This is a genomic window from Pseudomonas putida, assembly GCA_029953615.1.
Lineage (GTDB): Bacteria > Pseudomonadota > Gammaproteobacteria > Pseudomonadales > Pseudomonadaceae > Aquipseudomonas.
The window spans coordinates 57,672-115,194 of sequence record CP124529.1 but is presented as its reverse complement, the minus strand read 5'-3'; the positions used below and the strand labels follow the sequence as shown (position 1 = coordinate 115,194).

Here is a 57,523-nt window from a genome sequence, read left to right as displayed (position 1 = left end):
AGATCGACAGGGTCACTTCGTCGAAGCTGTTGATGAACGCCAGCAGCCAGCCGCCGGCCACACCGGGCAGGATCATCGGCAGGGTGACCTTGCAGAACAGCGTGACCCGGCCAGCCCCCAGGCTTTGCGCGGCCTGTTCGGCGCTGCGGTCGATGCCGATGGCTGCGGCCAGTACCAGGCGCAGCACGTAGGGGGTGATCACCACCACATGGGCGAACACCAGCCAGGCGAAGCTGCCATTGACCCCCAGCAGGGCGAACAGCCGCAGCAGGGCCACACCCAGCACCAGGTGCGGGATGATGATCGGCGACAGCAGCAGGCCGTTGAGGAAACCTTGGCCGGGGAAGCTGTAGCGGGTGATCGCCAGGCCCGCCGGCACGGCGATCAAGGTTGCCAGCGAGGCAGCCAGGGCCGCGAGTTGCAGGCTGTTGTAGAACGCATCGAGGAAATCAGCACGTTCGAAAACGGCGCTGAACCAGCGCAGCGAGAAACCGGCCGTGGGCAGGCTCAGGGTGTTTTCCCGGGTGAATGCCACCAGGCACACCACCACCAGCGGGGCGAGCATGAACAGCATCACCAGGGCGTGAAAGGACAGGGCCATCGGGCCATTACGGGTCATCGGTTCAGACTCCAAGTGCGCGTTTGTAGCGGCGTTCGACCAGCCGGTTCCAGCTGAGCATCACCAGCAGGTTGATCAGCAGCAAGGCCACGGCGATGGTGGCGCCCATCGGCCAGTTCAGTTCGGCCAGGTACTGGTCGTAGATCATGGTGGCGACCATCTTCAGCCGGCGCCCACCCAGCAGGCCGGGGATGGCGAACGAGCTGGCGGCCAGGCCGAACACGATCAGCGTGCCCGACAGCACGCCGGGCATGATCTGTGGCAGCACGATGCGGCGGAACACCGTCCATTGGCTGGCGCCCAATGACAATGCGGCCTGTTCGGCGGCCGGGTCGAGCTTCTGCAGCGAGGTCCATACCGGGATGATCATGAACGGCAGCATCACGTGGACCAGGCCGATGATCACTGCAAATGGCGTATACAGCAGCTTCACCGGCTGCCCGCCGAGGGCAGTGATGCCCTGGTTGACCAGGCCGTCGGCGCCCAGCAGCAAACTCCAGCCGAAGGCTCGCACCACCACCGAAATCAGCAGTGGTGTCAGCACCAGGATCAGGAAGATCGAGCGCCACGGCGCGCCCATGCGGCTGAGCACCAAGGCCTCGGGAATGCCGATCAGCACGCACAGCAAGGTAACCAGGGCGCTGATCCAGAAGGTGCGGAAGAAGATCTCGTAGTAGTAGGTGTCGGTCACCAGGCTCAGATAATGGTTAAGTGTGTACTGGCCGGCCTGGATGCCGCTGCCGTAGTCGAAGGCGTTGAACGACAGCAGCACGGTCAGCCCCAGCGGCAGCACCAGCAAAGCCAGGAACAACAGCAGGGCCGGGCTGCTCAGGCCGTAGCCCCAGGCGCTGCTGTGCAGCTTTGCCGCACTCATGCCGCCACCTCGCCAGCGTTCAGCACCCGCAGCAGGGCATCGTTCCAGTCCAGGCCGACCTGGGCGCCTTCATCCAGCGGTGTGCTGCCGTCGTTGGCACTAACCACGGCCAGGTTGCCCAGGGCGGTGTCGACCCGGTACAGCCATTGGCTGCCGAGGAAGTAGCGGCAGCTGATGCGGCCTGCCAGCTTGCCGCTGCCGGCCGGGCCCAGGCTGATCTTCTCCGGGCGCAGGCTGAGGGTCAGTGGGCCCTGGGCATTGGCCTGTGGTTGCCCACCGGGGCCGGTTACGCCGCGCAGGCGGTTGGCCTTGCCCACAAAGTCGGAAATGAAAGGTGTACCCGGGTGTTCGTAGAGGCGGTAAGGGTCATCGACCTGGGTGATGCGCCCGGCTTCCATCACCACCACCCGGTCGCTGATCGACAAGGCCTCGGCCTGGTCGTGGGTGACCATCAAGGTGGTAATGCCGACCTCGTTCTGGATGCGGCAGATCTCGAACTGCATTTCTTCACGCAGGTGGGCGTCCAGGTTGGACAGCGGTTCGTCCAGCAGCAGCACCGGCGGTTCGATCACCAGCGCGCGGGCCAGGGCCACACGCTGGCGCTGGCCGCCGGAGAGCTCGCGTGGGTAGCGCTCGGCATGCTTGTCCAGGCGCACCAGCGCCAGGGCCTGGTCGACCCGACGGGCGATGTCGGCGTTGGCCACCTTGCGCATGCGCAGGCCGAAGGCGACGTTGTCGCGCACGGTCATGTGCGGGAATAGTGCATAGCTCTGGAACACCACGCCCAGGCCTCGGCTGGCCGGCTTGGCGTGGGTGATGTCGCGGCCGTCGAGGACAATGCGGCCGCTGGTGACCTCGACGAAGCCGGCAATCATTTGCAGGGTGGTGGTCTTGCCGCAGCCCGAAGGGCCCAGCAGAGAGACGAACTCGCCTTTTTCGATGGCCAGTGACGAGCTGGCCACTGCCTCCGTGGCGCCATAGCGCTTGCAAAGCTTGTCGATCAACAGAAAGGTCATGGCTGTGCTCCATCGCAAACGGAACCGGGGTCAACCGGCAGTTTCAGGGTGGGCAGAGCGCCAGCGGCGAAAAGCAACGCTTTACGGACGTTGGCGCTCGCGCTGTGGCGGCGGCCGATGTTGTGATATCGCCCTATGGACCGGAGAGTAGGGCAATGATTAGGATGACGACAAAGGGTAATTTCACTGAGTGACAGCTAATTTGAAATTATTCCGCTGACTGGAATTTCACAGGGTTTAGCGAAAAATGGATTCCGATAAACGAAACGAGCAAGCCAGGGAAGTGGGTGTCAGTGCGGTGTCCCGTTTGTTTGCCGTATTGCGGGCGCTGGGTGAATGCGGCGGTGAGGGTGAGAAGGTCAGCCAGCTGGCACAGCGGGTGGGCCTGGCACAACCCACCACCCACCGCCTGCTGCGCAGCCTGATTGAAGAAGGCATGGTCGACCAGTGCGCTACCACCAAGCGTTACCGGCTGAGCCTGGATTTTTTTGCCCTGGCGGCCAAGGCCGGGCAAGTTGGCAACCTGCGCGATGTGGTGCGCCCCAGCCTGCTGCGGCTATCGGCGTCGCTGGGCGATTCGCTGTTCCTGCTGGCGCGTTCGGGGTTCGATGCGGTGTGCCTGGACCGCAGCGAAGGGCCATACCCGATCCGTACCTTCACAGGTGATATTGGCGGCCGTGTAGCCTTGGGGGTGGGGCAGGGCAGCCTTGCCATTCTGGCCTTCCTGCCGGAGGAGGAGCGTGACGAGGTGATCCGTTACAACTTGCCGCGTCTGAAGGATTTTCACCATTACGACGAAGTCATGCTGCGCGCCGAAATCGACAATGTGCGCAGCCTCGGCTACGCCGGGCGTAACACCGGCGTGCTCGATGGCATGGCCGGCCTGGCGGTGCCGATTCTCGATCGTAACGGCCATGCGGTGGCGGCCCTGAGCGTGGCGACCATAAGCGACCGCCTGGGGCCCAACCGCATGCCGACCGTGGTGGCGCTGCTCAAGCGCGAGGCGGCTGCGATCGGCGAGCGGGTCAACCCGTTCGACCCGGTGCTGCGCCGGCCTTCGCATGTGTTTGGTTGAGCCATTCCCGTGGGAGTTCCGGCGTTTTCGCAGCACAAGGCTGCTCCTGCTGATCCCGTGCATGCCTGGAAGTCGGTGCTTCCACAAGGAGCCGCGCGGGCCAGAGGCGTGAGGCAGTACAGCTACTCCATCACCTCGGCCACACCTTGGTCCTCACCCAGGAACCCACCACTCTGGTGCTGCCACAAGCGCGCATAAGTACCCTTTTTCGCCAGCAGTTCCGCATGGGTGCCTTGCTCGATGATGCGCCCTTCATCCATCACGATCAGCCGGTCCATGGCCGCAATCGTCGACAACCGGTGGGCGATGGCGATGACGGTCTTGCCCTTCATCATTTCATCCAGGCTCTCCTGAATGGCCACCTCCACTTCCGAGTCCAGCGCACTGGTGGCTTCGTCCAGCAGCAGGATCGGTGCGTTCTTCAGCATCACCCGGGCAATGGCGATGCGCTGGCGCTGGCCGCCAGACAGCTTGATGCCGCGCTCTCCCACCAAGGTGTCGTAACCGGTGTTGCCCTGGCGGTCGCTGAGTTGGCTGATGAAGCCATCGGCCTGGGCATTGGCCGCAGCGGCGCGGATCTGCGCCTCGGTCGCATCGGGGCGGCCGTAGGCGATGTTGTCGCGAATCGAGCGGTGCAGCAGCGAAGTGTCCTGAGTGACCATGCCGATGGCGCCACGCAGGCTGTCCTGGGTGACCTTGGCCACGTTCTGCCCGTCGATGCGGATTTCACCACGGTCCACGTCATAGAAGCGCAGCAGCAGGTTGATCAAGGTGGACTTGCCGGCGCCGGAGCGGCCGACCAGGCCGACTTTTTCGCCCGCGCAGATGTGCAGGCTCAGGCCGTCTAGCACCTGGCGCTCGCCGTTGTAGTTGAAGCTGACCTTGTCGAAGCTCACCGCGCCCCCCGTAGTTACCAGCTCAACAGCGTCCGGCGCATCCTTCACCTTGGGGCCGCGGGTGAGGGTGGCCATGCCGTCCTGCACGGTGCCGATGTTTTCGAACAGCGAGGTGATTTCCCACATGATCCAGTGCGACATGCCGTTGATACGCAAGGCCATGGCGGTAATCGCCGCCACCGCCCCGGTGCCGACCTGGCCTTGGTGCCACAACCACAGTGCATAGCCGCCAGCCGCAATGATCAAGCCCACCACCAGCGCCTGGTTGACGATTTCGAACTGGCTGACCAGGCGCATCTGGCGAAAGCCGGTCTGCTTGAAGTCCTCCATGGCGGCGCGCGCAAAATGCGCTTCGCGATTGGCGTGCGAGAACAGTTTCACCGTGGTGATGTTGGTGTAGGCGTCGGAAACCCGCCCGGTCATCGACGAGCGGGCATTGGCCTGCTCCTGGCCGACTTTGCCCAGGCGCGGTACGAAATACAGCATGGCCAGGCCGAACAGCACGACCCAGGCAATGAACGGCAACATCAGGTTCAGGGCAAAGCCACCGGCCAAGGCAATGATCGCGATGAAGTACACGCCGATCCCGGGCAGGATTTCTATGAGGGTGAACAACACATCACGTACTGCTAGCGCCGTCTGCATCACCTTGGTGGTCACCCGGCCGGAAAACTCGTCAGAGAAGAACGACAAGCTCTGGCGCAGCATCAGCCGATGGAAGTCCCAGCGCAGCCGCAGCGGCAAGTTGATCGCCAGTACCTGATGCTGAACCATGGTACGTAGCGCCACCAGCCCGATGCTGACCAGCAGGACGATGCCGATACCCCACAGCACACGGGTTTCTTCTGGGCCAACGGTGCCGCCGGCCTGCCAGGCCGAGAGCAGGTCGACTACCTGGCCAAGGAAGGCGAACAGCCAGGCTTCGTAGATCGATACGCCGGCACTGAGCAATGCCAGTGCCAGGATGTAGCCACGGGCGCCGCGGGTACAGGCCCACATGAAGCGCAACAGGCCCATCGGGGGCGGTGGCACCTCGTCAGGGGGGAAGGGGTCGAGCCTGCGCTCAAAGATGCGAAGCATGCGTGTCTCCGGAAAATCAATGCTTGCCTGGCCCGTGGCCATAACGCACAGCGAGGTATGCGCCTGTCGACAAGCCGGGCGTGGGCTGCAATGCAGCCCTGCGCAAACCGGCAAACCTTAACTGACTGACACTGACCCTACGGCGGTTGTTTTAACAAAACTTTGCAATTTATTACATTTCCCCTTGATCTCATTTTGCCTTCGTGCTGTATAATTGACGCCGTTACAAAAAAATGATCATTTTGCCGTTTTTTTGACGCGCGTCATCAAGCGTCAGCGCCAGATCAGTTACTGTCGTTTCTCAAACCGTTCAACCTCATTTTGCAGAGCCAGTGTTTTGACGAATGGAATGCCGTGGTTGGCTATTTCCGGCGTAGGCGCCGAAAGCAGTCAGCTTCATGTACAAGGACTGTATTGGTTGGCCTGTGACAACGCAGAAGACGCCACCTTGCTCTGCCGCCAAGTGGTCGGGGGCCTGCCCGAGCCTGTTCGGGCAGCCTTGGTCGCCGATGCGCAAGCCATGGCTGACGTGCTGGGTGCGCTCGATGCCGCGCAGGGCCCTGCCGAACTGGCGCTGTACGAAGCCGCCCCGCAAGCCGTGCTGCATCTGGTCGATGACCTGCCGCGTATCGACGCGGCCGGGCGCGTGCTGGTGCTGCTGGCGCCCGCCGAAGCCTGGGGTAGCGGCCACGTTGAACGCTGGTGCAATACGCTGCGCCCGGTGTTGTTGGCTGAGGCCGCGCTATTGCTGGTCATCAGCAGCGGCCAGAGCGCCGGGCTGGTTGAGCGCCTGCGCGCCTTCAACCAGGGCGTCGATGGCCTGGCCCAGGTGTACCGCGGCAAAGGCGGGGTCCGCTACCTGCAGCATTTCTGGAGCAACCCGCTCGGCAAAACCGGCACACGTGACGTGGAACTGGCGCGTTTTGAAACGGGCTTTGCTGCTGCCGGGGCGCCACAGTCCCCCGCCGACACCGGTGGCGACGAGCTGCTGTGCCTGGCCCAGCGCCCGGTGCTGGAAGGCGCGCCAGCCTTCTCCGAGCACTGGCAGGTCTGCGAGAGCCTTGAAGAACTGGGTGCCAAAGCCAGCCTGGCGGTTTCCGCCACCGTCATCTTCGCCATGGACGGCGGGCAGCGCCTGGATAACCTGGCGCGCCAACTGCACCGCTTGCGCCAGTTGCGTGGCAGTGCCCTGAAGCTGGTGGTGCGCGAGATGGCGCCGACCCTGCGCTATCAGGATGAACAGTTGTTGCTGGCCTGCGGGGCCAGCCAGATCGTGCCGTTCGGCGCCAGCCTGTCACGCTTCCTGACCATGGTCGAGAGCATCCAGGGTTACCTCTGGCGCCGGCACCTGCCAGGCGATTTCGATGCCTTGCTCACACGCCTGCGGCCGCTGGCCATCTGTGGGCTGGTGGCGCCGCGCGCGTTCGCCGAAGCCGTGCAGACCATGTGGCACGGCATGCGCAACGGCGAAATTGTCCACCAGTTGCTGGTGTTGCGCCCGGCCCCTGGCCTGACCCCGCTGCAAGCCTGCTCGCGCACGGTGTTCCGCCGCGACGGTGACATCGCCTGCGTGGTCGGCGATGTGCTGTTCCTGTTCCTGTTCGCCTGCCGCTCCGAAGGTGTCGAGCAAGCCCTTGACCATATCTTCCAGTTTGTCGTGGAAAGAGCTGTTCATCAGCCAGGAGGTGCTTGCCGGTGTCGATAGCCTGGGCACCCCGGCCTTCCTCGACGACAGCGTGCCACGGCCACCGCGGCTCGACGCGGCGGCGCATCTGTCCGCCCAGGCTCGGCCGGCCCTGGCGCCGCGCCGGGTTGCCCTGGGCAAGCGGGGGAGCGCATGAACTTCGTGCAACTGCTGCAAGTGATCGGCATCACGGCGCTGGTCACCTTGGCGCTTGCCCTGCTGCTGTCGCGCCTGCGTGCCACGCTGCGCGACAAGTTGCGCCGCCGCCTGCCACCCCGTTACCTGAAACCGCGGGGTGTACGCCACCGCGCTGCACGCCAGGACCCCCGTAATGACTAATACCTCCACAACCCTCCCGGCACTGGCCCGTTGGCCTGGGCTGGGAGGGTGGAACCTCTATTTCCTCGCCAAGTTCCTGCTGGTCGCCCTTGGCATGCTCGACTTCCAGGCGCTGCCGAACCTGCTGTTCGCCGCGTTTCTGCTGGTTCCGTTGCCGGGCAAGTGGCTGCGTATTGCGCGGCAACTGGCGGCAGTACCGATCGGCATCGCGTTGTTCTACCAGGACACCTGGCTGCCGCCCTTCAGCCGCCTGCTGGCGCAGCCGGGGGTGTTCGATTTTTCGTGGGATTACTTGCTCGAACTGCTCGGCCGCTTCATCAACTGGAACCTGCTGGGGGCGCTGGCACTGTTGCTGGTGGGTTACCTGTACCTGCGCCATTGGCTGCGGCTGAGCACCCTGAGCCTGCTGGGGCTGGCGTGGCTGGCCGTTGGTGGCCTGCCATCGCTGGGGTTCAGCGCGGGCCAGGCGCCTGGCGCTGCAGCTGCCGGCCCCGCCGAGCAGGCGCAGGCCACTGCGGTTGCCGACAATGCCACGCTCGACAGCTGGCTCGAGCGGTTCTTCGCCAGTGAGCGTGAACGGGTGACCGCATTCCCGGCCATGAAAGCCGATGAGCAGCCGTTCGACCTGCTGCCGTGATCAACATCTGCTCGCTGGCCTGGGATGACCTGTCCGCCGTCGGGCTGCGTGACAACCCGCTGTTCTCGCGCCTGGACGTGGTCTTCGACCAGTTCAATTCCGCCACCTCCTATAGCGGCCCGGCCGCCATCCGCGTGCTGCGTGCCAGCTGCGGGCAGGCGTCCCACGCCGGCCTGTACCAGCCCGCCTCGGAGCAGTGCCTGTTGTTCCAGAACCTGGCCAGGCTAGGTTTCCAGAGCAATACCTTGCTCAACCACAGCGGCCGCTTCGACAACTTCATTGGCGACATCACCCAGCAGCACATGCCACAACCCGGCCTGCGCAGCACCGACTTCCCGCGGGCGCTGGTCGGCTTCGACGGCTCGCCGATCGCCAGCGACCTGGAGGTGCTGCGCCGCTGGTGGGGGCAGCGCCAAGGCGCGTCGGCCGAGCATGTGTCGCTGTTCTACAACAGCATCAGCCTGCATGACGGCAACCGTATCGTCACCGCTGACGGCGGTACCCGTGTGGCCGATTACGCTACCCGCGCCACCCGTCTGTTCGGCGAGCTGGGCAGCTTCCTCGATGAACTGGAGCGCAGCGGCCGCCGCGTGGTCGTGGCCATTGTCCCGGAACATGGCGCCGCGTTGCATGGTGACCGCATGCAGCTGGCGGGCATGCGTGAAATCCCCACACCGTCGATTACCCATGTGCCGGTGGGCCTGAAGTTCATCGGCATGGGCCAGCCTGCCCGCAGCGAACCGCTGCACGTCTCGGCACCCACCAGCTACCTGGCGCTGTCCGAGCTGATCTCGCGTGTGTATGCGGGCCTGGGCCAGCAACAGTTGCTGGATGTGCCGAGCCTGTTGAGCGACTTGCCAACCACCGAACCGGTCGCGGAAACCGCAGGTGCACAGGTGTTGAACTACCAGGGGCGCGCCTACATGCGCCTGCAAGGCCAGCCCGACTGGCAGCCGATCCCGAAGGAGCGACCATGATCACTGGCAAGGCAGACCCTGCCGACCGCAGCGACGATATCGCCCAGTTGCGCCAGCACCTGGACATGCCGGACCTGAACTATCAGGACATCTCCTTGCTGGTGGGCGTCCAGCAGGCTCTGCAGCGCTGGCCGCTGCTGGGCGAAAGCTGCCGGGCCAGCGCCCAGGGCACGTTGTACGCGACGGCGCCACAGCGCGAGGTGCTGTCGCCATGACCAGCCTGGCGTTGCATGGGGTACGTGGTGGCCTGGGGCGCAGTGCCTTGCTGGCCGCGCTGGGCTATGCGTTGCAGGGGGCAGGGGAGCGGGTGCTGCTGGTCGACCTGTGCCCAAGCAACCTGCTCGGGCTGCACTTCAACCTGCCGCTCGACACGCGCGAGGGCTGGGCGCATGCCGAGCGGGAAGGGCGGCCGTTCAGCGATGCCTTGTACGAGGTGCTCGATGGCCTGAGCCTGATGCCGTTCGGCAATTTGCCTGCCGGTATGCGGCCGCCGTTGCCCGACGCTGAAGCCTGGCGCGCTCGCCAGGCCGAGCTGGGCGAACACTTCGACTGGTTGCTGTTCGACCTGCCGCAGCTGCCGGCCGATGCCGCTGGCCAGCATGTCCAGACTGATGTGCGGGTATTGGTGGCCGAGGCCGAAATGGCCAGCCATCTGCTGCTCGGTCGCCGCCCGGTCGAGCAGTACGACCTGCTGCTGGTCAACCGCTACGACCCGGCCAGCCGCTTGCAGAGCGACCTGCTGATGGTGTGGCGCGACCTGTTCCGTGATCGCCTGCCGATTCAGGTGGTGCACCGCGACGAGGCCTTCCTCGAGGCCCTGGCGTGCAAGGCACCGCTTGGCCATTACGCGCCGCAGAGCCTGGCTTGCCGGGACGTGCAGAGCCTGGCGGTGCGCTGCCTGACGAGGCGCCGGACGTGACCCTGAACCCTTTGTCTGCTTATGGCTGGTTCAGCGCACGTGGCGCGCGGCAGCCGGTCGCCTGGCTGTTTACCCTTGGCGTGTGGCTGGCCTTCCTGTTCCTGCGCCTGGAGTCGCCCGCCTGGCAGGCCCTGCTGGCCGAGCGACAGCGCCTGTACCCGCAACTGGCGGGCAAGCGCCCAAGCCTGGGCGACCCCTTACGCCTGTTGATCCAGAGCCTGTGGCTGCTGGTCCGGCGCCAACCGCTGCCACGCGAACCGGGGTTTGCCCGCCGCACCTGGGGCGCAGTGCGTACGCAGCTGCGCGGCATGCTGCAGGTACTGCGCCACTACCGTGGCCTGCTGATCGAGCGCCTGCAGCAGCTGCCTGCGCGCTACAAAGCCAGCGCTTTCAAGCAGCAAGCCTCGGCACGCTTGCGCGGCTTGAGCGTGTTTGCCCGCTGGGCGTTCTACAGCGTGCTGACCGTGGGCGCCATCGGCCTGGCCGTGCTGTGCGTGACCGAACCGTTCGGCTACCTGGCGCAGTTGGTGTTCATCTTCCTGCTACTGGGCATCGCCATGCTGGTGCGGCACATTCCGGGCCGCTTCCCGACCCTGATGCTGATCGTGCTGTCGACCCTCATTTCCTGCCGCTACCTGTGGTGGCGGTATACCTCGACCCTGAACTGGAACGACACCACGGGCCTTGTGTGCGGGGTGATCCTGCTGGCGGCAGAAACCTATTCGTGGTTCGTGTTGATCCTGGGCTACATCCAGACCAGCTGGCCGTTGCAGCGCAAGCCGGCGAACCTGCCGACAAACCCTTCGCACTGGCCGACCGTCGACCTGATGATCCCCACCTACAACGAAGACTTGTCGGTGGTGCGCACCACGGTGCTGGCGGCCCTTGGCCTGGACTGGCCGCGCGAGTGCCTGCGCATCTATATCCTCGACGACGGCCGGCGCGAGGCGTTCCGTGCGTTCGCCGACGAAGTCGGGGTGGGCTACATCGTGCGGCCGGACAACAAGCACGCCAAGGCCGGTAACCTCAACCATGCGCTGGGGGTGACCGACAGCGAGCTGATCGCCATTTTCGACTGTGACCACGTGCCGGTACGTTCCTTCCTGCAATTGACCGTGGGCTGGTTCCTCAAGGACCCGAAGCTGGCGCTGGTGCAGACGCCGCACCATTTCTTCTCGCCCGACCCGTTCGAGCGCAACCTGGGCTCGTTCCGCCGTCGCCCCAATGAAGGCGAGCTGTTCTACGGCCTGATCCAGGACGGCAACGACATGTGGAACGCGGCGTTCTTCTGCGGCTCATGTGCCGTGCTGCGCCGTACCGCGCTGGAGAGCATCGGCGGCTTTGCCGTCGAAACCGTGACCGAAGATGCCCATACCGCCTTGCGCATGCACCGCCAAGGTTGGTCATCGGCCTACCTGAGCATTCCGCAGGCAGCCGGCCTGGCCACCGAGAGCCTGTCGGCGCACATTGGCCAGCGCATTCGCTGGGCCCGTGGCATGGTGCAGATCTTCCGCACCGACAACCCGCTGTTCGGCCGTGGGCTGAGCCTGTTCCAGCGGGTGTGCTATGCCAACGCGATGCTGCACTTCCTGGCCGGCCTGCCAAGGCTGGTATTCCTGACTGCGCCGTTGGCGTTCCTGTTGCTGCATGCCTACATCATCTACGCGCCGGCGTTGATGATTTTGCTGTACGTGCTGCCGCACATGATCCACGCCAGCCTGACCAACTCGCGCATGCAGGGCAAGTACCGACAGACCTTCTGGGGCGAGGTGTACGAGACCGTGCTGGCCTGGTACATCGCCCGCCCGACCACGGTTGCGCTGTTCGCGCCGAAGAAGGGCAAGTTCAACGTCACCGCCAAGGGCGGCCTGATGGCGCAGGAGCAGTTCGACTGGCGTATCGCCCAACCCTACCTGTGGCTGGCGGCGCTCAACGTGGCCGGCCTGGGCTTTGCCGTGTGGCGCCTGTTCACCGGCCCGGCGGCGGAAATCGGCACGGTGATCGTCAGCTCGCTGTGGGTGATCTACAACCTGCTGATCATCGGCGCCGCCGTCGCCGTGGCCGCCGAGGTGCGCCAGGTGCGCCGCGCCCACCGGGTGCAGATGCGCTTGCCGGCGGGGCTGGTGCTGGCCAGCGGTCACGCTTACCCCTGCACCCTGGTTGACTACTCCGACGGCGGTGTCGGCCTGCAGTTGCACCAGGGCCTTGAGTTGCAGGCAGGTGAACAGGTTCGCCTGCTGCTCAACCGTGGCCAGCGCGAGTTCGCCTTCCAGGCTTGCGTCACCCGTACCGTCGGGCAGCACGTGGGCCTGGTGTTCCACGACCTCAGCCAGCAACAACGTATCGACCTGGTCCATTGCACCTTTGCCCGCGCCGATGCCTGGCTTGGCTGGAATGCGCAGCACGAGGTCGATCGCCCGCTGCGCAGCCTGGTCGACGTGCTGAAGCTGGGCGGTGTCGGTTACCTGCGGCTGGTCGAGCACTTGCCGCCATGGCTGCGGGCATGGCTGCGCCCACTGCAGGTGCTGGCGAACTGGCTGGCCAGCTACAGGCCCCGCACGCCGCTGCCTGTCCCTTCCTTGAACCTTGTTGATCGAGACGCATGATGACTGGTTATCCCGCGCGTACCTGGGGCCTGGCGATGGCACTGTTTGCTGCCTTGTCGCAGAGCGCCGCTGCCACCTCTGTAGCTCCGCTTGCCGAGCCAGCCGTACCCACGGTACCGAACTGGCCGGTTGCGAAAACCTTCGAGCAGCTCGGGCATGCGTCCGACAGCCTGCTGCTGGGGGTACGCAACAGCGAGCATATCGAATTCGGCCTGCGGCGCGACCGCCTGGCCACCGAGGCCAGCCTGCAGCTGGACTACACCCCTTCGCCCGCCCTGTTGCCGAACCTGTCGCATCTGCGTGTGTACCTCAATGACGAGTTGATGGGTGTGGTGCCGGTGGAAAAAGACCAGCTTGGCCAGCGCGTGCGCCGCCAGCTGCCGCTGGACCCCAAGCTGCTCAGCGACTTCAACCGGGTTCGCCTGGAGTTCGTCGGGCATTACACCGACATCTGCGAAGACCCGGCGCACAGCGGCCTGTGGCTGAACCTGAACCGCAAGAGCCAGGTACAGCTGCATGAGCAGGCCTTGGCCCTGGACAACGACCTGGCGTACTTCCCGCTGCCGTTCTTTGATGTGCGCGATACCGGCAAGGTAACGCTGCCGGTGGTGTTCAGCGGCGTGCCGAGCCTGGGCGAGCAGCGTGCGGCGGCGATCCTGGCGTCCTACTTCGGCAGCCAGGCCGGTTGGCGCAAGGCGAGTTTCCCGGTGCTGTACGACCGCCTGCCGGCCCGTGGCGATGAACCCACGCCGAGCATCGTGTTTGCCAGCAACGACCGTCGCCCGGGCTTCCTCGCCGACCTGCAGCAGTTCCCGCTGGTCGACGGCCCGGTACTGCAGATGATCGACCACCCGGACGACCGCTTCAGCAAGGTGCTGCTGGTGCTCGGCCGCAACGACGATGATCTGGTCAAGGCCGCCTCGGCGCTGGCAGTTGGCAACAACCTGTTCCGCGGTGCCCGGGTGAAGATCGAGCAAATGACGGCGCTGCAACCGCGCCAGCCCTACGATGCGCCGAACTGGACGCGCACCGACCGCCCGGTACGCTTCGCCGAGTTGCTCGATTACCCCGAGCAGTTGCAGGTCAGCGGCCTGCAACCGCGGCCGGTGACGCTGGAACTGAACCTGCCCCCCGACCTGTTCGTCTGGCGCAACCAGGGCATTCCGCTGCGTACGCTGTACCGCTACACGGCCCCGGCAGTAAGCGACGAATCGCGCCTGAGCATCAGCGTCAACGACCAGTACATCACCAGCGTGCCGCTGGTGGGCAATGACCGGCGTGGCGGCACACTGGAGGAAATGCGCCTGGCAGTGCTGTCCGGTGACAACAGCGCATTGTCCGAGAAGTCGCTGGTACCGGCTTTGAAGATCGGTGACCGCAACCGCCTGCGCTTCGACTTCAGTTTTGCCAGCACCCTGGGCAGCGCCCAGCGCGACCGCTGCCAGACCTCGTTGCCGGTGGACGTGCGGGCAGCGATCGACGACAACTCGACCATCGACTTGTCCGGTTACCACCACTACATCGCCATGCCCGACCTGCGCGCGTTCGCCCGCAGCGGCTTCCCGTTCAGCCGCATGGCCGATCTTTCCGAAACGCTGGTCGTCATGCCGGCCAAGCCCACGGCGATGCAGGTGGGCACCTTGCTCGATGCGGTCGGTGGGCTGGCCGGGCAGATCGGTTACCCGGCGCTTGGCCTGCAGCTGGTCGACGACTGGAAGCAGGCCGCAGCGGCCGATGCCGACTTGCTGCTGCTCGGCAGCCTGCCAGAGGCCCTGGCGGATGCACCCGACCTTGGCCTGCTGCTCAGCGCCCAGCGCGACTGGCTGCTGCAGGGCCGTAGCGCGGGGCTGCCGGGCAGTCACCGCTTCGATACCGCGCCGGTGGCCGCGAGCAGCCGTGTGGCCGTCAGCGCGCAGGCACCGATTGCGGCCATCACCGGGCTGAAGTCGCCGTTCCACGAGCAGCGCAGCGTCGTCGCCCTGCTGGCCAACAGCGATAGCGACTACGCGCTGCTGCGCGATGTGCTCGGCGATGTCGGCAAGCTCGATGCGGTGGCCGGTTCGGTGACGCTGGTGCGCAGCAGCGGCGTCAGCAGCCAGTTCGTCGGCGAGCACTACTTCGTTGGCGCGCTGCCGTGGTGGCTGCTGCTGTGGTTCCACCTGTCCGAGCACCCGGTGCTGCTGGCGGCGATCGCGGCCATTTGCGTGGTGCTGTTCGCCTTCCTGTTGTGGCGGGCACTGCGCTGGGCAGGCAAGCGTCGCCTGGGTGAGGCGGTGTGATGATGCGTCAGTGGCTGGTAGGGCTGGTCGCCTTGGGCCTGCCCGTTATCACGAGTGCCGCACCGGCTTGCCCATGGCCCGCCTGGGACCGCTTCAAGGCCGAACTGGTGAGTGTCGACGGTCGGGTCATCGACCCGAGCGACGAGCGCCTGATCACCACTTCGGAAGGGCAGAGCTATGCGCTGTTCTTCGCCCTGGTGGGCAATGACCGGCAAGCTTTCGCGCAGTTGCTGCGCTGGACCGGCAACAACCTGGCGCAGGGTGACCTGGCCCGGCATCTGCCCGCCTGGCTGTGGGGCCGCAACGGCCAGCAGCAGTGGCAGGTGCTGGATGCCAATAACGCCAGCGATGCCGACCTGTGGATTGCCTACAGCCTGCTGGAAGCCGGGCGGCTGTGGGACGAGCCGGCCTACACGCAGCTGGGCCAGCGCCTGCTGTGGCGTATCGCCGCGCAGACCGTACGCAAGCTGCCGGGCCTTGGGCTGATGCTGCTGCCTGGGGACTACGGCTTCGAAGATGCCCGCGGTACCCGCTTGAACCCCAGCTATTTGCCGCTGCAGTTGTTCGATCGCTTCAACTTGGTCGACCCGTTGTGGGGCGAACTGGCAGCCAACACGCGGCGTCTGTGGCTTGCTTCGTCGCCAAAGGGCTTTGCCCCGGACTGGCTGCTGTGGACGCCAGCCGGTGAACTGGCGGCGGACCCGCAGCATGGCAGTGAGGGTGACTACGATGCCATCCGCGTCTACCTGTGGGTCGGCATGCTGGCCAAGGACGCGCCGCAGCGTGCCGAGCTGGTGGCCCACTACGCGCCGATGGCGGCGTTGACCGCGCGCCAGGGCCTGCCGCCAGAGCAGGTGGATGCGCACAGCGGTGTTACCAGTGGCCATGGCCCGGCAGGTTTCTCTGCGGCGTTGCTGCCGTTGCTGGCGGCGTCGCCGGAGCACGTCGCAGGCCTGGCGGCCCAGCGACAGCGTTTGCACGAGCAGCCAGTTGAAGCCAAGGCCTATTACAGCCAGGTGTTGGCGCTGTTTGGCCAGGGCTGGGACCAAGGCCGTTACCGTTTTGACCCGCACGGCCGCCTGTTGCCGGCCTGGAGCACGCCATGCAGCGAATGATTGGCGTACTGATGCTGGCGGCGGTGACCTGCCAGGCCACCGCGCAACCCAAGGATGCCGACGAACAGCGCCAATGGCTGCTGGACCAGGTGCGTCGCGGCGAGGCGCTGCATCGTGACGATCTGGTGCGCGATGCACTGGGGCGGTTGCAATTGCTCGAGCCGCGCAACCCGGACGTGTTGCTGGCGGCCTTGAGCCTGGCATTGCGCGAAAAGAACAGCACCCAGGCCGAGCAGTTGAGTGCCCGGATCAGTGCCATTGCGCCCGGTAGCGTGCAGGCCCGCCAGGCCAGACGCCTGCTCGAGCTGCAGCAACCTGAGCGCGCGCGGCAATTGCAGCAGGCTCGCCTGCTGGCTGTCACCGGGCGTAATGAAGAGGCGCTGGCGGCCTATGAACAGTTGTTTGCTGGTGAACCGCCAAGCCTGGAACTGGCCCTGGATTACTGGCGCGTACGCGGCAACCTTCCCGGCCAGCGCCCCGAGGCAATCAGGCAGCTGCAGCAACTGGACCGGCAGTACCCAGGCAGTGCCGGGTTGCGCCAGACCCTGGCCGGCTGGCTATTCGCCGAAAAGCGCGACCGCGAAGCCTTGGCCTTGCTCGACCAGTTGTCGCGCGACCCTGGCGCACGGGATGCCGCTGCCCAGCGTGAGTTCGACTACCTGTCCGGGCAAGCGGTTAGTACCGCCAGCGCCGCGGCCTGGCAAGCGTTTCTCCAGCGCTACCCGGCCTCACCATTGTTGGCGCAGGCCAGCGAGACCCTGCAACAGCAGCGCAAACTGCTGGCCGACCCGTCCTGGCAGGCTGGCCAGCGGGGCTTGGCATTGCTCGACAAAGGCCGTAACGCTGAAGCCGAGACGCAGTTGCGCCGGGCATTGCGCCAGTATCCGGACGACGCCAGTTTGCACGGCTCCCTGGGGTATGCACTGATGCGGCAAAGCCGCTATGAAGAGGCCAATACGGCGTTCCGGGCGGCAAGTGCCAAGGAGCAGGACACCTACTGGATCAGCCAGTGGAAGGACCTGGAGTCGTCCAGCCAGTATTGGGCTCTGCTCAGCAAAGGGGAGCGGGCACTACAGGCGAAAGACATGCGCGCAGCCCGTGCCTATTACCAGCAGGCACGCCAGCAGCGCCCGAAGGAGGAATACGCCTTGCTTGGCCTGGCGGATGTCTCGCTGGCCGAGGGTGATACAGCGGCCGCCGAGCGGCAATTCCTGCAGGTTCGGCGCATGGCACCGGATAACGAAAGTGCCGTGCGCGGCCTGATGCGTGTGTACCAGGCGCAAGCGCCCGACAAGGCGCAGGCCTACCTGGACAGCCTGCCGCCCCGCCAGCAAGCGCAGTTCGCCAGCCTGCGCCGTAGCCTGGAGCTCGCCCGCCTGCGCCAGCAAGGTGACCAGGCCCTGCAGCGTCAGGATTGGGCGGCGGCCAGCCAGGCGCTGGGCCAGGCCACGGCCTTGGCCCCCGATGAGCCCTGGCTGGTCTACCAGTTGGCCAACAGCCTGCGCCACCTGGGGCGCACCGCCGAGGCCGACGCGGCATTTGCCAGGATCGTGCAGCGCCAGCCGGGCGATCCCGCCACCCGCTATGCCCACGGACTGTTCCTGGAGTCCAGTGACCGCGATGCGCTGGCCCTGGACAGCCTCGGTGCTGTGCCGCAGACGGCCTGGAACGCTGACATGCATGCGTTGCAGCAGCGGATCCACCGTCGCATGACCCTGGCTTCGGCGCAGCAACTGCAAGCGCAAGGCCGCACGGCTGAAGCGAGCAGCCTGCTTGAGGCCAGCCTGGCGCGTGGCGAAGGCAGCATCGACGACCTGATGCTGTTGGCTGACTGGGCGGCAGCGAACGGTGAGCCGGGCAAAGCGCGCGGCTATTACCAGCGCGTGCTTGCCGTGCAACCTGGGCAACCCAAGGCGCGCCTTGGCGTGATCGAAAGTGCGGTGGCTGAAGGCAACCTGGCACAGGCCCGGCACATGCTGGCGGTGCAGGTGCCACAACTGGCTGCCGATGACAGCAACGCCCAGCGGCGCCTGGCAGCGGTCTGGGTCGCCTTGGGCGAACACGATCAGGCGGCCGGAATGCTCGAGCAGATCGCAGCACAGCAGCCTCGCCCCGATCCCTTGTTGCGACGCGACGCTGCTCGCCTGGTGGCGCAGGATGACCCGCAACGGGCGCTGGACCTTTACGCCGCAGCGATGGCCGACGCGCAGTTGCTCGAACGTGCCGCCGTGTCGCCACGGGACGACCGTGCACTGACGCTGGCCAGCCGTGAGCAGGATGACGACGACTGGCTGGCACGCAGCCTGCGCAGCGACGTCGATGCACTGTATCGCCAGCGCAATACTCATGTGACGCTGATGCACGACTACGGCTGGCGCGAGGACGACGGTACACCCGGCACGTCCGAACTGAGTACCCAGTCAACCCTGCTGCATGTCGATACCCCTTGGCAGGACGGCACCGCCTTTGCGCGGGTCGAGCGCATCGGCATGGATGCGGGCTCGTTCGAACAGAACGACCAAGGGGGTTATACCCCGGATTTCGGTAGCTGCCAGTTTGTTGGCCGCACCGCCGACGGCAAGTCGCTCCCTGCGTGCGGGGGCGGTTCGCAAACGGCGGACGGTAGCGTGCTGGCGCTGGGCTGGCAGGGCAGCCGCTGGGCCTTTGATCTGGGAGCCACTCAGGGGTATGCCATCAACAACTGGTTGGGTGGCGCAACGGTCAATGGCGACCTCGGTCAGGTCGGCTGGTCGCTGACCGCTTCACGGCGGCCGATGAGCAACTCGCTGTTATCGTTTGCGGGGGCACGTGACCGCCCGACGGGCGTGCGCTGGGGTGGGGTCACGGCCAATGGCGCCACGCTCGGCCTGAGCTGGGACCAGGGCGGTGACAACGGGGTCTGGGCCAGCCTGGGGCACCACTGGCTGTATGGCGAGAACGTCGCCGACAACCAGCGCACCCGGGCCATGGCCGGCTGGTACCACCGGGTGGTGGAAAAGGCCGACGAGCGCGTGCGTGTGGGCCTGACACTGATGCACTGGCGTCACGACAAGGACCTGGGTGGTTACAGCCTGGGGCAGGGCGGCTACTACAGCCCGCAGCGCTACACATCGGTGGGCGTGCCGGTCAGTTATGCCTGGCGCAACTACGACTGGTCGGTGCTGCTGGAAGGTTCCGTCAGCTGGTCCCAGGCCCACAGCGGCCGCAGCCGCCTGTACCCGGATGCGCACCTCAACCGCAAGGTGCTGGCGCTATATGACCTCGATTCCAACATCGACGCCATGAACGACGCCAGCGACAGCAGCGGGCTAGGCTACCGCCTACGCGGGCTGTTCGAGCGGCGCCTGAGCGACCATTGGGTATTGGGTGGCGGTTTCGACTGGCAGCACAGCGATGACTATGCGCCTAGCCATGGCATGCTCTACCTGCGCTACCTGTTCGAGCCATGGCGGGGCAACCTGGCGCTGCCGGTCACACCGCTGGAGCCCTATAGCGAGCGGCGTTGATTGCAGATGCAGCCCTGTGGCACCGGTCGATGGCACCGGCTGCGCCGGTGTTCGCGGGCTTGCCCACAGGTGTTGAGCAAGCCATTGGATTTTGAGCAAGACAGTTGCACCCTCAGGGGCAAAGCGCTTGCCAATTCAGTGTTGACACAAGCTACGCCGCCACACCATTATCCAGCCACATCCACGCAACGGGCTTTCCAGCATGTCCATCTCCAACCACGCCATTTCCGCTTCGGGCTTTATTGCCCAGGCAGGTGCGTGCGTTGCCGTTGCCAAGAAATCCAAGAAACAGCCGCTCATCTGACCGAGGCGCGCTGTCTCGTCAGGTGGGCTGACGAGACAGAAGGCGCCAGGTATTCCTGCCAGACCACTTCGACTCTCCGCCCTGCTGACGCTGACTTTCGGTCAACATCAGGAGTTTTGCATGTCGAATTTCCGTGGTATCTGGATCGCCCTCGTCACGCCATTGCGCGCCAATGAAATCGACTTCGCCGGGCTGGAAAAACTGGTGAAGAAGCTGCTCGAAGAGGGGGTGGCCGGGTTTGTGGTGTGCGGCACCACGGGCGAAGCGGCGGCGCTGTCCAAGGCCGAGCAACTGGCCGTGCTGGATGCTGTACTGGCCTGGGTGGAGCCGGGCAGGGTGGTGATGGGCCTGTCGGGTTACAACCTGCGCGAATTGCTGGCCTTCCAGGCTGAAATCCAGCGGCGTGACATTGGCGGGCTTCTGGTCCCGGCACCTTGCTACATCCGGCCTTCGCAGGCCGGCATCGAGGCGTTCTTCAATACTGTGGCGGATGCCGCCAGCGTGCCGGTGATCGTCTACGACATTCCCTACCGTACCGGGGTGCGCATCGAGCGGGAAACCCTGCGCCGCATCGTGCGCCACCCGCGCATCGCAGCGGTCAAGGACTGCAGCGGTGACAGCGAGACCACCATGGCGCTGATCCAGGACGGCCACGCCCAGGTTTTGGCGGGTGAAGACATTCAGATCTTCAACAACCTGTGCCTGGGCGGTGCGGGGGCCATTTCGGCTTCGGCGCATGTGCGGGCCGACCTGTACGTGCGGATGTTGCAGCAGGTCGACCATGGTGATTGGGTAGCCGCACGCGGCACGTTCTACCAGTTGCTGCCGTGGATGAAAATGGCCTTTGCCGAGCCTAACCCGGCCGTGATCAAGGCGGCATTGCAGGCGCAAGACCTGATTGCTGACGAGCTGCGTGAGCCCATGCAGGCCTGCACGGAAACCACCCGTGGCAAGTTGCAAGGCGTGCTGGACTCACTCGGCGCCTGAGGCGGCGGCAGCACGTGGCCGCAGGGGCATTTCCATCGGCTGGTAGGTCAGTCCGGCGAACTCGCCAACTTGACCTGCCAGGTTGAAACCGTAGCGCTGGTAGGCCGGCACGGAAGACAACGATGCCCTGACCGTGACGATTTCAGCCCTGGCATGTTCGAGCGCGGCGCTCATGAGGCGCGCGCCGATGCCTTGCCGTTGCCTGCCTGGTGCAATGAACAGCATCGCCACGTGGCGGCCTGTTACTGGGTCAAGGAGCGCGCCAGGGCGACTTCACCGACCAGGATATCCTCGAAAAACGCCCCGACCGGTTCGGTAGGGTGGCACAACTGAATCTCCAGCACCCACACCACCTCGCTCGGGACGATTTCGACCTCGGCCAGTTTGTCTTGCCCATACAGAACATGCGGGAAGTCGGCGATGCGATGCCCGGCCAGGTTGCGCTCCAGCTGCCAGCCTTTTGCCTGGGCACTGCGCTCGGCGAAATCATACAGTTCGCGCCCGGTCAGGCCACGGCCCCAGGCCTGGCGGGTTTCCTCGAACACTTCATGCAGCGCCTTGACGCAGGCGTGGTGCAGCTCATGCTGGCCAAACACGAAGGTGTCGCCATAGTCGCCCTCATAACCATCCCACACCGGGCCGACATCGACCACGACGATATCCGTGGGCCGTAATGTACGTTGCAGATCGATGCCTTGGCGCGGCGTGCGTATGGTGTCGTCGCCAAAACGGATGTAGGTGGGGTGCCAGGTGTGCGACGCGCCCATCGCCTGCAAGGTTTGCCCGGCCATCTCCAGCGCCTGGGCGGTGGTCATGCCGACTTGTAGCTGGCTGGCGATCGCCGCCACGGCCCGTACCGACTGCTCGCGCGCCGCGAGCATACCGTCCGGCGAGTAGCGCGGGCCGACCTTTTCCAGCGCCGGGTGCAATGGCCTGGCTGTTGACGCTTCGGGCGCCAGTGCGCCGCTGGCAACGAAAGCCTCGGCGACAAAGTGATGGGGCTGCAGGCCCGCCGCGAGGCACTGTTCGCGCGCCTGGCGGATCATCGCGGCATTGCCGCAGGCATAGACCTGGGTGTCGGCCCAGCGATGGGCCTGGGCCAGCGCCAGCTGCTGCACCCGCGCCTGGTCCGACAGCACCGGGTGCCAGTGAAAGTGAGCGTGTGCACGGCTGGCCTGGTCGAGAAACTCACGGTCATAGAAGTCCGCGTTCGATCTGCCACCCCAGTACAACGTGACCTCGGCATCGCCTGCCAGGGCGGTCAACAGCAATGGCTTGATGCCGGCGTAACCCGTACCGGTGGCGAACAGCACCAGTGGGCGCTGGCCCTCGTGCTGCCAGGTGCAGGCACCCACCGGCCCTTCGAGCTTCAAGGTGTCACCTGCCTGCAGGGTTGGCAGCAGGTGTTCGGTAAACAGGCCGCCCCTGACCTTGCGGATGTGAAACACCAGTTGCCCCTGGTCCTGGGCGGGCAGGTTGGCGATGGAGAAACAGCGGCTGTCGCCGTTGTCGAGCCGGAAGCGTACGTATTGGCCCGCCCGTACCGCCAATGGTTGTGCAGGCTGCAGCACCAGTTCGACGATATCGGCGCTAAGGTCGCGTTTGCCACGAACCTGTGCGTGGATTTCCAGTGCCGGCGTGTCCAGGGACCAGCCGGGAATTTCCAGGCACATGTCAGTGCAGGCGTGGCTCTGGCACAGCAACATTTCGTCAGCTGCCAGAGGGTAGCAGGGCGCGGGCGTGTCTGCCGCCCGCTGCGTGTCCCGGTACTGTCCTGACAGCACCTTGACCTTGCACGACCCGCAGGCACCGCGGCGGCAGGAGAAAGGCACCGGTAGGCCGCTGGCAAGCATGGCATCGAGCAGCAACTCCTGGCTGGCGTCGAAGGTTTTGCCCGAGGGCGACAATTCAATGACGTGGCGATGGTGCATGGGTACCTCGGGCGAGTGAAGGTTCGATTGTTGCCAGGAGCACCGGCCTTGCTCAAGCTCCGAAGGCTAGCTTAATCCCTGTGGGAGCTGGCTTGCCGGCGATCACCGGCGCAGCCGGTGCCATCCACCGCGTTGCCTGACCAGGCTTGAGCAGGCTATTTGCGCTGCCACACTTCGCCTTGTTCGCTGACTACCCAGGGCCTGTCCGCGGCCTCGACAAGCACTCCGCCCACCCAGCGCGGCGCAGGGCTGTGGTCAAGCCAGTGCGCCTGCCCGGCGAGCACCTGTTCGGCAAGCGCGGTCAGCCGCAACGGCCGTTGTGCCCAGGACTCGCCCGGGCCCTCCAGCAGCAGCGGGTGCGGCGCATGGATCAGAGGCTGCAGCAGAACATGGAACATCAGGTCGCCCAGGTAAGGCAGCGGTTCATCCTCCATCATCAACTGGGCAAACACACGTCCGGCCGGCAGCTCGCCGCGTGACGCCAGAACGCGCAACAGCAGGCGCTCCGTGAGACTCAAACCGTCGTTCGCCCCCGGCAGTTCCTGCAGTTGCCGCGCCAGGGCCCGGCCCAGCAACGGCAACGCCGCATGCTGGAGGCCCGCCAGGGCAGCCCAGCCCCTCGGGTCAGGCGCGGTATAGGCCGCCCAGACCTGGCGGGCCAGTGCCAGTGCCTCCTCACCCAGCGCGCGACGTTGCGGCCATAGCCAGGCAAGCAGGTCCGGGGCCAGCTGGCCGATACCGATGAAGCGCTCGACGCCAGGTACCTGGCTGATTTCGATCAGCTCCAACCGGCGCGGCAGGCTGGGCAGGCTCGCAAGCACGCGGATCAGGAACAGCTGGTCGTAAGCGTCACCCTCGCACCACAGCACGAGCTTGCTGTCACTGTTCAACCCGGCCAGGGCGCTGCGCTGTGCCGCTTGGCGCTGCTCGATGTCCTCGGCGCCCAGGTTGAACGCCTGCTGTAGGTAAGCGGTGCGGACCTGCCAATACTGCTGCTCGGGCAATGCGGGCACGGGCCCCATGACCATGGGGTCGTCGAACATCTGGAAGGCACCGGCAAAACCGGCCGTGCGCAAACTGTGGGCGATGTCGTTGCCGCAGCGCCAATGCTGCACGGCAGCCTCGTCATCGGCGGTGAAGCCCGGGTGGCGTGCCGCGAAAGCGACGGCATCGGCATGCGCCTTGAGCTTGGGCCAGCTGGCAAAGCCGGCCTCGCGGGCCACCAGCCATTGAGTATCGGCAAGCCGGTAGTCAGGGCCAGGCAAACCGAGCGCGCGTAGCTGCTCGCGGGTGTCGTCGGCTGCGTGGTTTTTCAGGGCGCTGAGCAAGCGCTTGGCGCGTTTGCGCAAGGCGGGGAGGTCGAGCAGTCCGTGGTGGCGGGATGCGTTGATGGTGGGCATGCCAACTCCTTTGGGGCTCGGTCCGCCGACAAGCCGGGAGCTGGTATGGAAATGTGATGGCGCATGGCTCGGGCAACCCCTTCGCGCGGACCGCAGGCGCAGCCAGCGCCCTGGCGCTGACTTTACCGGGTAATGCGAGCGGCTGCAAAGCATCGACTTCATCGGCCGATGAGGATAGCCTCGGTGCAAAGCTGCTGATCAGCCAATAGAAAAATCATCGCCATGCCTGCAGGTTTTCCCGGGTTGCCCTCACTCAATGCGCTACGGGTGTTTGAAGTGGTAGCGCGTCACTTGAACTTTCGCCTGGCTGCCGAGGAGCTCGGCGTCACCCAGGCCGCCGTTGCCCAACAGATTCGCGGGCTGGAGGCCGGCCTGGAGGTGCGCCTGTTCGAGCGTTTGCCGCGCGGCCTTGGCCTGACCGATGCCGGGCATGCCTATAGCACCAGCGTGCGCAGCGCCTTGGCGATGATCGACGATGCCACGCGGCTGCTGCGCCCGGCACCTTCCCATCTCACGGTCAGCGTAACGCCAACCTTCGCTTCGAAATGGCTGATCCCCAAGTTAGGGCACTTTGCCGAGCGCAACCCCGAGATTGACCTGCGGGTACTGGCCACCGACCGGCTTTCGCACTTTCATACCGATGGTGTGGACCTGGCCGTGCGTTATGGGCAGCCGCCGTTCGGTACCGGGCTGAACGCCGAGTTGCTGATGGAGCAGCCGGTGGTTGCGGTGGCAAGCCCGGCGCTGTTGGCCGAAGTGGGCTGGCCAGAAGGTTTTGCCGCCTTGCAGCGCTATGTGGCCTTGCACGATGCGCACAACTTCTGGCCGCAGTTCTGCGCAGCGGTGTTCCCTGGCCACCCGGCGCCCACGGCGAAGACCGTGCGCTTCAACCAGACCTCGCTGGCCATCGAAGCTGCCATTGGCGGACAGGGCATCACCCTGGCCAGCCGTGCCTTTGTCAGCGACGACATCGCTGCCGGCCGATTGGTGCAGGTGTTCCCTCAGCAATTGCGGCTGGACAAGGCGTTCTACCTGGTATGGCCGCGCAAGGGCCAGCCGCCAGCAGCGCTGCAAATCGTCAGGGCGTGGCTCAAGGCCCAGGCTGACGAAAGAAAATCTACTGGCTAGACGAAGTCCGGCTGCCTCCCTCCACAGCTGTGTGGCTGCTAGTGTGAATGCACTTGCAAACACAGGGTTCCATCGCCGAAGGAGGCAATATGTCTGGGGAAAAAGTAGCCATCATCACCGCCGGTGGCAGCGGCATGGGCGCAGCAGCAGCACGTCGCCTGGCCGCCGACGGCTTCAAGGTCGGCATTCTGTCGTCCTCTGGCAAGGGCGAAGCGCTGGCCAACGAGCTGGGCGGTATCGGTGTTACCGGCAGCAACCAGTCGGTCGAAGACCTGCAGCGGCTGGTGGATGCCGTGGTGGGGAAGTGGGGGCGCGTCGATGTGCTGGTCAACAGCGCCGGTCACGGCCCGCGCGCGCCGATCCTGGAGATCAGCGACGAAGACTGGCACAAGGGCATGGACACGTACCTGCTCAATGTCATCCGCCCGGCGCGCCTGGTCACACCAATCATGCAACGGCAGAAGGCCGGAGTGATCATCAACATCTCTACCGCCTGGGCCTTCGAACCCAACGAAATGTTCCCCACATCGGCGGTGTTCCGCTCGGGCCTGGCGGCGTTCAGCAAGATCTTCGCCGACACCTATGCCGCGGACAACGTGCGCATCAACAACGTACTGCCTGGCTGGATCGACAGCCTGCCAGCCACTGAGCAGCGGCGCGACAGCGTACCGCTCAGGCGCTATGGCACCAGCGAGGAAATTGCCGCCACCATTGCATTCCTGGCCAGCGACGGGGCGGCTTATATCACCGGGCAGAACATCAAGGTTGATGGTGGCCTGACGCGCAGTGTCTGACCTCCGCGGGGCTTGGGCAGGGGAGCACCTGTCTTGCCAAAGCAATGCGCCATACCTGTGGGAGTAGGCTTGCGCGCGCTTTCAGTTACCAACCATGCTTCGAAGAGGAGCGCCCTGGCTTGTTGTGCTCCTTGGAATTGGCAATGGCTGACCGGGTGGTACCACGGCCGTTGTCATCGTTGCGCAAGCTTCCATAGTGATTGCCGCTTTCGCCATGGTTGCGGGTGGCCTTGCCGGCATGGTCACTCTCGTAGCCGGCGCCATTGCCGTTGAAGCCACCCTTGCCACCACCGTGTCCGCCGCCGTTGCCACCACCTTTGGCATATGCGGCGCCGATCGGCGAAACATCAGCAGGCAACAATGCAGTTGCGCCGAACGCCAGGGCACAGGTAAAGACGGCTACGAGGGTTTTTTTCATGTTTGTTCGCCTCCAGAAGGCGCAGGGGAGCTTGGGTGCGGATACGACATGAAGTTGCCTCTTAAGTTCCGCAGTGCGCAACCGTTCGACGCAGTTGACTGCCAGGTACCTAAAGTACCTGGCAGCCTTCCACTCATCGATCGTTCTTCGTAGAGTTTTGTACCGCGCCGCTCAGCCCCTTGGCATTATGATCACCGGGTGTAGTACCCGACATAGCGGTGGATTTCGTCAAGCCGCGAGTATCCTTGGACTGGGCAATGCCTGAGGTAGTGGTACCGTGGCCATTGTCCTGGTTGCGTGAGCTTCCATAATGTTTGCCGCTCACGCCGTGATCGCGCGTAGCCTTGCCGGCATGATCACCCGCCAGGCCTGCACCATTGCCAGTGCCGTTGTGCCCACCACCCATGCCGGCACCACGTCCACCGCCATTGCCGCCGCCGTGGCCGCCACCACCACCGTGGCCGCCACCGCCACCGCCACCGCCACCGCCGCCGCCACCTTTGGCATATGCGGATCCCATCGGCGATATATCGGCAGGTAACATTGCCGTTGCGCCGAATGCCAGAGCACACGCAAACACGGCTACCAGGGTTTTTTTCATGTTGTTTCGCCTCCAACGGCGCAGGTAGAGCTCAGCTGCTGATAAGACATGCGGCGGCAGTGCAAGTTCTATTGTCCTGACAGAAGGATCATGCCTGCTCAGATCTCGACCTGAGTACCCAGCTCGATCACCCGGTTCAGCGGCAGCTGGAAGTACTTCAGGTTGCTGTTGGCATTCTTCAGCAGGAAGGCAAACAAGTGCTCCCGCCAGCGGGCCATGCCCATCTGCTTGCCGGCAATGACCGTCTCCCGGCTGAGAAAATAGGTGGTGCGCATGGGGCCGAACTCCAGGTCAGAACCCTGGCAGCGGCTCAATGCCAACGGCACGTCGGGCTCTTCCATGAAGCCGAAATGCAGGTTCATACGGAAGAACCCGTCACCAAAAGCCTCGACCTCGTAGCGCTTGCCGGCGTTGACCCGTGGCTCATCCTCGAACACCACGGTCAGCAGCACCACCTGCTCATGCAGCACCTGGTTATGCAGCAGGTTGTGCAGCAAGGCGTGGGGCACCGCCTCGGGCCTGGCGGACAGGAACACGGCAGTACCGCTCACGCGGTGAGGCGGCTGGGCCTTGAGGCTGGCGATGAACAGGTCCAGCGGCAGCGAACTCTCGTCCAGCCGCTCCACGATCATCCTGCGCCCGCGCTTCCAGGTGGTCATTAGCACGAACAGTGCCAAGCCTGCAATCACCGGGAACGCGCCGCCCTGGAGGATTTTTGGCGCATTCGCGGCAAAATACAGGCTGTCGACCAGCAGGAACGCCAGCAGCATCGGCACAGCCAGCCAGCGTGGTGCCTTCCACAGCAACAGCACCACCGCCGAAGCCAGCAGCGTGGTGATCAGCATGGTCCCGGTCACGGCTACGCCATAGGCTGCCGCAAGTGCCCCGGACGACTCGAAGCCGACCACCAGCAGCACCACGCCCACCATCAGCGCCCAGTTCACCATGCCAATGTAGATCTGCCCCTGTTCCTCGCTGGAGGTGTGCTGGATGAACATGCGCGGTACGTACCCTAGCTGGATGGCCTGGCGCGTCAGCGAGAAGGCACCTGAGATAACAGCCTGGGACGCGATGATGGTGGCCAGGGTGGCCAGCCCGACCATGGGCAGCAGTGCCCATTCGGGCGCCAGTAGATAGAACGGGTTGCGTACTGCCTGCGGGTCGCCGAGGATCAACGCGCCCTGGCCGAAGTAGTTCAGCACCAGGCCGGGCAGCACCAGCAGGAACCAGGCCCGGGCAATCGGCTTGCGGCCAAAGTGCCCCATGTCGGCGTACAGCGCTTCGGCGCCGGTCAGGGCCAGTACCACCGCGCCCAGAATCGCCACGCCCATGCCCGGGTGCAGCAGGAAGAACTTCACCGCCCACACCGGGTTGAGCGCCTGCAGTACTTCCGGGCGCTGGACGATGCCATGCAGCCCCAGCGCACCCAGCACGATGAACCACAGCACCATGATCGGCCCGAAGAGGATGCCGATGCGCGCGGTGCCGTGCTTCTGGATCACGAACAGCGCCACCAGCACCACCACCGACAGCGGCACGACCCAATGCTCGATTCCGTCGAAGGCCAGTTGCAGCCCCTCGACGGCTGACAGCACGGAAATCGCCGGGGTGATCATGCTGTCGCCGTAAAACAGCGCAGCGCCGAACAAGCCGAGCAGCACCAGCACCTTGCCCAGCCGCTGGTAGGGCGCCGCCGCCCGATGGGCCAGGGCGGTCAGGGCCATGATGCCGCCTTCGCCCTGGTTATCGGCGCGCAGGATGAACAGCACGTACTTGAGCGACACCACCCAGAGCAACGACCAGAACACCAGCGACAGCACGCCCAGCACACCGGCAGTGTTGGCCTGTACACCGTAGTGCCCGGCGAACACTTCCTTGAGGGTGTACAGCGGGCTGGTGCCAATGTCGCCATACACCACGCCGACAGCGGCGACGAGCATACCGATGGAGTTGGACTTGCCGGGAAGGGATTGATTTGCGATGGCGGTGGACTGGCTCACGAAGGGCTTCTCTGGACGGGCGGGTAAAAAATGCATGCCATCCTTGGGCATCGCGCGCCAGTATTGCTTCAGGCTGTCGGGCCAGTCGTAAAAAGTGCGTAAAAAATAGCCATGCGCCATGCCCAGGCGCCTCGGTCGATTGCGGCCAGTCGCTGCCCGGGTCGAGTGAAGAAAAAGTTACGGTCAGCCAGGTTGGGCCGCCAGGCTGTTGCTGACGTTGCGGCCCAGCACCAGTACGGTAGCGAAACCGCAGCCCACCAGGGCCGTGGCCAGGCTCAACAGTACCGAACTGCCCAGCTGGTCGACGATCCGCCCGCCGAAGAACGAGCCAAGCGCAATGATCACCTGGAACATGGCGACGAACAGCGGCATGCCGCGTTCGACATCCTTGGGCGCGACGACGAACATCCAGATGCTGGCGCAGGCCGGGAAGGCGCCGAAGGCGAAGCCCCACAGCCCGATCAGCATCGCGGCGCCGGTCATGCCGGTGGCGAAGTGGGGGAACAGGGCGGTGCTGGTGCCGATCATCAATGCCACCAACAGCAGGGTATGGCGCACGCTGCGATTGGCGGCGAAACCGGCAAAGATATTGCCGAATACCCCGGCCACGCCATAGAGCAGCAGCAACGAGCCAATGGTCGGCCCATCGAAGCCGGAGCTTTGCTTGAAGAACGGGGCGACATAGGTATACGCGGCAAAGTGCGCCAGGCCGATCAGCAAAACGGCGATCAGGCCAACCCGTGCTTGTGGGTTGATGAACAGGGCCGGCAGGTCGCTGATGCGAATGGCCTTGTCCGGGTTGAGCCGCGGTAGCAACAGGACCTGAGCCAGCAGCACCGGTACGCCCAGTAGCGCGGTTACCAGGAAGGTCATGCGCCAGCCCATCAGGCCGCTTAGCCAGGTGCCTACCGGTACGCCCAGCACGGTGGCCAGGGTCACGCCGACCATGATGATCGAGGTGGCCTGGGCCACGCCCACGCCTTTGGGCGCCAGGCGGCCGCTAAGGGCAATGGCCGTTGCCCAGAAACCGCCGATACTGATGCCCAGCAGCACGCGGCCGAACAGCAGCAGGGCGAAGTCGCTGGCGTAGGCCACCACCGCGTTGGCAATGATCATGATGAGCGTCAGGCCGATCAGCAGGTAGCGACGGTCCAGGGCGCCAATGCCTACCGACAGCAACGGGGCGGCGAGGGCGGCCATGATGCCGGGCAGGGTGACCATCAGGCCGGCCTGGCCTGCGCTGATACCGAGGTCGCTGGCGACATCGTTGAGTACGCCCACCGGCAGAAACTCGCTGGTCACCAGGGCGAAGGCACCGACCGCGACGGAGAGAATGGCCAGCCACTGCTGGCTGACGCTTTGTTGATCATGTTCGGGGCGGCCGCGAGGGGCCTGGCTGGCACTTGGCATGGTATTGGATTCCAAGACGGGGATGGCGCCTGAGGCAGGCGCAAGGAGCGGGGAAATTTTGCTGGCGATTATAGGGGGCGTTTTTACCCGGCCTACAGGCGGGGCGCTCGATAGTAATCATCAGCGCAATCGATGAAACGCCTTGTGCAGGGCACGCGCTGTTGGCCGGGGAGTAATGTTACAGGCTCCGCAAGCCGGTGCTGCGGAGGATGGCACGGGCTTCGCCCGTGTTCGCGGGTGAACCCGCTCCCACCGGTTTGCGTACAGCTTGAGACCAGAAAGGACCTGGGGGCGCAGCGGTCTTGCTCACAACCTGAACGCTGGCGCGATCCGCTGTGGGAGCGGGTTTACCCGCGAAGCAGGCGCCGCCATGGATAGTGCGGGCTTCGGTGGAGGACGCACAAGCGTCCTCCCCATCAGTGGGCCCTATGGCGACACCAGCACATCGCATTGGGATTCGTTCAGCACATGCTGGGTGACGCTGCCGATCAGCAGCTCTTCAAGCGCACTTTCGCCCTGCTTGCCGACCACGATCAGGTCGCATTCCAGCACTTGTTCCTGCTCGGCAATCTGCCAGCCAGGGTCACCGTGCACCACGATTTGCCGAGCATCGGCCACGCCGGCGGTTTCGCTCAAGGCCGCCAGTTGCTTCACCGCATCCTTGCGGATGACATTGCGATAGTGCGTCAGGGTGTCGTGATCGATATGGGCGAAGCGCAGGCTGCTTTCGAACGGCGCCTCGTAGACATGCAGCAGAATGATCTCGGCCTGAGGGGCGATGGCCTTTGCCAGTTCGATGGCACGCAGTGACGAAGACGAAAAATCGACCGCAACCAGCAAGGTGCGGTACGCATCGCGAGGTGCCTGCTTGACCACCAGCAAAGGGCAGGGCATGCGGTTCAGCATTTTCTGCACTGTGGAACCCAGCAGGCGCCGCGCCACGCTCTGGCCCTTTGCCCCACACACCAGCAGGTTGCTGCGTTTGTCCTGCACCACGCGGCTGATCTCTTTGGTCACCGAGCCGTGCGCGACTTGCACGCCAGCGGCGATGTCATAGCGCTGGAACAGCATTGCAGCCAGTGCGCGAGTTTTTTCGCCAGCGGTATCCAGTACACGCTTCAGCAGATGTTCATCAGGTGCCACCAACTGCTTCAGGCGCTCGAAGGGGGCCGGGTTGGCAACGTAAAGCAGGTCCAGTGATGCTTGTTGCGCCTTGCTCAAGTGGGCAGCGCGCTCTGCCGCGTTGCGGGCAGAGGCGGACAGGTCGGTGGCTACCAGTACGTGGTTCAGCGGGCTCATGCGGGGGTTCCTTGTCCAAAGCCGCGCACGGTGATCGATGGCGATGCCTTGAGCACAATGCGCCTGGCTGTTGTCGGTTCGTTCCTTGCTGGCAGCCATCGTCTCGCGAACCCGGCGCGCCGGTTTGACGTGTGTCAATGGAGTGAGAGAACCACTTGAGCTGACCACTCATGCGCCCCCCTTGACGCCAGTGGGCTGCCTGTGTGGTCGCCAGGGCGCCCGCCTCACAACCCCGCGCTGGCACGCACCATCGCATAGGCCTGGCGCACCAGCGGGTTGACGGTGTTGGCCCGCACCCACAGGTGGTAAGTCACGTCGGGCAGTGCCGGCAGGCCATCGCTTTGCCCGAGCACGCGCATGTCCGGCCCGACCATTTCCTGGCTGCGTGCGGTAATCCCCAGGCCGGCGCGCACCGCCGCCTTGACGCCGATCAGGTTGGATGCCAGGTACGCCTGGCGCCAGGCGATGCCGGCTTGCTCCAGTGCCTCCAGCGCCAGTTTGCGGTACAGGCTGGGTTCGTCCACCAGCACCAGCGGCAGGGGTTCACCTAGCAGGTGCTGATAGTGCGCTGCGCATATCCACCACACCGGCGAGGTGCGCAACGCGAAACCTTCCAGGCCCGGTGCGGTGCGGGTCGAGATGACCATGTCGACCTTGCCGCGCTGCAGGTCTTCCATCAGGAACGGGCTGCGGCCAACGTCGATCTCCAGGCGCAGGTTGGGCGCCGAGCGGGCGATGTGGCCGAGCAATGGCGGCAGGATGGTGTCGGCGATGTCGTGGGGCGAGCCGATCCGCAGCACGCCGCTGGGACCGTCCTGGCGCAGGCCGGCGAGCGCCTCGTCGTTTAGCGCGAGCATCTGCCGGGCGTGGCGCAACAGCTGGCGGCCGGCATCGGTCAGCGACTTGTGGCGGCCATGCTTGCGAAACAGCGGCACGCCCACCTGCTGCTCCAGGCGCTGCATGTGCTGGGTCACCGAAGCCTGGGTACGGCCCAGGTTGCGGCCGGCCTCGGCGAAGCTCGAATGGTCGGCAATGGCGACGAAGGTGCGGAGCAGGTCGAGATCGAGGGCGCTCATGGGGTGGCCGGTTAGAGGAGTGGGGGTAGGGCGCGCAGTGCTTCCCCGCCGTTTTACATTACTGAAGAAGGATTAAAGATAATGAATCTTTATCTGTTGGTCGATAGGAAATCACTGGTTCGCCAAAGGAAGCCAGAAATTCCGCTGCTTATGCCCATTCGGCAGGCTCTCGGTTTTTGCGGTGTTATAACGATAGGCAATATTTGAATTTCCCCTCGCCTCTGCAACTTCCTAGGATGCGCCCTCATTGGCCGGGTGTTCCGGCTGCCGGGATGAGGAGCCCCCACCATGTCGCTGTCCACCTTTGCCCGTCACGGGCTGTTCGCATCGTTGCTGGCCACTGCCACCCTGGCCACCAGTGGCCTGGCCCAGGCCGATGCCACCCTGGACAAGATCCAGCAGCGGCACAAGCTGGCCGTGGGCGTGGTGCTTTCCGGTGGCCCGTTCGGTGCCATCGACCCGGCCACCCGCGAGCCGATCGGTTTCAGCGTCGACCTGGCTCGTGACCTGGCGCGCCAGCTGGGCGTGGCGGTCGACCTGGTTGCCGTGCAGCCAGCCAACCGTGTGCAGTTCCTGCAGCAGGGCAAGGTCGACCTGCTGATCGCCAACATGGAATGGACCCCCGAGCGTGACAAGCTGCTGGGCCACGTGCCCACGCCGTTCTACCGTGTCGGCGGCACCGCAGCATTGGCCAAGGACAGCCCGATCAAGACCTGGGCCGACCTCAAGGGCCAGCCGGTATGCACCAGCCAGGGCAGCAGCTACACCCAGGCGCTGGTGGCGCTGGGGGCCGAGCTCAAGGCGTTCAAGACTTCGGCCGAATCGCTGCTGGCCCTGCGTGGCAACAACTGCGTGGCCGCGGTGCACGATGCCACGCTGATCAACCCGCTGCTGGCCAAGGGCGGCGAGTGGAGCGCTTACCGCGCCCTGGCCCCCGAGCTCAACCCGGCGCCATCGGTGATCTGGACGCGCCTGGGCGAGACCGACACCCAGCAGCGCCTCGACCCGCTCGTCAGGCAATGGCACCGCAGTGGCTGGCTGATCGAGCGTGAGCAGGCCAACCACATCACCCCGGCCTCGCCTGCGCTAGTGGAACTGCGCGCCAAGCTGCAGGGCGAAGGCGCCTGATGAGCGAGGTTCTGCACTGGCTGGTCGGGCAACTTGCCCGGGTAGGCCTGAACTACAGCTTCCTGTTCGACGGCTACGCCAGCAGCAAGCTGCTGGAAGGTGTGCTGACCACGCTCTGGCTGTGCCTGTTCAGCATCGCCGGCAGCCTGCTGGTCGGCGTGCTGCTGGCGGCGGCGCTCACCACCGGGCGCCGCTGGCTGGCCTGGCCGGCGCGGGCCTTCATCGAGGTCACGCGCAACACGCCGACACTGGTGCAGCTGTACTGCGCGTTCCTGGTGTTGAACATGCTGATTAGCCAGAGCCTGGGCAATGCCAACCCGATGACACCCTTTGCCTGGGTGGTGCTGGTAATTGCCCTGCACAAGGGCGCCTTCCATGCCGAGGCCTTGCGCGCCGGCATCGAGGCGGTACCGGCGGTGACCCTGGAGGCGGCCAGCTCGTTGGCCTTCAGCCGGCGCCAGCAACTGCTGCAGGTGCAATTGCCGCTGGCGGTGCGCTTCGCCCTGCCGGCACTGGTCAACAACCTGATCGACCTGGTGAAGATGACCGCCGTGGCCTCGGCGATTGCCGTCAACGACATTACCTACGCCTCGATCATGATCTGGACCCAGGGTGACAACGTCATCGAGCTGATGATCCTGATCCTGGCTTTCTTCGGCCTGCTCAGCTTCGCCGTCAACTGTGCCGGTCGCGTCCTGGAAGCGCGCCTGAGGATGCCTGGCTATGGCCATTGAGAACCTCGCCGCGCTGTGGCATTGGTCACCGACCCTGGGTGCAGGCCTGTTGCAGAATATCCAGATCAGCGTCGGCGCCATCGCCCTGGGCACACTGCTGGGCTTGTTGCTGGGCATCCTGTTGCTGTCGCCGCTGGCACCGTTGCGGGGTATCGCGCGCCTGTGGGTGCAGGTGTTTCGCAACGCCCCGTGGCTGGTGCTGATCTACTTCACCTCCTATGTGTTCCCCTTCGACATCCAGGTTGCCGGCACCTGGGTGGCCTTTCCCGACTGGCTGAAGGTCACCATCGGCCTGGCACTGCCGGCCAGTGCCAACGTCGCCGAAATTTTTCGTGGCGCAGTCGCCTCGATCCCGGTCACCCAGTGGGAGGCGGCGCGCTCGCTGGCCTTCAGCCGCGCGCAGATCTTCCGGTCGATCATCCTGCCGCAGTGCCTGCGGCGCATGCTGCCACCGTGGATGAACCTGTATGCGGTGGTGACCATGGGCACCGCCCTGGCTTCGCTGGTGGGCGTGCACGACCTGATCGACAGCGCGCAGATTGCCGCCAATACCGTCAACCGCAGCGGCTTCACCGTCCTGGTGTACTTCAGCGTGCTGGCACTGTTCTTTGCCTACTGTTACCCGATTGCCCGCCTGACCCAACGCCTGGAGCGTCGCCATGCCTTCTGAACCCCTGATCCAGTTGCGCGACGTGCACCTGGCCTTTGCCGACAACCCGGTGCTGCGCGGTATCGACCTGGAGGTGCAGGCCGGCCAGGCGGTGTCGATCATCGGCCCGTCGGGTTCGGGCAAGTCGACCATCCTGCGCTGCATGACCGGCCTGTTGCGGCCGCAGCAGGGCAGCATCCGTATTGGCGATACCCAGGTCGAGCGCTTGCGGGGAGAGGCCGATCTGATTGCCCTGCGCAAGCAGGTGGGCTTCGTTTTCCAGCAGTACAACCTGTTTCCGCACCTGAGCGTGCTGGACAACCTGCTGATTGCCCCGACCAAGGTGCTCGGTCGCCAGCGTGGCGAAGCCCGCGACCAGGCCCTGGCGTTGCTCGACAAGGTGCGCCTGGGCCACAAGGCCGCGGCGTTTCCGGGCGAGCTGTCGGGTGGGCAACAGCAGCGCGTGGCCATCGCCCGCGCCCTGGCGATGCGGCCCAGGTTGATCCTGTTCGACGAAGTGACCTCGGCACTGGACCCGGAGATGGTCGGCGAAGTGCTGGCGGTGATCCGCCAGCTGACCGAGGAGGGCATGACCTGTGTGCTGGTTACCCATGAAATGCGCTTTGCCGAAGAGATCAGCGACCAGGTGTATTTCACCGAGCATGGCCGCATCGTCGAGCACGGCAGCGCCGCACAGCTGTTCCGTGCCCCGCGGCACGAGCGTACCCGCGCCTTCCTGCAGCATGCGCTGGGCGAGGGCGGGCAACGTCCGAGCCGCCCGGCGCCCGATGTATTCAGCAACCTGGGGCGCTACAGCCTCAGCGTTTGATTTCCGCTAGCGAACAAGAGAGACCGAGCATGTCCCGTGATTCCGTGATTCAGCCGTTCCTGGCGCAAGTGCGCGCCATCCATGCGCGGGGCGTCGACCGCGCCGCGCTGCAGCAGATCGTCGTTTTGCTCGAAGGCCTGGCCGAGTACCGCGAGCTGTTCAACTTCGAGCGTTTTCCGGCGCCGGATGCCGCGAGCGGCGAGACCCAGTTCCGCTATCGCCTGAACGACGACGGCGAGTCGCCGACCTTGTACGTCAACTCGCTGCTGCCGGGCAAGGCGACCTTGCCGCACAACCACGAGACCTGGGCGATCATCGTTGCCGTCGAGGGGCAGGAGCTGAACCGGGTGTACCGCCGCGAGGATGACGGCAGCGACCCGGCCCGCGCCCGCCTGGCGCTGGAGCGCGAGATCGTGGTGCAGCCGGGCACCTCGGTGGCCTTCCTGGGCGAGGACCTGCATGGCATTCGCGTCGAAGGCGACAAGCCGACCTTGCACTTCCACCTTTATGGTCGGCCGCTGGAGTCGCTGGAAAACCGCTATGGGGTCAAGGACGACGGCAGCGTGGTGAACTACAACACGTCGCAGATGGCGCCTTCGATCGAGGCTTATGGCCTTTGATGTGTATGGCCTGAGCCGGCCCTTTCGCGGGCACGCCCGCTCCCACAGGTATTACACCGCCTGTAGGCAATGTGCAGTCCCCTGTGGGAGCGGGCGTGCCCGCGAAGAGGCCGGAACGGGTACAGGCTGTTTCCAATCCAATCGACAACGGACCGCGTCCCATGATCCCCAGCATCACCCCCGCGCACCTGCATGACTGGCTGTTCGACGGCCAGGAGATCGCCCTGTTCGACTTGCGCGAACACGGCCAGTACGGCGAAGCTCACCTGTTCTACGCCGTCAACCTGCCGTACAGCCGGCTGGAAATCGAGGCCCCGCGCCTGGCGCCCAACCCGGCGGTGCGGCTGGTGGTCTACGACGCTGCCGGCGGCGAGCTGGCGCAGCGCGGTGCCCGGTGCCTGCAGGCCCTGGGTTACACGGCGGTACACTGGCTCGAAGGCGGCAGCCTGGGTTGGCAAACCGCAGGCTTCGAGTTGTTTGCCGGCGTGCACTTGCCATCCAAGGCCTTTGGCGAGCTGGTCGAGCATGCCTGCCACACCCCCCGCATCAGCGCCCTGCAACTGGCCGAATGGCAGCGTCAGGGCAAGCCGCTGGTGCTGCTCGACGGCCGGCCGCTGGACGAGTTCGCCAAGATGAACATCCCCGGCGCCACCTGTTGCCCCAACGGTGAACTGGGCTACCGCCTGGAAGACCTGGTGCCTGACCCGCACACACCGATAGTGATCAATTGCGCAGGCCGCACCCGCAGCATCATTGGTGCGCAAACCCTGATCAACCTCGGCATCGACAACCCGGTCTATGCCCTGGAAAACGGCACCCAGGGCTGGTACCTGGTGGACTTGCCACTGGAGCACGGCGGGCAGCGCGGCTATCCGCCCCACAGTGGGCGGGCGCTGGCACAGCAACGGGCGCGGGCCGTGGCCTTGGCGCGCACGGCAGGGGTGCAGTGGGTGACGGCGGAGCAGGCGCTGGAATGGCAGCGGGACGCACGGCGCACGCTGTTCCTGTGCGATGTGCGCACCCCCGAGGAGTTTGCCGGCGGGAGTCTGGCCGGTGCGCAACACTGCCCGGGCGGGCAACTGGTGCAGGGCACTGACCTGTACATCGGCGTGCGCAAGGCGCGCGTGGTGCTGTTCGACGACGACGGTGTGCGCGCGCCGGTAGTGGCCAGCTGGCTGCGGCAAATGGGGCATGAGGCCTATGTGCTCGAAGGTGGCCTGGGCAGTGGCCTGGTACTACCGGCCATGCCCGGGCTGGCAGTGAACCTGGCCGAGGCCAGCGCCGAGGAACTCGATGGCGCCTTGTTGCTGGACCTGCGCCCGAGCACGGCCTACCGCAGGCGCCATTTGCGCGGCGCACAATGGGCGATCCGCCCGCACCTGGCCGAGCAGGTGCGCACGCAGCCGCGGCGCCTGGTATTCATTGCCGATGACCCTCGTGTCGCCGAGCTGGCGGCCAGCGAACTGCCCGCGGCCCAACGCCAGGCGGCGCGCCTGTTCCCTCGGGCGCTGCAGGCCGAGTGGCCACAGGTCGAGGATGATGCTTCGCTGGCGGACACTGCCTGCATCGATTTCCTCTTCTTCGTCCACGACCGCCACGCTGGCAACAAGGAGGCCGCACGCCGCTACCTGGCCTGGGAAACCGGGCTGATCGCGCAGATGAGCGCCGCCGAGGTCGCCAGCTTTGCGCCATTGACCCACGCCGACCCGATCGCCACACGGCTGGTGCATGCCGGTCGTGGTGAGCCGGGCCAGGGAGCGCATGGCGTCAACCCGCCGGTCAGCCGCCTGAGCACGGTGCTGTTCGACAGCGTCGCCGACCAGCGCGAGGCGCGCAGCCGTCGCGACCAGCAAAGGGTGCTCAGCTACGGCGCCCGTGGCAACCCCACGGCCTTTGCCCTGGAGGACCTGGTCAGCGAACTGGAAGGTGGCCACCGCACCAAGCTGTTCGCCACCGGATTGCAGGCCATCGCCCAGACGTTTCTGGCTTACCTGCGCCCCGGCGACCATGTGCTGCTCAGCGATGGCGTGTATGGGCCGGTACGGCGGCTGGCGCGCGAGCTGCTGCAGCCGTTTGGCGTGCAGGTCAGCTATTTTGCCGCTGACGGGCAGGGCCTGGAGGCCGCGCTGCGTCCGAACACACGCATGGTCTATAGCGAAAGCCCGAGTTCGTTGCTGTACGAACTCAACGACCTGCCGGCCATCGCCGCGCTGTGCAAGCCGCGCGGGATCCTGCTGGCGGTGGACAACACCTGGAGTTCGGGCTACCTGCACCAGCCGCTGGCGCTTGGCGCGGACATTTCAGTGATGGCCCTGACCAAATACCTGGGCGGGCACAGCGACGTGATGCTAGGCAGCGTCTGCACCACCCGCGAGGCCTTCGCCGCGTTGTCGCGCAGCAGCGATACCTGCGGTTGCACGGTCAGCCCGGACGATGCCTGGCTGGTGCTGCGCGGTGCGCGCAGCCTGGCCAGCCGAATGGCGGTGCACGAGCGCCAGGGCCTGGAAATCGCCCGCTGGCTGCAGGCACGTGAGGACGTGGCACGGGTCTATCACCCCGGGTTGCCGGAGCACCCGGGCCACGCCCTGTGGCGCCGCGACTTCAAGGGCAGCAATGGCCTGCTCAGCATCGAGCTGGCCGACAGTAGCCTGGGCCGGGCGGAAGCCTTCATCGATCGCCTGCGCCTGTTCGGCATCGGCGCGTCCTGGGGTGGCTACGAGAGCCTGGCGACCTTGGCCGAGCTGGGGGAGCGAAACTTCGCCACACCGGTGCGTGGAGCGCTGGTGCGCCTGCACGTGGGCCTGGAGGCGGTCAGTTCGCTGCTGCGCGACCTGGACCAGGCGCTACGCTGATTGGATGCGGTCGAGGCGAGAACAACGGGCTTGGTCACTTTCAAGGTGAGCACGGTCCCTGTGGGAGCGGGCTTGCCCGCGAACGCCGGCGCAGCCGGTGCCATGCACCGCGTTGGATTCTTCGCGGGCTTGCCCGCTCCCACAGGGATCGCGCCTTCCGGGGCTTTGTGTCATGCGCGCCTGAGCGCTTCCACCAATTGTGCCTTGGTCATGGTGGAACGCCCTTTGATGTCTTTGCTGCGCGCTTCTTTCATCAGGCTTTGCTTGCTCTGGGTTTCCAGCGAGCTGTCCGATGTGCGGGAATGACCCTGGCGTGACTTCGCTGCACGTTTGGCGGAGTCAGAGCGGGCAGTTTTCTTTTCGCTGGAAGATGTGGTTTGCCCCGAGCCTCCTTTTTTCTCACCACCCCCGGACTGCTTGTTGACGGTGGCCCAGGCGCGCGCTTCGGCCTGGTCTTTTGGCACGCCTTTGTGCTCGTAGCTTTCCTCTATATGTTCAGCCTTGCGCTTCTGCTTGTCGGTGTATTTGTCCTTGTCGCCGCGTGGCATGGCATTCACTCCCGTCTGGTGTGCATGAGCGGTTGAATGCCGGGGCAACGCCAGAGTGCCCGTCAATCGACGAGTGGTGCCCAAGCCAGTTGCCTGCTGGAAAACGTCATTCAACCGACACATCGAGGCCTTACAGTTGAGCCAGCTCTTGGTGCTGCCATGATGGCGCACCAGGAAGGCTCTACCGTGGGGCCTGCAATTCATTGGTCACAAAGCTGTAACATTGCTGCTGCAAAGTGTGCCGGCCATCACACGGAGCGCTTTTCGATGATACGCCTGATGAAGTCTGCTGCACTCGCCGTTGCCGTTTCTCTTTGCGCCACTTCGGCATCCTTTGCCGCAGAGAACGTCCGCCTGACCGGTTCCGGTGCCAGTTTCCCTGCACCCATCTACCTGACCTGGTTCAAGGCCTTCAGCAAGGAAACCGACGGTGTCACCGTTGACTACCAGTCCAAGGGCAGTGGGGCGGGTGTTCAGGACTTTCTGAATAAAACCGTCGACTTCGCCGCCAGCGACTCGGCAATGAAAGCTGAAGAAATCGCCAAGGTCGGCGAGGGCGTCCAGTTGCTGCCAATGACCGCTGGCGAGATCGTCCTGGCCTACAACCTGCCAGGCAACCCGAAAGGGCTGAAGCTGCCACGCGATGTGTACTCCAACATCTTCCTCGGCAAGATCACCCAGTGGAACGACCCGCAAATCGTCGCGGCCAACCCTGAGCTGAAACTGCCAGCCACGCCGATCACCGTGGTCGTGCGTGCCGATTCCAGCGGTACCACTGCGGTATTCACCAAGCACCTGTCGGCCATCAACGCCGACTTCCAGCAAGCGCTGGGTGAAGGCAACACCGTCAACTGGCCGGCCAGCGACAAGTTCATCAAGTCGCCGAAGAACGACGGCGTAACCGCCACCGTCCGCCAGACGCCAGGCGCCATCGGCTACATCGAATACGGCTTCGCCAAGCTGGCCAAGGTCGACTTCGCCCAGCTGCAGAACAAGGCCGGCCAATACGTCGTGCCGAACGCCGAGAGCGGTGCCGAGGCACTGGCAGCGGTGAACATGCCGGAAAACCTGGTGGCCTGGCTGCCTGACCCGGACGGTGCCAAGTCGTACCCGATCACTTCCTACACCTGGATGATCTTCCGCAAGGACAACGGTAACCCGGCCAAGGCCAAGGCCATGCGCGACATGGTCGAGTACAGCCTGACCGAAGGCCAGAAGATCGCCGACTCGATGGGCTACATCCCGCTGCCACCGTCGGTTGTCGATCAGGTGCGCAAAGCGTCCGCCAACATCCAGTAACACGCCCAGGCGCTCCCGGTATGGCCTTGGCCATGCCGGGTGTGTTTGCCCTCTGTCCCGGAACTTGCCAATGAACACACCTTTTTGCCATCCCGGCCAATCCCGACTCCGCGTGCCAGCCACCGTCCGCGAAAGACTTCCTGGTCGATCGCACCTTCCGTACGCTTGCACGTATCGGTGTGGTGCTGGTGCTGGCGCTGGTCTTCGCGCTGGTCTACGAAGTGGGCCGCAAGGCACTGCCTGGTATCGAGAAGCATGGCTTTGACGTGCTGTTCGGCAGTGTCTGGGACGTCAACCAAGGCAAGTACGGTATTCTGCCAGCGATCTGGGGCACGCTTTACAGCGCCCTGATCGCCCTGTTGATAGCCGGTTTCTTCGGCATCAGCATGGCCATTTTCCTGACCCAGGACTTTCTCCCGGCCAGGCTGGCGTCGGTGTTTCGCACCATCGTCGAGCTGCTCGCTGCCATCCCCAGCGTCGTTTACGGCCTGTGGGGGATCTATGTGGTCATCCCGGCCATTCGCCCGCTGACCACCTGGCTGAACAGCGAGCTGGGCTGGATTCCCTTTTTCGGCACTTCGCTGAGCGGGCCCGGGCTGCTGCCTGCCGCGCTGGTGCTGGCGATCATGATTCTGCCGACCATCGCTGCCGTTTCGCAGGATGCCTTGACCAGCGTGCCGATGAAGACCAAGCAGGCCGCCTACGGCCTGGGCGCCACCCACTGGGAAGCCATCCTCAAGGTAATGGTGCCATCGGCAGCCACCGGCATCTTCGGTTCGCTGGTGCTCGGCCTGGGCCGTGCGCTGGGTGAAACCATGGCGCTGGCCATGCTGGTGGGCAATGCCAACACCATTTCCCTGTCCTTGTTCGCTCCGGCCAACACGCTGGCGGCCTTGCTGGCCCTGAACTTCCCGGAGGCCGGCCCGAACGAGGTCGAGGTGCTGATGTATGCCGCACTGGTACTGATGTTCATCACCCTGTTGGTGAACGTGCTCGGTTCGATGATCATGCTCTACGCCCAGCGGGGTAACAAATAATGACCAACCTCAGCACCCCTGCAAACGCTTTGCCCAGCCTGCAGCGCAAGCTGGAAGGCCGTTCGTTGCGCAGCCTGGTATTGACCACGCTGGCCTGGTTCGCGGCATTGGTGGCCAGCGTGCCGCTGATTTCCGTGCTGTACATGCTGATCACCCGTGGCGGTGCGCGGCTCAACCTGGAGGTGTTCACTGAGCTGCCACCCACCGGTTTCGAGATGGGCGGGGGCTTCGGCAACGCCATGGCCGGCACCTTCGTCATGGTTGGCATTGCCGCGGCCATCGCTGTGCCGGTCGGTATCCTGGCCGCGGTGTTCCTGGCCGAACTCGGGCCGGACAGCAAGCTGGCCAACGCCGCGCGCTTCGCCGCCAAGATGCTCACCGGCCTGCCGTCGATCCTGGCCGGCGTATTTGCCTACGCCCTGGTGGTGATGACTACCGGCACCTACTCCGCACCGGCAGGTGGTGTGGCCTTGGCGGTACTGATGCTGCCCATCGTCGTGCTGACCGCTGAAGAGTCGATGAAGATGGTGCCCAAGATCATGAAGGATGCCGCCTACGGCATGGGCTGCACCCGTGCCCAGGTGATCTGGAAAATCGTCCTGCCCACCGGCCTGCCGGCCATCCTGACCGGCGTGATGCTGGCCGTGGCCCGTGCCGCCGGCGAGACCGCGCCGCTGCTGTTCACCGCGCTGTTCAGCAACTACTGGATCCTGCATGACGGCGACCTCGCGGTCATGAACCCGACGGCCTCGCTTGCCGTACTGATCTACAACTTCTCCGGCATGCCGTTCGACAACCAGCTCGAGCTCGCCTGGGCGGCCTCGCTGGTATTGGTGATGATCGTGCTGGTAATCAACATTCTGAGCCGAGTATTCGGCAAGCCCAAGTATTGAGAAAGGGAGCATCCGACCTTGAACGTTTCCACTGCGCCAAAAGCCGCTCCCATGGTCAGCGAAGCCCCCATTGTCATGGACTGCAAGCTGGACAAGATCTTCTACGGCAATTTCATGGCCGTTCGCGACAGCCATGTGCCGATCAGGAAAAACGAGATCACCGGTTTCATCGGGCCGTCCGGCTGCGGCAAGAGTACCGTGCTGCGTAGCCTGAACCGCATGAACGACCTGGTGAAGGGCTTCCGCTTCGAAGGCCATGTGCACTTCCTGGGCCAGGATGTCTATGGCAAGGGCGTCGACCCTGTGGTGGTACGCCGCTACATCGGCATGGTGTTCCAGCAGCCCAACCCGTTCTCGATGAGCATCTTCGACAATGTCGCCTTCGGCCTGCGCCTGAACCGCTACAAGGGCGACATCGGCGACCGCGTCAAGCACGCCCTGCAGGGCGCCGCGCTGTGGGACGAAGTGAAGGACAAGCTCAAGGTCAGCGGCCTGGCCCTGTCCGGTGGCCAGCAGCAGCGCCTGTGCATTGCCCGCGCCATTGCTACCGAACCGGAAGTGCTGCTGCTGGACGAACCCTGCTCGGCGCTCGACCCGATTGCCACCCGCCGGGTAGAAGAGCTGATGGTCGAGTTGAAGAAGGACTACACCATCGCCCTGGTGACCCACAACATGCAGCAGGCTATTCGTGTGGCCGACACCACCGCGTTCTTCTCGGTCGACATCTCCAAGGGCACCCGTACCGGTTACCTGGTCGAGATGGGCCCGACCACGCAGATTTTCCAGAACCCGCGTGAGCAGCTGACCGCCGACTACATCAGCGGCAAATTCAGCTGAGGACTCATGCGCCAAGGTGGTCGGGTGTTGCAGCCAGGAAGGCAGCAACACCCGGCCGCATTACCTTCCGTCAAGTGTTACCAGGGATTTCCAATGCGAGCGACGTGTCGTCTTGATCTGCCAGCGGTAGAGCGCGCACTGCGTGAGGTGCAGGCCCGCTTTGCCGAACTCAGCCAGCACTTCACCGAACCGCGGGATCCGTTTACCGACGAGGTGCTGCTGAATGTGGTTGAAGGCTATGCCCTGATTGACGACTATGTCGCCCGGGGTGTCGACCTTTTCGACCTTCAGCAACTGAACCTTATGCTGGAGATCAATGCCACCGTGCTGTGCGGCAACGACCCGGCGCGCAGGCTGGAGTTTGCCCCGCACCTGGCGGCGACCGAGGCGCACTTTTTCAATAATGTGGAGGGCGGCATCAAGGACCTCTACAACTGGTACTGCTCGTATGGCAGCGACTCGATCTGGAAGCGCGCGGCAGGTGTCTACGTTCGCATTCTCAGCAAGCCGCAGCTGTTCATCGAAGGCAACAACCGCACGGGGTCGCTCATTGTCAGCTACTTGCTGATGCGCGCGGGGCTACCGCCCTTCGTGCTGTCGCTGGACAACGCCGAGGGTTACTTCAACCCGTCCTCGGTCATACGCAACTCCGCCAAGCATGGTGTCAAGGCCTTGTACGAACTACCCAAGATCAAGAAAAAGTACGCAGCCTTCCTTGAAGCGAAGGCGCCCGAGCCCGGCAAGTTCTTCCTGGGCTGCACATCGGTGCCGGCGCGCGAGAGGTGCCGCTGATGCCGACGCCTTCACTGCTCCAGCGCGGGCGGCAAGCCATCGAGCGCACGTTCAATCGCCCGCAGGTACGCATTTCGTTCGATATCGACGACACGCTTGCCTGCCAGGCCGACCACGCCGCAGCCGAGGACAGCAAGCTGCCGGCGTTCGTCCACCGCTGGTTGGGTGAACCCCTGCGCAGTGGCACGCGCTCGCTGATCCGCGACCTGCGCCGCCAGGGTTGCAGCATCTGGATCTACACCTCGTCGGGGCGCACGCCGTCCTACATCCGCCGTTGGCTGATGCTCTACGGTATCCGTGTCGATGGCGTGGTCAACAGTGACCGGCACCAGCATATCCTGGCCGTGAACGGGCTTGAGAATGCGCCCTCCAAGTTGCCGTCGGCCTTCGATATCGACTTGCATGTCGATGATTCCGAAGGCGTGCGGCTGGAAGGCGTCGACCACGGTTTTCGCGTGGTGGTGGTGTGCCCCAAGGATGAGAACTGGGCACAGAAGGTGATGGATGCCGCGACTGATGTCCAGGCACAGCTGGCCTGGCAGCAACCGCACCGCTACGAGATGCCGGTACGGCAGCGTTCGCAAGCCCTCGCATCCTGAGGGCTTCAAGGCCCTTTTCCCGTTACGCCTCTTCGCTACTCGTTACCCCCCACATCCCCATGCGCGGCTTCCCATTTTCGGGTTTGGCTTGACTCGTGAAATTTTTCATGTAATTTTTCATGAAAAATAACTCTAAAAATTTCACGGCAGTTTCAAACGATGAAGATGCACGAAGAGGTTGAAGCCCTCGCGATCCTTATTCACGACCTGCGCAAATTCAAGAACCTGACCCTGGGCGAACTGGCCGAGCGCATCAACCGCTCGGTCGGCTTTCTGTCCCAGGTTGAACGCGGAGTTTCTCGCCCCACCGTGGCAGACCTCACTGCCATCAGTGAAGCGCTCGGCGTATCAACCGCGTATTTCTACAACCTGAGCAAACCGCGCAGCATCAGCTGGGTCACGCGCCCCCACGAGCGACGCACGCTGTACCTCGAGTCGGGCATCACCGATGTGCTGGCTTCGCCCACCATCGGCGGCGCGTTCTCCATGCTCGACAGCCACCTCGAGCCAGGCGCCAGCAGTGGCGAGCTGTACCTGACCGACCGCTCCGAGCAGGGCTGCTTCGTGCTCGAAGGCGAACTCACGGTATGGCTGGACCATGGCGACGCCGTGACCCTGCAGGCCAACGACTGCTTCCAGCTGCACCCCCACGCGCAGTTCCGTTACGCCAACCTGACGGAGAAAACCACCCGCGTGCTCTGGGTTTTCAATTGAATTCGTTCACCTCACAAGGACAAGAAGATGAGTGTCGTCTTTCCGGATCTGCTGACTGAAGTGCGCTCGTTCCGGGCGCAGCACCCAGAAATACGTTATGTCGACCTGATTGCGCTGGATATCCCCGGGCACTTCTACGGCAAGCGCTACCCCATGGACATGCTGGAAAAAGTCGCAGCTGGCACGCCGCTGAAATTGCCGCAGAACTGCGTACTGCTGGGCACCCAGGGTGGCCTCTACCCAATCGGTGACTACTGTTTTGCCGACGGCGACCCGGATGCTGCCCGCCGCCTGGTGCCAGGGACGCTCAAACCCGTGCGCTGGGAGAAAGAGCTGATCGCGCAGATGCTCATCACCTCCGACGGCACCGCCAAGCCCATCGAGTTCGAGCCCCGCGAGGTGCTGGCCCGCGTGATCCAGCGCCTGGCCAGGCGCGGCATTCGCCCGGTGGTGGCCTTCGAACTGGAGTTCTACCTGTTCGACCGCAAGCTCGATAACGGCCTGCCACAGTACCCACGCGACAAGGCGACCGATGACCAGGACGACCAGCCGAACATGCACATCGAGCGGCTGTCGCGGTTCGCACCGGTGCTGCACGAGATGGTCGATGGTGCCAACGAGCAGGGCGTGCCGGCGAACGTCATCACCGCTGAGCTGGGCCCGGGCCAGTTCGAGATCAACTTCTCGCACAGCGACGATGCCCTGAGCGCAGCGGACTGGTCGGCGCTGTTCTGCCGCAGTACCCGTGGCATCGCGATGAAGCATGGCTACCGTGCCAGTTTCATGAGCAAGCCGTACCTCGACGCACCGGGCAGCGGCATGCATGTGCACGTCAGCCTGTACGACAACGCTGGCAACAACATCCTCGCCGGCGATGACCAGCGCAAGCTGCGCCATGCGGTGGCAGGGTGCCTGGAACTGCTGCCCCACTGCATGCCGATCTTCGCCCCCAACCACAATGCCTACCGCCGTTACGGCGCCATGGTCAACGCGGCGAGCAAGGCCAGTTGGGGCTTCGAAGACCGCGATGCGTGTATTCGCATCCCCGAGTCCGACCCGCGCAACCTGCGCATCGAACACCGCCTTGCCGGTGCCGACGCCAACCCCTACCTGGTGCTGGCGGCCATCCTGACCGGGATGGAGCATGGCCTGGATCGTGGCATCGAGCCCATCGCCCCGCTGAACGACAACCGCCAGAGCGGCATCGACTTCCGCCAAAGATGCCCTCAGCGCCCTGGCCGCCATGCGCCACCACCCAGTGGTCAACGAAGGCCTGGGCAGTGAGTTCGTCATGGTTTATTGCGAGAACAAATACCAGGAGCAACTGGACTTCATGCGCCACATCGATGCCCGCGAGTACCGCTGGTTCCTGTAGCTGCTGCTGCCCGAACAGCCGCCTTTCCAACGTTTCAATACCACGCGCAATACCGATTTGCCGGAGGAAGATATGCCACGTGTGCCCGTTATTGGCATTACCGCATGCACCAGCATGATTGAGCAGCATGCCACCCAGACCATCGCCGAGAAGTACGCACGCGCGGCGGCCAAGGCAGCGTGTGGCTTACCCATCGTGATACCCAGCCTTGGCGAGCTGATGGACAGCGCCGACATTCTCGACGTGGTGGACGGGCTGATCTTCACCGGTTCGCCGTCCAATATCGAGCCGTTCCACTACAACGGCCAGGCCAGCGCCGAGGGCACCCGGCACGACCCGCTGCGTGATGCCACCACGTTGCCGCTGATGCGCGCGGCCATCGCTGCCGGTGTACCGGTGCTGGGCATTTGCCGTGGCTTCCAGGAAATGAACGTGGCGCTAGGCGGCACCTTGCACCAGAAGGTCCACGAGGCCGGCGTGTTCATGGACCACCGCGAAGGCAAAGGCGAGCCCATCGAAAAGCAGTATGGCCCGCGCCACACCATGCATGTAGAGCCAGGGGGGCTGCTTGATCGCATGGGCTTGCCGGCGATTTTCGACGTCAATTCCATCCACGGCCAAGGCATCGATGTTCTGGCCCCCGGGCTGAGGGTGGAAGCGCTGGCACCCGACGGCCTGGTGGAGGCGATTTCGGTCGAGAACGGCAAAGGCTTTGCCCTGGCCGTGCAATGGCACCCCGAGTTCCAGGTCATGGATAACCCCCATTACCTGACCATCTTCCAGTCCTTTGGCAAGGCTTGCCGGCATCGCTCGGTACTGCGCCAGATGCTGTTGAAGTCCGCCTGACAGCGATCTTTCCCAATTACAAAAAAGTACCCGCGTAGCACAGCTGCGCAATTTGATGGAGTGAAGTCAATGAGTGAGCAGCATTCGCAGACCCTTGCCTGGCAAGCGATGAGCCGCGACCACCACCTGGCGCCGTTCAGCGATGTGAAACAACTGGCCGAGAAAGGCCCGCGTATCATCACCTCGGCCAAGGGCGTGTACCTCTGGGACAGCGAAGGCCACAAGATTCTCGATGGCATGGCCGGCCTGTGGTGCGTGGCGGTGGGCTATGGCCGCGATGAGCTGGCCGATGTCGCCAGCCGCCAGATGAGGCAGCTGCCGTACTACAACCTGTTCTTCCAGACCGCGCACCCACCCGCGCTGGAACTGGCCAAGGCCATCGCTGATGTGGCCCCGCAAGGCATGGACCATGTGTTCTTCACCGGTTCCGGGTCCGAAGGCAACGACACCGTGCTGCGCATGGTCCGCCATTACTGGGCGCTCAAGGGCCAGAAGAACAAGAGGGTCATCATCGGCCGCGTCAACGGCTACCACGGCTCCACCGTGGCCGGCGCGGGCCTGGGCGGCATGAGCGGCATGCACCAGCAGGGCGGGCTGATCCCGGATATCGTGCATATCCCGCAGCCGTACTGGTATGGCGAAGGCGGCAACATGACCGAGGCTGACTTCGGCGTGTGGGCGGCCGAACAGCTGGAGAAGAAGATCCTCGAAGTTGGCGTGGACAACGTCGCTGCTTTTATCGCCGAACCGATCCAGGGCGCCGGCGGGGTGATCATTCCGCCGCAGACCTACTGGCCGAAGGTGAAGGAGATCCTGGCCAGGTACGACATCCTGTTCGTTGCCGACGAAGTGATCTGCGGTTTCGGCCGTACAGGCGAGTGGTTCGGTAGCGACTACTACGACCTCAAGCCCGACCTGATGACCATCGCCAAGGGCCTGACCTCCGGCTATATCCCCATGGGCGGCGTGATCGTGCGTGACGAAGTGGCCAAAGTCATCAGCGAAGGCGGCGACTTCAACCACGGTTTCACCTATTCCGGCCACCCGGTTGCGGCGGCGGTGGGCCTGGAGAACCTGCGGATACTGCGTGACGAACATATCATCGAGCAGGTGCACGGCAAGACCGCTCCTTACCTGCAACAACGCCTGCGCGAGCTGGCCGACCACCCGCTGGTAGGCGAGGTACGCGGCCTGGGCATGCTCGGCGCGATCGAGCTGGTGAAGGACAAGGCCACCCGCGCCCGCTACGAGGGCAAAGGTGTCGGCATGATCTGTCGCCAGCACTGCTTCGACAACGGCCTGATCATGCGCGCCGTGGGCGACACCATGATCATCGCGCCGCCGCTGGTGATCAGCATCGAGGAGATCGACGAACTGGTGGAAAAAGCCCGCAAGTGCCTGGACCTGACGTACGAGGCTGTCCGGTAAGGGGGGCTGCTGTGCAGCCCATCGCCGGCAAGCCAGCTCCCACCTGGACCGCATCGACTTCAAAGTGCTGCGCAGTACCTGTGGGAGCTGGCTTGCCGGCGATGGGCCGCAAGGCGGCCCCGGATTACACTGCCGGTTCCCGCAATTCCTTGAAGCATCTTGCTTTGTGAAATGAATCATGTACTTTTCAGGGCATCAATTTTCCCATCCGAAAGTCGCGATTCAACCATGAAAGTGCACGAAGAGATCGAAGGCCTGGCCGTACTGATTCGCGACCTGCGCAAGTTCAAGGGCCTGACACTGGGCGAACTGGCCCAGCGCATCGGCCGTTCGGTGGGCTTTCTGTCCCAGGTAGAACGGGGCGTGTCGCGGCCAACCGTGGCCGACCTCACGGCCATCAGCGAAGAGCTTGGTGTCTCCACTGCCTATTTCTACAAGCTGGACAAGCCCCGCGAGCTCGACTGGGTTACCCGCCCGCACGAGCGTCGTACGCTGCACCTGGCCGGCGGCATCACCGATGTGCTGGCGTCCCCGACGATAACGGGTGCGTTCTCCATGCTCGACAGCCACCTGGAGCCGGGCGCCAGCAGTGGCGAGGAGTACCTGGACGACAGCTCGGAGCAGGGCTGCTTCGTGCTCGAAGGCGAGCTGACCGTCTGGCTGGATGGCGGCGAGCCGGTAACGCTGCGCGCCAGTGACAGTTTTCAGCTGCAACCTCACGCCAGTTTTCGTTACGCCAACCTCACCGACAAGCCCACCCGTGTGCTCTGGGTGTTCAGCTGACGCGTAGCTGTACCACTCGCCAAGATGATTGTCGCTGATCGACCCGGTCTGCGCCGACAGTGCCACATAGGTGATCGGCCACTTTCACCCGTTCCGCCGCCATGTCGCGCCAGGGTCGGCAGGTAAAAATTGTACAACTCGGTTAAAAGCTGTACATAATTGCCTATGTTGTACAATTTTCTGGGTGCTCGAGGTCAATATGGCGCGCACTGCTCGTTGGGCCTGGCTTTGCCTGCTACTGACAGCCCTGTCCGAGGCGGCGGACTGGCGAGCGGAGCTCCCGGCGGCACAACGGCTGGGCTCCGGTGAGTTCACCTGGTTCGGCCTGCGCCTTTACACCGCACAGCTATGGGCAGCAGGCCCGGTTCAGGACTGGAACCGGCCTTTTGCCCTTGAGCTCGCCTATCACCGAAGGTTGTCCAGAGACATGCTGGTACAGGCCAGCCTTGAGGAGATGTACCGCCTGGATGCTGATAGCGTGACACCGCAGCGGCGCGCGGCGTGGTCCCAGGCAATGCAGCAGGCGTTCGTGGATGTACGCCCTGGGATGCGCATTACCGGCTTGTACATGCCGGGGCAGGGTTGCCGCTTCTACGTCGATGGCAAACTCAGCCGGGCGATCGCCGACCCGGTCTTTGCCCGGGCGTTCTTCGCCATCTGGCTCGATCCGCGGGCCAGGGATCAACAACTGCGTCAGCGTCTGCTGGAGGGCGTGCCATGAATCTGCGTAGCGGTAACGCTGACCAGCCAGGAGTAGCCTGAACGATGCGCCTGGGCCTGGTATTGGGTGACCAGCTGTCGTTCGACCTGGCAAGCCTGAAAGCCCTCGATCCTGCCCGCGATGCTTTGCTGATGGCGGAGGTGGAAGGGGAGGCCCGCTACGTACCGCATCATCCGCTGAAGATCGTTCTGATCTTCAGTGCCATGCGGCACTTCGCCCAGGCGCTGCGTGAGCGCGGTTGGCAAGTGTACTATGTGCAACTCGACGATGACGGCAACAGCGGTACCATCGTGGGCGAGTTGCGGCGCTGGCAGAAAGCCCTGGGAGCCACGCACATTCACCTGACCGAGTGCGGTGAGTGGCGCCTGGAGCAGGCGTTGCGCAATGCTGCGCTGCCGCTTGTGTGGCATCGCGACACGCGCTTTCTTTGCTCTCGCGAAGCCTTCGCGCGCTGGGCCCGGGAGCGTGGGCAACTGCGCATGGAGCACTTCTACCGTGGCATGCGCAGGCGTACCGGCCTGCTGCTGGAGCCTGACGGTAGCCCGGCAGGTGGAACCTGGAATCTCGATGGCGACAATCGCAAGGCCTTGCCTCGCCAGCTACGTGGCCCCTTCGCCGCGCATTTCGAGCAGGACGAGATCACGGCAGCGGTCATAGCCCTGGTACGTCAACGCTTCAGCGACCACTACGGAGCCATCGACGGTTTCGACTACCCTGTGACCCATGCCGAGGCACTGCAGCTCTGGCAACACTTTCTGGAGTTCGGCCTGGCGGCTTTCGGTGATTACCAGGACGCGATGGCCGAGGGCGAGCCATACCTGTTCCATGCGCGCATCAGCGCGGCGCTGAACATCGGGCTTCTGGACGTCCGTTGCCTGTGCGATGAGGTCGACAAGGCCTGGCGTGAGGGGCGGGTGCCTGTCAATGCAGCCGAGGGTTTTATTCGCCAGCTGATCGGCTGGCGCGAATATGTACATGGCATCTATTGGCTGCGCATGCCGGAGTATGCCGCGCTCAATTACCTGGGCAACGAGCGAGCGTTGCCGGAATTCTACTGGACCGGGCGCACCCGCATGCGCTGCATGGAACAGGCCATCGGCCAGACCCTTCGCCTGGGCTACGCTCACCATATCCAGCGGCTTATGGTCACCGGCAACTTCGCCTTGCTGGCCGGTATTGCCCCAGCCGCGATCTGTGAATGGTACCTGGCGGTCTACATGGATGCCTTCGACTGGGTCGAGCTGCCCAACACGCTGGGTATGGTGATGTACGCCGATGGCGGCTACCTCGGTTCCAAACCTTACTGCGCCAGTGGTCGTTACATCCAGCGCATGTCCGACCATTGCAAGGCGTGCAGTTACAGGGTTGGCCAGGCGACCGGGGAGGATGCCTGCCCGTTCAATGCCTTGTACTGGCATTTTCTGATTCGCCATCGCCCCCTGCTTTCGGCTAACCCGCGTCTGGCGCTGGTCTATCGAAGCCTCGATGGCATGTCGGCCGAGCGCCGCGATGCCATCTGGCAGCGTGGGCAGGCACTACTGGCACGACTCGATGCAGCGCAGCCGATATGAAAAAGGGTCTTTTGCCCAGCAAGGTCTGTGTGGTGTGCGGACTGCCGTACAACTGGCGCAAGCGCTGGGCGCGTTGCTGGGCGCAGGTGCGCTACTGCTCTGAACGATGCCGCAAGTCAGCACCGCGCCGCGAGGCGCACGAGCAGGGGCAGGGTAACGGCCCATATCGGCATCAGTAGCAGGCCGGTTTGCAGTGGGCCCATGGGCAGGTCGACATCTGCCAGCCTCGCTCCGCCTACATAGGCCAGCGGGCCGCCAATTGCACCCAGCAGCGCACCCCACCGCCAGTGCCTGCCCGCCCATGCCAGGCTGTGACGCATGCCGCTGGCCAGCACCAGCCACAGCAGCGCGAGCCACAGCGGCAGTGGCCAGGTGTCGAAGCCGAACACGCCCAGCGCGCCCAGCACGCTATCCAGTACCCACCCGACCGGCGTTACGCGCAACAGCGCCATTAGCTCTGCGTGGAGATCCGGGCACAGGCTCAGGTGTATGGCCAGGCCGGCAATCACCAGCACCGCGAGCAGCGGGGTTCCGGCGCCAAGTACGCAGAGCCACCAGCCAGCCTGTAACCACAGGGCATTGGCGACCAGCTGGCGACGGCTCATCAGGCACTGCCAGGCAAGGGCGCACGCCGTGCCTGCGGCGCTGCCCAGAGCAGATGCGCGACACCGATGGTGCGCTCCTCGAAACCGCCTTTGCAGTAACACAGGTAGAACTCCCACAGGCGCTGGAACATCTCGTCATAGCCCAGCTCAGTCAATGCCGTGCGTGCCTGGCGCAGGTTTTCTCGCCAATGCTGCAGGGTGCGGGCATAGTCCTGGCCGAAATCTTCCATGTGCAGGAGGTTGAGGGCGGTGTGCCGGCTGGCAGTTTCCAGCAACACGCTCAACGAAGGCAGGGCGCCGCCGGGGAAGATGTAGCGCTGGATGAAATCGACCGACCGCCGCGCCTGCGCATAGCGCTGGTCGCGGATCGTGATTGCCTGCAACAGCATCAGGCCGTCGGGCTTGAGTAAAGAGGCACACTGGCGGAAATACACCGGCAGGTAACGATGGCCGACGGCTTCGATCATCTCGATCGAGACCAGTTTGTCGAAGCTGCCCTGAAGATCGCGGTAGTCTTCGCGAAGCACTTTTACGCGCTGCTCCAGCCCCAAGGCCTGAACGCGCTGCAGGGTGTGACTGTACTGCGCTTCGGAGAGCGTCGTTGTGGTGACCCTGCAGCCATATCGGGTGGCGGCATGGATCGCCAGGCTGCCCCAACCGCAACCGATCTCCAGCAGGTGGTCGTCAGGGCTTAGTTCCAGCTTCTGGCAGATACGCTCCAGCTTGTGCAACTGGGCTTGCTCAAGCGTCTGCCCAGGGTGTTCGAATTGAGCTGCCGAATACATCATGGTGGGGTCTAGCAGCCGCTCGAACAGGGCATTGCCCAGATCGTAGTGCGCCAGAATATTGCGGCGGGCACCGCGCCTGCTGTTGCGGTTGAGTTTGTGCTGCAACCGCAGGGCCGGGCGGCCGAAGCGGGCCAGGCCGCCCTCGAGTGCGTCAAGTACCTCGAGGTTTGCGACGAACAGGCGAGTCACCAGCGCCAGATCGGGGCTTCGCCAATAGCCGTGGATGTAGGCTTCGCCAGCACCGATCGAGCCATTGCCGGCTATCAGGCTCCAGGTGATGTCATCAAGGATCTCCACTTCGGCCTGCAATGGGCTGTCGGCGTCACCGAAGCTCCATTGCTGCCCATGGCTGAGCAGGCGCAGGTGGCCATGGCGCAGCCTGCCCAGCCGGGTGAGCACGGCGTTTCGTGCCAGGCCACCGAACAATGGCCCGAGGCCGGCGAACTTGCTAACGCTCAGGGTGGGGTTCGACATCATCAGGGTCCTCGCAGCAATGGCCGAGCGCCAGGTCACTCTGGCTGGGCGTGTGGTCATGGATGGGCGTGCGTTTGAACAACAGGCGCAGTGCCTGCCAGTAGATGGCCAGGACGGTGCGCAGGCTCATCCATGGGAAGGCCAGTACGTATCGGTGCACGGCGGCTTTATCCAGCGGCTGGCGCTGCAGGGCCAGGTCGGCCTCGAACACCTTGCGATCCGCTTGCCAGTTCTCCATGTGGATGCGTACATGTTCAGCGTCCAGGGTGAAGCGCAAGCGATAGTCCATGTGCAGTGGCATGAATGGCGACACATGGAAGGCCTTGGCGACGGTGAAGGGCCTGGCAAGGTTTTCTTGCACCGGCAGCACGTAATGAAAGCGCTCGTGCCATGGCGTGTTTCGCACCTCCAGCAGGATCGCTGTCAGCCGCCCGTCGCGCTCATGGCAGAAATAGAAGCTCACCGGGTTGAACGACAGCCCCCAGCAACGCAATTGCGTGAGCAGGTGCACCGGCCCTGCGGGCATGTCTCCCGTTGCCTTCTGCACCAGCAAGCGTGCAGCCTGGGCCAGCGTCTCGCCCTGGCGGGTCCAGGCTGGCAGGTAATCCGCCTGGCGCCAGCTCAGCGGCGCCAGGCGCCAGCGCCACAGCCAGCGTGACAGGCCTGTCAGCCAGGCTTGCTCGTCCAGGTCCAGGTAGAACATGCCGATCCTGTAGCGGAACGCGTGGGGCCGCGGCCTCAGGCGCCGGTGGCTGACCCATCCCGTGCAAAGGCTGCTGTTCACAGGTGCTCTCCGAAATGCGCGGCCACCTTCAGCGCACTGACCACGCCATCTTCGTGAAAGCCGTTGCCCCAGTAGGCGCCGCAGAAGTAACTGTTGAGATGACCCTGCAGCTGCGCCTGGCGTGCCTGCGCGGCGCACGCCGCAAGGCTGTATTGCGGATGGTCGTACCGGATGCGGGCGATGACCTGTGCCGGATCCACCAGTGCAGTCTGGTTCAGGCTCACGCAGAAAGTCACCGGCGCCTGGATACCTTGCAGAATGTTCATGTTGTAGGTCAGCGCGGCAGGGGCCTGCGGTGGCCCGCCGAGACGGTAGTTCCAGCTGGCCCACGCACGTTTGCGGCGGGGTAGCAGACGGGTATCGGTGTGCAGTACCACATCACTGCTGGCATAGCCGATGGCGCCGAGCACTTCCCGTTCCTGCACGCTTGGCGCTTCCAGCAGCGCCAGGGCCTGGTCGCTATGGCAGGCGAACACCACATTGTCGAAACGCTCGGTACCGGCAGCGCTCATCAGGGTGACGCCACCTTCGTCGCGGCGGACCCGGTAAACCTTGCAGTTGAGGCGAATGCGCCCGGCAAACGGCCGGCACAGCGGACCGACATAGCTGCGCGAGCCCCCTTCGACCACACGCCACTGTGGGCGTTGGTTGACCGACAACAAGCCGTGGTTGCGACAGAACCGCACAAAGAACGCGAGCGGGAAGCCGAGCATGTCCGCGCGGGACATCGACCAGATCGCCGACCCCATCGGTACGATGTAATGATCGATGAAGCGCTGCCCATACCGCTGCGCCTGGAGGTAGGCGCCGAGGGTAGCGTTGGTATCGATACGCTGGGTTATCCAGGTCGGCGAGCGCCTGACGATTGAAGCGCAGAATATCCCGTAGCATCCCCCAGAAGCCCGGTGACAGCAGGTTGCGGCGCTGGGCAAACAGGGTGTTCAGGTCGTGCCCGTTGTATTCCAGGCCGGTGAGCGGATCATGCACCGAGAAACTCATTTCGGTCGGCCGTGAGGCCACCTTCAAGTGCTCGAGCAAGCGGATGAAGTGCGGATAGGTCCAGTCATTGAAGACAATGAAGCCGGTATCTATCGCATGGCGTTCACCTTGCCAGATCACGTCGAGGGTATGCGTGTGGCCCCCGATCCATTGCCCGGCTTCGAAAACCGTAACCTCATGCCTGCGTGACAGCAGGTGAGCGCAGGACAGCCCTGAGATGCCGCTGCCGATGATTGCTATACGCATGGATCATCTTCCTGTTCATGACGGGCGAGGCGTTGCCCAAGCGCCAGGCGCAGGCGTGCGGGCAGTGCGCCAAGCAGGCGCAACACCAGGGTGAAGAACCAGGGGAAGTTGATTTCCAGCGGGCGCTCGGGAAGGCGTCTGGCAATATGGCTGGCTGCGCGCTGCGCCGACCATAGCTGCGGCATGGGAAAATCGTTGCGACGGGTCAATGGCGTGTCCACAAAGCCTGGGCTGACGAGGGTGACGGCGATGCCTTCGCGGGCCAGGTCGATGCGCTGCGATTCCACCAGATAGCGCACGGCTGCCTTGGACGCGCCATAGGCGCCGGCGCGGGGCAAGGCCAGCCAGGTCACCGAACTGCCCATCACCACCAGGTGAGGGTGCTGACCGGCGCGAAGCAGG

Annotated in this window: 47 protein-coding genes and 5 pseudogenes (2 of these 52 only partly in view); 33 read left to right on the top strand and 19 right to left on the bottom strand. The window is 64.4% G+C overall.

Features of this window, described 5'->3' with window-relative positions:
* The 3 genes in view from QIY50_00560 to QIY50_00550 are tightly spaced (at most 4 nt apart) and all read right to left on the bottom strand, a layout consistent with a single transcriptional unit that may run on beyond the window.
* A protein-coding gene (locus QIY50_00560) for an ABC transporter permease (protein WGV20843.1) crosses the window boundary here: on the bottom strand, positions 1–619 show its 5' portion. The gene continues 176 nt to the left of window position 1, outside the view; 619 of the gene's 795 nt are visible here — the first part of the coding sequence; the start codon lies at positions 617–619; its stop codon lies beyond the left edge, outside the window.
* 4 nt (positions 620–623) lie between these two features.
* Entirely contained in the window at positions 624–1,493 is an 870-nt protein-coding gene (locus QIY50_00555) for an ABC transporter permease (protein ID WGV20842.1), read from the bottom strand.
* Positions 1,490–2,509, bottom strand: coding sequence for an ABC transporter ATP-binding protein (locus tag QIY50_00550; protein WGV20841.1), 1,020 nt, complete (start codon positions 2,507–2,509; stop codon positions 1,490–1,492). The genes QIY50_00555 and QIY50_00550 overlap by 4 nt, the downstream gene beginning before the upstream one ends.
* 247 nt (positions 2,510–2,756) lie before the next feature.
* On the opposite strand from QIY50_00550, the gene QIY50_00545 reads away from it, so the two are divergent.
* On the top strand, positions 2,757–3,584 hold the full coding sequence (locus QIY50_00545) for an IclR family transcriptional regulator (protein WGV20840.1): 828 nt from the start codon (positions 2,757–2,759) through the stop codon (positions 3,582–3,584).
* A 122-nt stretch (positions 3,585–3,706) separates the two neighbouring features.
* Here the strand turns inward: QIY50_00545 and QIY50_00540 are convergent, their stop codons facing one another.
* A complete protein-coding gene (locus QIY50_00540) occupies positions 3,707–5,560 on the bottom strand; it encodes an ABC transporter ATP-binding protein (GenBank protein ID WGV20839.1) in 1,854 nt (617 codons plus the stop codon).
* Positions 5,561–5,978: 418 nt separating this feature from the next.
* Here QIY50_00540 and QIY50_00535 point away from each other — a divergent pair, with 418 nt between their 5' ends.
* The 11 genes and pseudogenes from QIY50_00535 to dapA all read left to right on the top strand — a co-directional run bounded on the left by QIY50_00535 (position 5,979) and on the right by dapA (position 20,913).
* Positions 5,979–7,265: a BcsE family c-di-GMP-binding protein gene (locus QIY50_00535; GenBank protein WGV20838.1), complete on the top strand. Its 1,287-nt coding sequence runs from the start codon at positions 5,979–5,981 to the stop codon at positions 7,263–7,265.
* Positions 7,246–7,401 (top strand): hypothetical protein, encoded by a 156-nt coding sequence (locus QIY50_00530; protein WGV20837.1) that lies wholly within the window; start codon positions 7,246–7,248, stop codon positions 7,399–7,401. The genes QIY50_00535 and QIY50_00530 overlap by 20 nt, the downstream gene beginning before the upstream one ends.
* Positions 7,398–7,583: a cellulose biosynthesis protein BcsF gene (bcsF, locus tag QIY50_00525; GenBank protein ID WGV20836.1), complete on the top strand. Its 186-nt coding sequence runs from the start codon at positions 7,398–7,400 to the stop codon at positions 7,581–7,583. The genes QIY50_00530 and bcsF overlap by 4 nt, the downstream gene beginning before the upstream one ends.
* Positions 7,576–9,197, top strand: a pseudogene (bcsG, locus tag QIY50_00520) (cellulose biosynthesis protein BcsG). Before bcsF ends, bcsG begins: the two are co-directional and overlap by 8 nt.
* Positions 9,194–9,412, top strand: a complete 219-nt coding sequence (gene bcsR / locus QIY50_00515; GenBank protein WGV20835.1) for a cellulose biosynthesis protein BcsR — start codon at positions 9,194–9,196, stop codon at positions 9,410–9,412. Before bcsG ends, bcsR begins: the two are co-directional and overlap by 4 nt.
* Positions 9,409–10,116, top strand: a complete 708-nt coding sequence (gene bcsQ, locus QIY50_00510; protein ID WGV20834.1) for a cellulose biosynthesis protein BcsQ — start codon at positions 9,409–9,411, stop codon at positions 10,114–10,116. Before bcsR ends, bcsQ begins: the two co-directional genes overlap by 4 nt.
* Positions 10,113–12,722, top strand: a complete 2,610-nt coding sequence (gene bcsA, locus QIY50_00505) for a UDP-forming cellulose synthase catalytic subunit (protein WGV20833.1) — start codon at positions 10,113–10,115, stop codon at positions 12,720–12,722. The genes bcsQ and bcsA overlap by 4 nt, the downstream gene beginning before the upstream one ends.
* Positions 12,719–15,001 (top strand): cellulose biosynthesis cyclic di-GMP-binding regulatory protein BcsB, encoded by a 2,283-nt coding sequence (gene bcsB, locus QIY50_00500; GenBank protein WGV20832.1) that lies wholly within the window; start codon positions 12,719–12,721, stop codon positions 14,999–15,001. The genes bcsA and bcsB overlap by 4 nt, the downstream gene beginning before the upstream one ends.
* Positions 15,001–16,116, top strand: a complete 1,116-nt coding sequence (gene bcsZ / locus QIY50_00495; protein WGV20831.1) for a cellulose synthase complex periplasmic endoglucanase BcsZ — start codon at positions 15,001–15,003, stop codon at positions 16,114–16,116. The genes bcsB and bcsZ overlap by 1 nt, the downstream gene beginning before the upstream one ends.
* Complete coding sequence (bcsC, locus tag QIY50_00490; protein WGV20830.1) at positions 16,104–19,622, top strand: cellulose synthase complex outer membrane protein BcsC; 3,519 nt, start codon at positions 16,104–16,106, stop codon at positions 19,620–19,622. Before bcsZ ends, bcsC begins: the two co-directional genes overlap by 13 nt.
* A 424-nt stretch (positions 19,623–20,046) precedes the next feature.
* Positions 20,047–20,913 (top strand): 4-hydroxy-tetrahydrodipicolinate synthase, encoded by an 867-nt coding sequence (dapA, locus tag QIY50_00485; protein ID WGV20829.1) that lies wholly within the window; start codon positions 20,047–20,049, stop codon positions 20,911–20,913.
* On the opposite strand, the pseudogene QIY50_00480 reads toward dapA, so the two are convergent.
* From QIY50_00480 to QIY50_00470, 3 genes and pseudogenes are all read right to left on the bottom strand, one after another.
* Positions 20,899–21,153, bottom strand: a pseudogene (locus QIY50_00480) (GNAT family N-acetyltransferase). The gene dapA and the pseudogene QIY50_00480 sit on opposite strands and share 15 nt — an antisense overlap.
* Positions 21,154–21,155: 2 nt before the next feature.
* A complete protein-coding gene (locus tag QIY50_00475; GenBank protein WGV20828.1) occupies positions 21,156–22,844 on the bottom strand; it encodes an NAD(P)H dependent flavin oxidoreductase family protein in 1,689 nt (562 codons plus the stop codon).
* A gap of 155 nt (positions 22,845–22,999) precedes the next feature.
* Positions 23,000–24,244: a DUF1835 domain-containing protein gene (locus QIY50_00470; protein ID WGV20827.1), complete on the bottom strand. Its 1,245-nt coding sequence runs from the start codon at positions 24,242–24,244 to the stop codon at positions 23,000–23,002.
* Between the two features lie 222 nt (positions 24,245–24,466).
* Between QIY50_00470 and QIY50_00465 the strand changes: the two genes are divergently transcribed.
* Together QIY50_00465 and QIY50_00460 are read left to right on the top strand one after the other, a co-directional pair.
* Positions 24,467–25,372, top strand: coding sequence for a LysR substrate-binding domain-containing protein (locus QIY50_00465; protein ID WGV20826.1), 906 nt, complete (start codon positions 24,467–24,469; stop codon positions 25,370–25,372).
* Between the two features lie 89 nt (positions 25,373–25,461).
* Positions 25,462–26,166: an SDR family oxidoreductase gene (locus QIY50_00460; GenBank protein ID WGV20825.1), complete on the top strand. Its 705-nt coding sequence runs from the start codon at positions 25,462–25,464 to the stop codon at positions 26,164–26,166.
* Between the two features lie 85 nt (positions 26,167–26,251).
* Here the strand turns inward: QIY50_00460 and QIY50_00455 are convergent, their stop codons facing one another.
* The 6 genes from QIY50_00455 to QIY50_00430 form a co-directional block, all read right to left on the bottom strand.
* Positions 26,252–26,584: a hypothetical protein gene (locus QIY50_00455; GenBank protein ID WGV20824.1), complete on the bottom strand. Its 333-nt coding sequence runs from the start codon at positions 26,582–26,584 to the stop codon at positions 26,252–26,254.
* A 133-nt stretch (positions 26,585–26,717) separates the two neighbouring features.
* On the bottom strand, positions 26,718–27,185 hold the full coding sequence (locus QIY50_00450; protein ID WGV20823.1) for a hypothetical protein: 468 nt from the start codon (positions 27,183–27,185) through the stop codon (positions 26,718–26,720).
* Positions 27,186–27,283: 98 nt separating this feature from the next.
* Positions 27,284–29,125, bottom strand: a complete 1,842-nt coding sequence (locus QIY50_00445) for a potassium transporter Kup (protein WGV23127.1) — start codon at positions 29,123–29,125, stop codon at positions 27,284–27,286.
* A gap of 243 nt (positions 29,126–29,368) precedes the next feature.
* Positions 29,369–30,595 carry an MFS transporter gene (locus QIY50_00440; GenBank protein WGV20822.1) on the bottom strand — a complete coding sequence of 409 codons (1,227 nt, stop codon included), beginning with the start codon at positions 30,593–30,595 and terminating at the stop codon, positions 29,369–29,371.
* A 426-nt stretch (positions 30,596–31,021) separates the two neighbouring features.
* Entirely contained in the window at positions 31,022–31,894 is an 873-nt protein-coding gene (locus QIY50_00435) for a universal stress protein (protein WGV20821.1), read from the bottom strand.
* A gap of 224 nt (positions 31,895–32,118) precedes the next feature.
* Positions 32,119–32,970 carry a LysR substrate-binding domain-containing protein gene (locus tag QIY50_00430; GenBank protein ID WGV20820.1) on the bottom strand — a complete coding sequence of 284 codons (852 nt, stop codon included), beginning with the start codon at positions 32,968–32,970 and terminating at the stop codon, positions 32,119–32,121.
* Positions 32,971–33,258: 288 nt separating this feature from the next.
* Here QIY50_00430 and QIY50_00425 point away from each other — a divergent pair, with 288 nt between their 5' ends.
* From QIY50_00425 to metC, 6 genes are all read left to right on the top strand, one after another.
* Positions 33,259–34,098: a transporter substrate-binding domain-containing protein gene (locus QIY50_00425; GenBank protein ID WGV20819.1), complete on the top strand. Its 840-nt coding sequence runs from the start codon at positions 33,259–33,261 to the stop codon at positions 34,096–34,098.
* Positions 34,098–34,832 carry an amino acid ABC transporter permease gene (locus QIY50_00420; protein WGV20818.1) on the top strand — a complete coding sequence of 245 codons (735 nt, stop codon included), beginning with the start codon at positions 34,098–34,100 and terminating at the stop codon, positions 34,830–34,832. Before QIY50_00425 ends, QIY50_00420 begins: the two co-directional genes overlap by 1 nt.
* Complete coding sequence (locus tag QIY50_00415) at positions 34,822–35,502, top strand: amino acid ABC transporter permease (protein ID WGV20817.1); 681 nt, start codon at positions 34,822–34,824, stop codon at positions 35,500–35,502. Before QIY50_00420 ends, QIY50_00415 begins: the two co-directional genes overlap by 11 nt.
* The gene (locus tag QIY50_00410) at positions 35,492–36,310 is read left to right on the top strand and encodes an amino acid ABC transporter ATP-binding protein (GenBank protein WGV20816.1); all 819 of its coding nucleotides are present in this window, start codon (positions 35,492–35,494) and stop codon (positions 36,308–36,310) included. The genes QIY50_00415 and QIY50_00410 overlap by 11 nt, the downstream gene beginning before the upstream one ends.
* 29 nt (positions 36,311–36,339) lie before the next feature.
* Positions 36,340–36,930 (top strand): cysteine dioxygenase family protein, encoded by a 591-nt coding sequence (locus QIY50_00405; GenBank protein WGV20815.1) that lies wholly within the window; start codon positions 36,340–36,342, stop codon positions 36,928–36,930.
* A gap of 161 nt (positions 36,931–37,091) precedes the next feature.
* A complete protein-coding gene (metC, locus tag QIY50_00400; GenBank protein ID WGV20814.1) occupies positions 37,092–39,782 on the top strand; it encodes a cystathionine beta-lyase in 2,691 nt (896 codons plus the stop codon).
* 170 nt (positions 39,783–39,952) lie between these two features.
* Here metC and QIY50_00395 read toward each other — a convergent pair whose 3' ends face one another.
* Positions 39,953–40,330, bottom strand: a complete 378-nt coding sequence (locus QIY50_00395) for a termination factor Rho (protein WGV20813.1) — start codon at positions 40,328–40,330, stop codon at positions 39,953–39,955.
* 267 nt (positions 40,331–40,597) lie between these two features.
* Between QIY50_00395 and pstS the strand changes: the two genes are divergently transcribed.
* The 13 genes and pseudogenes from pstS to QIY50_00330 all read left to right on the top strand — a co-directional run bounded on the left by pstS (position 40,598) and on the right by QIY50_00330 (position 53,225).
* Positions 40,598–41,629, top strand: a complete 1,032-nt coding sequence (pstS, locus tag QIY50_00390) for a phosphate ABC transporter substrate-binding protein PstS (protein ID WGV20812.1) — start codon at positions 40,598–40,600, stop codon at positions 41,627–41,629.
* Between the two features lie 70 nt (positions 41,630–41,699).
* Positions 41,700–42,666: pseudogene (gene pstC / locus QIY50_00385) on the top strand (phosphate ABC transporter permease subunit PstC).
* Positions 42,666–43,559 (top strand): phosphate ABC transporter permease PstA, encoded by an 894-nt coding sequence (gene pstA / locus QIY50_00380; GenBank protein WGV20811.1) that lies wholly within the window; start codon positions 42,666–42,668, stop codon positions 43,557–43,559. The pseudogene pstC and the gene pstA overlap by 1 nt, the downstream one beginning before the upstream one ends.
* A gap of 75 nt (positions 43,560–43,634) precedes the next feature.
* Positions 43,635–44,396, top strand: a complete 762-nt coding sequence (gene pstB, locus QIY50_00375) for a phosphate ABC transporter ATP-binding protein PstB (GenBank protein WGV23126.1) — start codon at positions 43,635–43,637, stop codon at positions 44,394–44,396.
* A gap of 93 nt (positions 44,397–44,489) precedes the next feature.
* The gene (locus QIY50_00370) at positions 44,490–45,188 is read left to right on the top strand and encodes a hypothetical protein (protein ID WGV20810.1); all 699 of its coding nucleotides are present in this window, start codon (positions 44,490–44,492) and stop codon (positions 45,186–45,188) included.
* Positions 45,188–45,787: a hypothetical protein gene (locus QIY50_00365; GenBank protein WGV20809.1), complete on the top strand. Its 600-nt coding sequence runs from the start codon at positions 45,188–45,190 to the stop codon at positions 45,785–45,787. Before QIY50_00370 ends, QIY50_00365 begins: the two co-directional genes overlap by 1 nt.
* A 159-nt stretch (positions 45,788–45,946) precedes the next feature.
* On the top strand, positions 45,947–46,501 hold the full coding sequence (locus tag QIY50_00360) for an XRE family transcriptional regulator (protein ID WGV20808.1): 555 nt from the start codon (positions 45,947–45,949) through the stop codon (positions 46,499–46,501).
* Between the two features lie 27 nt (positions 46,502–46,528).
* Positions 46,529–47,876, top strand: a pseudogene (locus QIY50_00355) (glutamine synthetase family protein).
* A gap of 72 nt (positions 47,877–47,948) precedes the next feature.
* The gene (locus QIY50_00350) at positions 47,949–48,722 is read left to right on the top strand and encodes a gamma-glutamyl-gamma-aminobutyrate hydrolase family protein (GenBank protein WGV20807.1); all 774 of its coding nucleotides are present in this window, start codon (positions 47,949–47,951) and stop codon (positions 48,720–48,722) included.
* A 69-nt stretch (positions 48,723–48,791) separates the two neighbouring features.
* The gene (locus QIY50_00345; protein WGV20806.1) at positions 48,792–50,150 is read left to right on the top strand and encodes an aspartate aminotransferase family protein; all 1,359 of its coding nucleotides are present in this window, start codon (positions 48,792–48,794) and stop codon (positions 50,148–50,150) included.
* A 228-nt stretch (positions 50,151–50,378) separates the two neighbouring features.
* Entirely contained in the window at positions 50,379–50,933 is a 555-nt protein-coding gene (locus tag QIY50_00340; protein ID WGV20805.1) for an XRE family transcriptional regulator, read from the top strand.
* A 199-nt stretch (positions 50,934–51,132) separates the two neighbouring features.
* Positions 51,133–51,654 carry a chalcone isomerase family protein gene (locus tag QIY50_00335; GenBank protein ID WGV20804.1) on the top strand — a complete coding sequence of 174 codons (522 nt, stop codon included), beginning with the start codon at positions 51,133–51,135 and terminating at the stop codon, positions 51,652–51,654.
* Positions 51,655–51,698: 44 nt separating this feature from the next.
* Entirely contained in the window at positions 51,699–53,225 is a 1,527-nt protein-coding gene (locus QIY50_00330) for a cryptochrome/photolyase family protein (GenBank protein ID WGV20803.1), read from the top strand.
* 116 nt (positions 53,226–53,341) lie between these two features.
* Here QIY50_00330 and QIY50_00325 read toward each other — a convergent pair whose 3' ends face one another.
* The 5 genes and pseudogenes from QIY50_00325 to QIY50_00305 form a co-directional block, all read right to left on the bottom strand.
* Positions 53,342–53,830 carry a DUF2878 domain-containing protein gene (locus tag QIY50_00325; protein ID WGV20802.1) on the bottom strand — a complete coding sequence of 163 codons (489 nt, stop codon included), beginning with the start codon at positions 53,828–53,830 and terminating at the stop codon, positions 53,342–53,344.
* Positions 53,830–55,092: a cyclopropane-fatty-acyl-phospholipid synthase family protein gene (locus QIY50_00320; protein ID WGV20801.1), complete on the bottom strand. Its 1,263-nt coding sequence runs from the start codon at positions 55,090–55,092 to the stop codon at positions 53,830–53,832. The genes QIY50_00325 and QIY50_00320 overlap by 1 nt, the downstream gene beginning before the upstream one ends.
* Positions 55,067–55,876, bottom strand: a complete 810-nt coding sequence (locus QIY50_00315) for a DUF1365 domain-containing protein (protein ID WGV20800.1) — start codon at positions 55,874–55,876, stop codon at positions 55,067–55,069. The genes QIY50_00320 and QIY50_00315 overlap by 26 nt, the downstream gene beginning before the upstream one ends.
* Positions 55,873–57,121, bottom strand: a pseudogene (locus QIY50_00310) (FAD-dependent oxidoreductase). The gene QIY50_00315 and the pseudogene QIY50_00310 overlap by 4 nt, the downstream one beginning before the upstream one ends.
* Positions 57,112–57,523, bottom strand: the 3' portion of a protein-coding gene (locus QIY50_00305) for an SDR family NAD(P)-dependent oxidoreductase (protein ID WGV20799.1). 356 nt of this gene lie beyond the right edge of the window; the window shows 412 of its 768 coding nt (coding positions 357–768); the start codon falls outside the window, past its right edge; it ends in the stop codon at positions 57,112–57,114. The pseudogene QIY50_00310 and the gene QIY50_00305 overlap by 10 nt, the downstream one beginning before the upstream one ends.

What these genes read in the sequence shown, in the direction of transcription:
- QIY50_00545 (WGV20840.1), top strand. Translation starts at nt 2,757, where the DNA reads ATGGATTCCGATAAACGAAACGAGCAAGCCAGGGAAGTGGGTGTCAGT.
- bcsB (WGV20832.1), top strand. Translation starts at nt 12,719, where the DNA reads ATGATGACTGGTTATCCCGCGCGTACCTGGGGCCTGGCGATGGCACTG.
- QIY50_00365 (WGV20809.1), top strand. Translation starts at nt 45,188, where the DNA reads ATGCCGACGCCTTCACTGCTCCAGCGCGGGCGGCAAGCCATCGAGCGC.
- QIY50_00460 (WGV20825.1), top strand. Translation starts at nt 25,462, where the DNA reads ATGTCTGGGGAAAAAGTAGCCATCATCACCGCCGGTGGCAGCGGCATG.
- QIY50_00360 (WGV20808.1), top strand. Translation starts at nt 45,947, where the DNA reads ATGAAGATGCACGAAGAGGTTGAAGCCCTCGCGATCCTTATTCACGAC.
- bcsC (WGV20830.1), top strand. Translation starts at nt 16,104, where the DNA reads ATGCAGCGAATGATTGGCGTACTGATGCTGGCGGCGGTGACCTGCCAG.
- bcsF (WGV20836.1), top strand. Translation starts at nt 7,398, where the DNA reads ATGAACTTCGTGCAACTGCTGCAAGTGATCGGCATCACGGCGCTGGTC.
- QIY50_00540 (WGV20839.1), bottom strand. Translation starts at nt 5,560, where the DNA reads ATGCTTCGCATCTTTGAGCGCAGGCTCGACCCCTTCCCCCCTGACGAG.
- bcsZ (WGV20831.1), top strand. Translation starts at nt 15,001, where the DNA reads ATGATGCGTCAGTGGCTGGTAGGGCTGGTCGCCTTGGGCCTGCCCGTT.
- QIY50_00420 (WGV20818.1), top strand. Translation starts at nt 34,098, where the DNA reads ATGAGCGAGGTTCTGCACTGGCTGGTCGGGCAACTTGCCCGGGTAGGC.
- QIY50_00445 (WGV23127.1), bottom strand. Translation starts at nt 29,125, where the DNA reads ATGCTCGTCGCCGCTGTCGGCGTGGTGTATGGCGACATTGGCACCAGC.
- QIY50_00410 (WGV20816.1), top strand. Translation starts at nt 35,492, where the DNA reads ATGCCTTCTGAACCCCTGATCCAGTTGCGCGACGTGCACCTGGCCTTT.
- QIY50_00350 (WGV20807.1), top strand. Translation starts at nt 47,949, where the DNA reads ATGCCACGTGTGCCCGTTATTGGCATTACCGCATGCACCAGCATGATT.
- metC (WGV20814.1), top strand. Translation starts at nt 37,092, where the DNA reads ATGATCCCCAGCATCACCCCCGCGCACCTGCATGACTGGCTGTTCGAC.
- QIY50_00415 (WGV20817.1), top strand. Translation starts at nt 34,822, where the DNA reads ATGGCCATTGAGAACCTCGCCGCGCTGTGGCATTGGTCACCGACCCTG.
- pstB (WGV23126.1), top strand. Translation starts at nt 43,635, where the DNA reads ATGGACTGCAAGCTGGACAAGATCTTCTACGGCAATTTCATGGCCGTT.
- QIY50_00405 (WGV20815.1), top strand. Translation starts at nt 36,340, where the DNA reads ATGTCCCGTGATTCCGTGATTCAGCCGTTCCTGGCGCAAGTGCGCGCC.
- QIY50_00430 (WGV20820.1), bottom strand. Translation starts at nt 32,970, where the DNA reads ATGAGCGCCCTCGATCTCGACCTGCTCCGCACCTTCGTCGCCATTGCC.
- pstA (WGV20811.1), top strand. Translation starts at nt 42,666, where the DNA reads ATGACCAACCTCAGCACCCCTGCAAACGCTTTGCCCAGCCTGCAGCGC.
- QIY50_00475 (WGV20828.1), bottom strand. Translation starts at nt 22,844, where the DNA reads ATGCACCATCGCCACGTCATTGAATTGTCGCCCTCGGGCAAAACCTTC.
- QIY50_00550 (WGV20841.1), bottom strand. Translation starts at nt 2,509, where the DNA reads ATGACCTTTCTGTTGATCGACAAGCTTTGCAAGCGCTATGGCGCCACG.
- QIY50_00345 (WGV20806.1), top strand. Translation starts at nt 48,792, where the DNA reads ATGAGTGAGCAGCATTCGCAGACCCTTGCCTGGCAAGCGATGAGCCGC.
- QIY50_00395 (WGV20813.1), bottom strand. Translation starts at nt 40,330, where the DNA reads ATGCCACGCGGCGACAAGGACAAATACACCGACAAGCAGAAGCGCAAG.
- QIY50_00455 (WGV20824.1), bottom strand. Translation starts at nt 26,584, where the DNA reads ATGAAAAAAACCCTCGTAGCCGTCTTTACCTGTGCCCTGGCGTTCGGC.
- QIY50_00465 (WGV20826.1), top strand. Translation starts at nt 24,467, where the DNA reads ATGCCTGCAGGTTTTCCCGGGTTGCCCTCACTCAATGCGCTACGGGTG.
- dapA (WGV20829.1), top strand. Translation starts at nt 20,047, where the DNA reads ATGTCGAATTTCCGTGGTATCTGGATCGCCCTCGTCACGCCATTGCGC.
- QIY50_00435 (WGV20821.1), bottom strand. Translation starts at nt 31,894, where the DNA reads ATGAGCCCGCTGAACCACGTACTGGTAGCCACCGACCTGTCCGCCTCT.
- QIY50_00470 (WGV20827.1), bottom strand. Translation starts at nt 24,244, where the DNA reads ATGCCCACCATCAACGCATCCCGCCACCACGGACTGCTCGACCTCCCC.
- QIY50_00450 (WGV20823.1), bottom strand. Translation starts at nt 27,185, where the DNA reads ATGAAAAAAACCCTGGTAGCCGTGTTTGCGTGTGCTCTGGCATTCGGC.
- QIY50_00370 (WGV20810.1), top strand. Translation starts at nt 44,490, where the DNA reads ATGCGAGCGACGTGTCGTCTTGATCTGCCAGCGGTAGAGCGCGCACTG.
- QIY50_00335 (WGV20804.1), top strand. Translation starts at nt 51,133, where the DNA reads ATGGCGCGCACTGCTCGTTGGGCCTGGCTTTGCCTGCTACTGACAGCC.
- QIY50_00325 (WGV20802.1), bottom strand. Translation starts at nt 53,830, where the DNA reads ATGAGCCGTCGCCAGCTGGTCGCCAATGCCCTGTGGTTACAGGCTGGC.
- QIY50_00330 (WGV20803.1), top strand. Translation starts at nt 51,699, where the DNA reads ATGCGCCTGGGCCTGGTATTGGGTGACCAGCTGTCGTTCGACCTGGCA.
- pstS (WGV20812.1), top strand. Translation starts at nt 40,598, where the DNA reads ATGATACGCCTGATGAAGTCTGCTGCACTCGCCGTTGCCGTTTCTCTT.
- bcsQ (WGV20834.1), top strand. Translation starts at nt 9,409, where the DNA reads ATGACCAGCCTGGCGTTGCATGGGGTACGTGGTGGCCTGGGGCGCAGT.
- QIY50_00340 (WGV20805.1), top strand. Translation starts at nt 50,379, where the DNA reads ATGAAAGTGCACGAAGAGATCGAAGGCCTGGCCGTACTGATTCGCGAC.
- QIY50_00440 (WGV20822.1), bottom strand. Translation starts at nt 30,595, where the DNA reads ATGCCAAGTGCCAGCCAGGCCCCTCGCGGCCGCCCCGAACATGATCAA.
- bcsR (WGV20835.1), top strand. Translation starts at nt 9,194, where the DNA reads ATGATCACTGGCAAGGCAGACCCTGCCGACCGCAGCGACGATATCGCC.
- QIY50_00425 (WGV20819.1), top strand. Translation starts at nt 33,259, where the DNA reads ATGTCGCTGTCCACCTTTGCCCGTCACGGGCTGTTCGCATCGTTGCTG.
- QIY50_00320 (WGV20801.1), bottom strand. Translation starts at nt 55,092, where the DNA reads ATGTCGAACCCCACCCTGAGCGTTAGCAAGTTCGCCGGCCTCGGGCCA.
- QIY50_00555 (WGV20842.1), bottom strand. Translation starts at nt 1,493, where the DNA reads ATGAGTGCGGCAAAGCTGCACAGCAGCGCCTGGGGCTACGGCCTGAGC.